The 47,685-nt window shown below is 44.1% G+C and carries 31 protein-coding genes and 4 pseudogenes (1 of these 35 cut by a window edge); 10 read left to right on the forward strand and 25 right to left on the reverse strand.

The genetic code is table 11. From position 1 onward, the window contains the following. A protein-coding gene (gene aat / locus H6F66_RS15040) for a leucyl/phenylalanyl-tRNA--protein transferase (RefSeq protein ID WP_190422643.1) crosses the window boundary here: on the reverse strand, positions 1–462 show its 5' portion. It extends 114 nt beyond the left edge of the window; only the first 462 of its 576 coding nucleotides appear in the window; the start codon lies at positions 460–462; the stop codon falls past the left edge of the window. Positions 463–600: 138 nt separating this feature from the next. On the opposite strand from aat, the gene H6F66_RS15045 reads away from it, so the two are divergent. Next, positions 601–930, forward strand: a complete 330-nt coding sequence (locus H6F66_RS15045; protein WP_190422645.1) for a hypothetical protein — start codon at positions 601–603, stop codon at positions 928–930. A gap of 56 nt (positions 931–986) precedes the next feature. Here H6F66_RS15045 and rpsN read toward each other — a convergent pair whose 3' ends face one another. The 4 genes from rpsN to serS all read right to left on the reverse strand — a co-directional run bounded on the left by rpsN (position 987) and on the right by serS (position 4,569). After that, positions 987–1,289: a 30S ribosomal protein S14 gene (rpsN, locus tag H6F66_RS15050; protein WP_190422652.1), complete on the reverse strand. Its 303-nt coding sequence runs from the start codon at positions 1,287–1,289 to the stop codon at positions 987–989. Between the two features lie 73 nt (positions 1,290–1,362). Continuing rightward, on the reverse strand, positions 1,363–2,100 hold the full coding sequence (gene nth, locus H6F66_RS15055; protein ID WP_190422654.1) for an endonuclease III: 738 nt from the start codon (positions 2,098–2,100) through the stop codon (positions 1,363–1,365). Then, positions 2,097–3,188, reverse strand: coding sequence for an RIP metalloprotease RseP (rseP, locus tag H6F66_RS15060; protein ID WP_190422656.1), 1,092 nt, complete (start codon positions 3,186–3,188; stop codon positions 2,097–2,099). Before rseP ends, nth begins: the two co-directional genes overlap by 4 nt. A gap of 103 nt (positions 3,189–3,291) precedes the next feature. After that, positions 3,292–4,569 (reverse strand): serine--tRNA ligase, encoded by a 1,278-nt coding sequence (serS, locus tag H6F66_RS15065; RefSeq protein WP_190422736.1) that lies wholly within the window; start codon positions 4,567–4,569, stop codon positions 3,292–3,294. Positions 4,570–4,867: 298 nt separating this feature from the next. Here serS and H6F66_RS15070 point away from each other — a divergent pair, with 298 nt between their 5' ends. From H6F66_RS15070 to H6F66_RS15080, 3 genes are all read left to right on the forward strand, one after another. Further along, on the forward strand, positions 4,868–7,177 hold the full coding sequence (locus tag H6F66_RS15070; protein ID WP_190422658.1) for a carotenoid oxygenase family protein: 2,310 nt from the start codon (positions 4,868–4,870) through the stop codon (positions 7,175–7,177). A 99-nt stretch (positions 7,178–7,276) separates the two neighbouring features. Beyond that, positions 7,277–9,400: a carotenoid oxygenase family protein gene (locus tag H6F66_RS15075; protein ID WP_190422660.1), complete on the forward strand. Its 2,124-nt coding sequence runs from the start codon at positions 7,277–7,279 to the stop codon at positions 9,398–9,400. A 242-nt stretch (positions 9,401–9,642) separates the two neighbouring features. Beyond that, the gene (locus H6F66_RS15080) at positions 9,643–15,030 is read left to right on the forward strand and encodes an AAA family ATPase (protein ID WP_190422662.1); all 5,388 of its coding nucleotides are present in this window, start codon (positions 9,643–9,645) and stop codon (positions 15,028–15,030) included. A gap of 276 nt (positions 15,031–15,306) precedes the next feature. Here the strand turns inward: H6F66_RS15080 and H6F66_RS15085 are convergent. Beyond that, positions 15,307–16,998, reverse strand: a pseudogene (locus H6F66_RS15085) (IS1634 family transposase). Between the two features lie 244 nt (positions 16,999–17,242). Between H6F66_RS15085 and H6F66_RS15090 the strand changes: the two are divergent. The 3 genes from H6F66_RS15090 (at position 17,243) to H6F66_RS15100 (ending at position 23,511) form a co-directional block, all read left to right on the forward strand. Then, positions 17,243–17,449, forward strand: coding sequence for a hypothetical protein (locus H6F66_RS15090; RefSeq protein ID WP_190422664.1), 207 nt, complete (start codon positions 17,243–17,245; stop codon positions 17,447–17,449). 626 nt (positions 17,450–18,075) lie between these two features. Next, the gene (locus tag H6F66_RS15095) at positions 18,076–20,493 is read left to right on the forward strand and encodes a pre-peptidase C-terminal domain-containing protein (RefSeq protein WP_190422666.1); all 2,418 of its coding nucleotides are present in this window, start codon (positions 18,076–18,078) and stop codon (positions 20,491–20,493) included. A 624-nt stretch (positions 20,494–21,117) separates the two neighbouring features. Further along, complete coding sequence (locus H6F66_RS15100) at positions 21,118–23,511, forward strand: PPC domain-containing protein (protein WP_190422668.1); 2,394 nt, start codon at positions 21,118–21,120, stop codon at positions 23,509–23,511. A 118-nt stretch (positions 23,512–23,629) separates the two neighbouring features. Here the strand turns inward: H6F66_RS15100 and H6F66_RS15105 are convergent, their stop codons facing one another. From H6F66_RS15105 to H6F66_RS15135, 7 genes are all read right to left on the reverse strand, one after another. After that, positions 23,630–25,126: an HlyD family efflux transporter periplasmic adaptor subunit gene (locus tag H6F66_RS15105; protein ID WP_190422670.1), complete on the reverse strand. Its 1,497-nt coding sequence runs from the start codon at positions 25,124–25,126 to the stop codon at positions 23,630–23,632. A 149-nt stretch (positions 25,127–25,275) separates the two neighbouring features. Continuing rightward, positions 25,276–27,012: an ATP-binding protein gene (locus tag H6F66_RS28405; RefSeq protein ID WP_242019199.1), complete on the reverse strand. Its 1,737-nt coding sequence runs from the start codon at positions 27,010–27,012 to the stop codon at positions 25,276–25,278. Positions 27,013–27,180: 168 nt separating this feature from the next. After that, entirely contained in the window at positions 27,181–28,071 is an 891-nt protein-coding gene (locus H6F66_RS15115; protein ID WP_190422674.1) for a PhnD/SsuA/transferrin family substrate-binding protein, read from the reverse strand. A 426-nt stretch (positions 28,072–28,497) separates the two neighbouring features. After that, on the reverse strand, positions 28,498–29,373 hold the full coding sequence (locus tag H6F66_RS15120) for an SDR family oxidoreductase (protein ID WP_190422676.1): 876 nt from the start codon (positions 29,371–29,373) through the stop codon (positions 28,498–28,500). A gap of 66 nt (positions 29,374–29,439) precedes the next feature. Then, positions 29,440–30,315: an exodeoxyribonuclease III gene (locus tag H6F66_RS15125; RefSeq protein WP_190422678.1), complete on the reverse strand. Its 876-nt coding sequence runs from the start codon at positions 30,313–30,315 to the stop codon at positions 29,440–29,442. Positions 30,316–30,382: 67 nt separating this feature from the next. Then, on the reverse strand, positions 30,383–32,026 hold the full coding sequence (locus tag H6F66_RS15130) for an acetolactate synthase large subunit (protein WP_190422680.1): 1,644 nt from the start codon (positions 32,024–32,026) through the stop codon (positions 30,383–30,385). 52 nt (positions 32,027–32,078) lie between these two features. Beyond that, the gene (locus H6F66_RS15135) at positions 32,079–33,446 is read right to left on the reverse strand and encodes an NAD-dependent succinate-semialdehyde dehydrogenase (protein ID WP_190422681.1); all 1,368 of its coding nucleotides are present in this window, start codon (positions 33,444–33,446) and stop codon (positions 32,079–32,081) included. Between the two features lie 469 nt (positions 33,447–33,915). Between H6F66_RS15135 and H6F66_RS15145 the strand changes: the two genes are divergently transcribed. Further along, positions 33,916–34,404, forward strand: coding sequence for a response regulator (locus tag H6F66_RS15145; RefSeq protein WP_190422683.1), 489 nt, complete (start codon positions 33,916–33,918; stop codon positions 34,402–34,404). Here H6F66_RS15145 and H6F66_RS15150 read toward each other — a convergent pair. Continuing rightward, positions 34,346–34,795 carry a DUF2294 domain-containing protein gene (locus H6F66_RS15150; RefSeq protein WP_199295243.1) on the reverse strand — a complete coding sequence of 150 codons (450 nt, stop codon included), beginning with the start codon at positions 34,793–34,795 and terminating at the stop codon, positions 34,346–34,348. The two genes, H6F66_RS15145 and H6F66_RS15150, sit on opposite strands and share 59 nt — an antisense overlap. Positions 34,796–35,573: 778 nt before the next feature. On the opposite strand from H6F66_RS15150, the gene H6F66_RS15155 reads away from it, so the two are divergent. Then, a complete protein-coding gene (locus tag H6F66_RS15155) occupies positions 35,574–36,008 on the forward strand; it encodes a response regulator (RefSeq protein ID WP_190422740.1) in 435 nt (144 codons plus the stop codon). 90 nt (positions 36,009–36,098) lie between these two features. Here H6F66_RS15155 and H6F66_RS15160 read toward each other — a convergent pair whose 3' ends face one another. The 3 genes and pseudogenes from H6F66_RS15160 to H6F66_RS15170 all read right to left on the reverse strand — a co-directional run. Continuing rightward, positions 36,099–36,470 (reverse strand): DUF2294 domain-containing protein, encoded by a 372-nt coding sequence (locus H6F66_RS15160; RefSeq protein WP_190422685.1) that lies wholly within the window; start codon positions 36,468–36,470, stop codon positions 36,099–36,101. A 137-nt stretch (positions 36,471–36,607) separates the two neighbouring features. After that, positions 36,608–37,666 carry a zinc-dependent dehydrogenase gene (locus H6F66_RS15165; protein WP_190422687.1) on the reverse strand — a complete coding sequence of 353 codons (1,059 nt, stop codon included), beginning with the start codon at positions 37,664–37,666 and terminating at the stop codon, positions 36,608–36,610. A 146-nt stretch (positions 37,667–37,812) separates the two neighbouring features. Then, a pseudogene (locus H6F66_RS15170) lies at positions 37,813–38,007 on the reverse strand (IS1 family transposase); the annotation flags it as partial. A gap of 181 nt (positions 38,008–38,188) precedes the next feature. Here H6F66_RS15170 and H6F66_RS15175 point away from each other — a divergent pair. Then, positions 38,189–38,998 carry a hypothetical protein gene (locus tag H6F66_RS15175; RefSeq protein WP_277873913.1) on the forward strand — a complete coding sequence of 270 codons (810 nt, stop codon included), beginning with the start codon at positions 38,189–38,191 and terminating at the stop codon, positions 38,996–38,998. An 18-nt stretch (positions 38,999–39,016) separates the two neighbouring features. On the opposite strand, the gene H6F66_RS15180 is transcribed toward H6F66_RS15175, so the two are convergent. From H6F66_RS15180 to H6F66_RS28410, 8 genes and pseudogenes are all read right to left on the reverse strand, one after another. After that, positions 39,017–39,586 (reverse strand): Uma2 family endonuclease, encoded by a 570-nt coding sequence (locus tag H6F66_RS15180; RefSeq protein WP_190422691.1) that lies wholly within the window; start codon positions 39,584–39,586, stop codon positions 39,017–39,019. 97 nt (positions 39,587–39,683) lie between these two features. Next, positions 39,684–40,046: a nitrite reductase small subunit NirD gene (gene nirD / locus H6F66_RS15185; RefSeq protein WP_190422693.1), complete on the reverse strand. Its 363-nt coding sequence runs from the start codon at positions 40,044–40,046 to the stop codon at positions 39,684–39,686. A gap of 112 nt (positions 40,047–40,158) precedes the next feature. Next, a pseudogene (gene nirB, locus H6F66_RS29350) lies at positions 40,159–42,702 on the reverse strand (nitrite reductase large subunit NirB). 301 nt (positions 42,703–43,003) lie between these two features. After that, entirely contained in the window at positions 43,004–43,561 is a 558-nt protein-coding gene (locus H6F66_RS15195; RefSeq protein ID WP_190422695.1) for a pentapeptide repeat-containing protein, read from the reverse strand. A 273-nt stretch (positions 43,562–43,834) separates the two neighbouring features. Continuing rightward, positions 43,835–44,737, reverse strand: a complete 903-nt coding sequence (hetR, locus tag H6F66_RS15200) for a heterocyst differentiation master regulator HetR (protein ID WP_190422697.1) — start codon at positions 44,735–44,737, stop codon at positions 43,835–43,837. 362 nt (positions 44,738–45,099) lie between these two features. Beyond that, positions 45,100–45,366, reverse strand: a complete 267-nt coding sequence (locus H6F66_RS15205; protein WP_190422699.1) for a hypothetical protein — start codon at positions 45,364–45,366, stop codon at positions 45,100–45,102. A gap of 274 nt (positions 45,367–45,640) precedes the next feature. Next, complete coding sequence (locus tag H6F66_RS15210; RefSeq protein WP_190422701.1) at positions 45,641–47,539, reverse strand: FAD-dependent oxidoreductase; 1,899 nt, start codon at positions 47,537–47,539, stop codon at positions 45,641–45,643. Between the two features lie 42 nt (positions 47,540–47,581). Then, positions 47,582–47,685 (reverse strand): annotated as a pseudogene (locus H6F66_RS28410) (IS1 family transposase); the annotation flags it as partial.

The following is a 47,685-nucleotide window of genomic DNA, read 5'->3' on the forward strand; positions in this document are numbered from 1 at the left end:
GAAAAAAACAAACTGGCGCGATCGCAATCTTTCTTGCAACTTGACCATCGCCACCTTCGACCCCTCCGGAATTCGGAAAAACATCGACTCGCCAATAAAAGCACCGCCGATGACAATTCCTAAAATTCCCCCCGCCAACTCATCTCCCTGCCAAGTTTCAAAACTATAAGCCCAACCAGCTTGATATAATTTCCAGTAAATCTTCTTTAACTCAGGCGAAATCCAGGTGGTTTCCCTGTCCGCACACCCAGCAACAACCGCTTGAAAATCCCGGTTGACAGCGACAGTGAAGCGTTCCTGGTTGAGGACGCGCCTAAGTGAGGTTGGGTAGCGGAATCGGTCATCTAGGGGTATCATCGTCCGCTGACGGCTGGAGTACCACCCCAAGTTATCATCGTCATCCGCCATCAGAAAGTAGCCTTGAGCATACCCCTGGATAATGTTGGAAATATCAAATTCCATGCACTTAGCCCGACAGGGTTGTAGATATCCCGAAACAGCAGCGTGCAACCTTAATATTTAAAATACTGCCTTCACTTTTAAAATCGTGAAATTGGCAGATGAAATTTAAAAGCTGATACGCAAAAATTGATAGATCAAATGCCTGAACCAATTCCACCCATCACACTACCACCAGCCGAAAATGCCCAACAGGAAGGCGAATGGTTGCAAAAATCTTTACATACTTGGCTTGACCAAGAATTTATCCCAGAGCCTGTCAATCAGGAAATAGCCCGCCGAGCGTCCCAAATTTATGTCCGTCAACGGATGGAAGGGGAAAACGATCTGGGTTCCTTAGTTATTGCTATCCTGACAGAAATGCAGGCGTTTGACTTTTCTAAGAGTTTCTACAGCGAGTTTGCGATCGCTAATGCCGTCAGCGATTTACTTTTAGACAGCCTTGGCATTGACCGCTGTTGTGGTCAATAGTTAATAGCCATTAGTCCTTGGTCAAACACAATCAACTAAGGACTAAGGACTAAGGACTACCAGCTAGACTTAACCACACCAGGTAACAGGCCTTGGTGCGCCCATTCCCGCATGACGTTCCGAGACAGACCGAAATCCCGATAAACACCTCTAGGACGACCAGTTACCCAGCAGCGGTTCCGCAGTCTGGTGGGCGCACTGTTGCGAGGCAATTGCTGGATTTGGCGATGAATTGCCAGCTTTTGTTGTTGGGTGGTTGCATTATCAAATTCTTCCTGCAACGCTGCACGCTTATCGGCATACTTTTCTACCAGCCGCTCGCGCTTTTTCTCCCGCTCAATCATGCTCTTTTTAGCCATGAATCAATTCTTCCGCAGATTTAGACACCATTCTCCATTATATTCTAAACATCAATAATTTGTTTAGTCCCCGTTAACGGGGAGGGTTAGGCAGGGGTTCTTCAGGGATGGCAAGAGGAACCGTGACTATGCTTACCTGTCCAGAATTTGACTGGGACACATTGGCAGAAGGACACAAATCGGCAAGAACGCAAGCATCGCATTCAGGATTCCGAGCCTTACAAATTGCCCGACCGTGGTAAACCAAACGAATTGACCAGTTTTCCCATTCTTCAGAGTGGGGTAATATTCTCATCAAATCCCGCTCTATACGAATCGGGTCTGTGTGTTCTGTCAAACCCAAGCGGTGAGAGAGACGCTTTACATGAGTATCCACCGTCACGCCCTGATTAATACCGTAGGCATGAGAGAGAACCACATTAGCCGTTTTACGCGCCACCCCTGGCAATTCCAGCAACAATTCCATTCGTTTTGGCACCTCGCCGCCAAACTTTTCCAAAATTAGGCGGCTTGCCCCTTGAATATTTTTCGCCTTGTTGCGATAAAAACCAGTGGAACGGATCAAATTTTCCAACTCGATAATATCAGCGTTTGCCAAAGCGATCGCATCAGGAAACCGAGCAAATAACGCTGGTGTCACCTGATTTACCCGCTCATCCGTACACTGAGCCGAGAGAATAGTTGCCACCAACAGCTGCACTGGCGTTTTGTAGTTCAGCGTACAGGGGGCAACTGGATACAGTCGCTTCAGGCGAATTAGAATCTCCAAAGCCCGCTGCTGCTGGCTTGACGATTTATGAGTAATGCTCACTGAAATAATCTTTGTACCGACTCCAAGTTAAAAGTGTCTCGCACAATCAAGAAAATGCCTAAACCCAATAGCAGCATCAATCCGGTTTGCATAATGCCGTCTTGGATTTTTGTGGGCAAAGGCTTACCCCTTAAGCCTTCAATCAACAGGAAAGCCAGCTGACCGCCATCCAGGGCGGGTAAAGGCAAAATGTTGATGATAGCCAGGTTAATGCTGATGAGGGCAGCAAACTGAAACAGATTTGCTGCATCTGACTTGGCAATATTTGCCCCAAGTTCCACAATCTTAACCGGGCCTGCGACCTGATTAGCTGTTTCGCCAAAGTTACTGATTAGCAGCCCAAAACCCTGAACTGTTAAAGTCACTATTCGTTGAAATTCTGTGGCAGCTGTAGTGAAAATTTCCACAGGATTATCCAAGTGCCGACGGAGTGGTGTACCGTTAGGAGCCAGCTTGACACCAATGCGACCTTTTCCATCTGCGCCTGGTTCTGGTGTCACAGTCAAAGATATATTTTGACCCTGACGCTCGATACTCAGTGGGATGGGCTGGTTGGGATGGTCTTGAATCACTTTCATCAGCGTCGGGATGGCTTCCCTAGATGCTTTGAGTGGTTGACCATCTGCCAACAGAACCACATCTCCGGCTTTGATGCCAGCCTGGAGTGCGGCAAAAGTAACATCTGAGGCGACTGGAGTAACCAGAACCCCAGGCTTGTAGTTAAAGTCTGGAATGCCCACAAAGCCGAGTTGAGTCACAAGGAGCAAGTAGGCAAAAACTAAGTTGGCGATAACACCAGCACTGATGACAATCGCTCTATCGAGGATGGGGCGGTTGCGTAGCAGATTGGGGTCTTCGGGGGGAATATTGCTGTCGGGGTCATCATCGGGGAAACCAACAAAACCGCCTAGAGGAAAAGCGCGGACGGCATACTCGGTTTCCGTTCCCTGGTATTTCCACAAAATCGGCCCAAAACCCAGAGAGAAGCGATTAACGTGAATCCCCTGAAGACGAGCTGCCATAAAATGACCCAGCTCGTGTACCACTATCAAAAGCGCTAAGACTGCGATCGCCGCGAAAACTGGCATACTTATATTTATTCAACTTAACTACATACTTCTTCATTCTACGGTGCTGTAAAAGCTAGGAGTCAGGAGTAAGAAATTAATAACTCATAACTCCTGCCTCTCTTCACAGAACCTCACGTCCCAGATAAGGTTGCAGCACTTCCGGTATCCTGATTCCATCTGGTTGTTGATAGTTCTCCAGAATCGCCGCCATTGTCCGCCCTATCGCCAAACCTGAACCATTTAGGGTGTGGACAAACTGGGTTCCCTTCTTCCCAGTTTCTCTAAAGCGGATACTGCCGCGTCGCGCCTGAAAATCCTCAAAATTCGAGCAGCTGGAAATCTCGCGGTATTTTCCAGCAGAAGGCAACCACACCTCCAAGTCGTAGCACTTCGCCGCACTAAAACTCAGGTCGCCAGTGCATAACTCTATCACCCGATAAGGCAACTGCAACGCCTGCAAAATAGCCTCCGCGTCCCTTACGAGCGATTCATGCTCTGCTGGTGAAGTATCAGGATGGACGAATTTCACCAACTCGACTTTATTAAACTGGTGCAGTCGAATTAACCCCCGCGTGTCTCTCCCATAGCTACCAGCTTCCCGACGAAAACAGGGAGTATAAGCACAGTGATAAATGGGTAGCTGGGACGCTTCCAAGATTTCATCCCGATAGAGATTCGTCACTGGTACTTCCGCTGTGGGTGCCAGCCACAAATCATCTTGGTCGCATTTGAAGCTTTCTTCAGCAAATTTGGGCAGTTGACCTGTAGCTTTGAGGGATTCGCTGTTGATGAGAAATGGTGGAATAACTTCCACATAGCCTGCTGCGATTTGTCGGTCGAGCATGAAGCTAATCAAAGCTCTTTCCAGCGCCGCACCAGCACCGATTAAAGTTACAAATCTGCTTTTAGCGACTTTGACAGCACGCTCAAAGTTGAGAATCCCCAGTTTCTCGCCAATTTCTTCATGAGGCAGAATATTAGAGTTTTGGGGCAGATATTCATCACCCCAGCGGCGTACTTCTACATTCTCTTCTTCACTTTTACCAATAGGTGTGGACTGACTGGGTAAGTTAGGGAGAGCTAACAAAAGTTCTTCTATTATGGCTTTCAGCTCTCTTTCTTGCGGTTCTAGTTCGGCAATCTGAGCTTTGACAGAGTTGCCTTCTTCCCGCAGCGTTTGAATTTCTGCGCCATTGGGGTCACTGCCAGATTTAATTTTTTGTCCGACTAATTTACCAATTTCGTTACCCCGCGCTTGCAGCTGACTTCGCTTCGCTTCGAGTTCCCGTTGCTGCTGGTCTAGCTGCAAAATCGGCTTTATGTCATGATGAGCGCCTTTATGATTCAGTCGCTCTTGAACGTCTTGTGGATTTTCCCGTATCTGCTTAAGGTCTAGCACTGCTTCTTCCCTAGCTGTTGCTGCCAATACATCAGGATATCCTGTTTGCAGAACAGCTTATATTGATTTTAGATTTTGCGGCAGCGAAAAAATTTCCGATGGAGTTAGTGTAGCGGCTGCTCTGTTGCGCTAACTCTTCGCGTATGTCGCTGTTGTTCTAGCATATGCGCTTTCTTCGCTATAGCTGGGATGATTTTGGATTTTGCCAAGCACCGAGTTCTCCACGCCTCAAAAAGAGGTAGGTGATTTGATGGTTGATTTGGGAACTATATAAACGAAGTAACTTAAAACTAAAGCAATGACCAATAATTACACACCGGAATCTTTGTCCGCACCCTTCCCAAAATCAGTTCTCACAGTCAGCCGGGAAGAGTTGAGTTACCTGGAACTGACAATTGAAGGAGAGCTACCAGAACTGTACGGCTACGCCTTCATTATTGGGCCAGCGGGTTCTGTTGACAGCAAACCTGTTCCCGGCACTTTTCAAATCCACCCATCCAGCGACGGTACGCCACTGTTCAATGGCGATGCTATGATTTACCGCCTCGACTTTGACAAAGTTCAAGAAGAGAGAAAAGTGCGGTTGACCACAAGAATTGCCAAAACACCATGCTTTTATGCTGACAAAGCCAGCGTACCTGGAACGGAATATGAGGAGCTTAGGTTTAATAATCACGGTCTGGCTCGGTTGTCAACATCACTGGGCTTTCGCAATGAGGTAAATACAGCATTTTTACCCATGAAATTTCCCGGTCAAAATGAGCGTTTGTTAATTACTTGGGATGCTGGAAGGCCCTATGAAATTGATCCCAAAACTCTGGAAGTTGTTACGCCTGTAGGCAAAAATTCAGAGTGGCGCGAACAAATTGAACTACCGCTTCCCTTTGGAATTGTTACAACCGCCGCTCACCCTTTCTTCGACACCAACACGCAAAAGCTATTCGCGGTTAATTATGGTAAGTCAATTGCTACTGCCTTATCTCCCCTACTCTTTAACGATATAGAAAAACCTTTGCAAGAATTTGAAGATTTTTTGAAAGCTGTAGAAGACCGACTGACGAAAGTTTCCCAACCTACTCAACTGCTTGTGGCGACGAAATCAAAGCTGCCGTTGGGAGAAGAAATCTTTCATGATTTATGTAAAGAAGTGCTGAAATTCCTTTTAAACCAACAATTAGAGAAAGAGATAGAAGAGTTCGTTGAGATTTTTCGAGAACTGCTGCAACTTCTGTTACTAGAAAAAGATGTTCCCCAAAGATTTGAAAAAATCTGGAATGAATTAGTTCAAGTTCTCAAATATGAACTGGAGAAAGGAATTGAGAATTTTCACGAACTTTGCTTGGAAATACTCAACCTTGTAAAGCTAGCACAAATTCTGCTGCCAGCAGCAAGAAAGATGGAGGATTTTGTCTACTTAATTTGCTGGGATGGTGAAAGTGAATTGCAGAAATGGGAAGTTTTGCTAGATGAGGGAAAAAGCACTACTCCGGTGAAAATTAAGCAAAGTATGCACCAAATAGCAGTCACTCAAGATTATGTAGTGCTGATGGACACAGTTTTCAAACTAGGCCCAGAGCAACTGCTGACAAGTCCTTTGCCAAAGCATCCGCAAATAGAAAATCTGCTGAGAAAATATCTTGACTATCCAGAAACGCCTGACACGACTATATATATTGTGCGCCGTTCTGACCTCGATACCCAAAACTCAACTGTTAAGGCAAAGAAAGTGGTAATTCCGCGAGGTGCAGCCCACTTTTTGGCAGATTATGAAAATCCTAACAACCAAATTACGCTGCACTTAGCACATAATACCGCTTGGGACCCGTCTGAATGGATTCGCAAATATGACCAATCTGTTGTCAGCAGCACTGATAATTTGCCTTATGGAATGTCGATTGGTGGCATGGATATTAACCATCTCGGACGTTATGTAATTGATGGAGAAAGTGGCAAGCTAGTTGAGTCATCTCTGCTCACAAACTTTGATTACACTTGGGCAACAGCGATTTATGCTTACAGCGGTACTGTGCCGACAGCGCAGTTTGAAAATATTTACTGGAACTCTTGGGGATGCTGGAAAGAACTGCTATCACAGTATGCCTTCGACACGTATAAAGACTATCAATATCGCGAGGTGTCGATAGAGAAGGTGCGGGAAGTTACTAAACAAGGCATACCTGTTAATTTATGCCGTGTAGATACTAAGCAGATGAAAATATGCGACACTTACAAATTTCCGACCGGCTACTTCGGAAACTCGGCGCAGTTTGTACCCCGCCGTAATGGTGACGGTGGTTCAACGGACGGTTATATTGTCTGCGTTGTTAATTCCGGCGATGCCAAAAGCGAAATTTGGATTTTCGATGCTGCTGACTTAAATCGTGGAGGACAAGGCCCCTTATGTAAATTGAGCCATCCCCAATTAAACATCGGTATGACTGTACACACAACTTGGTTGCAAAATATTGGCAACCGCTCATCTAGCTACAACATTTCGGTGTGTGAAGATTATCATCAGCGGGTGCAGGATACGAAATCTCCGCTTATTGAGAAGCTGTTTCAGGAGAAAATTTACCCCGAATTTGAAAATAATTCCGCATCTGCCTAAAGTAGGAATGTAGAGTTAGTACAATTGGGATGCCGATCCGCCGTCTGGTCAATTTGATGGTTGATTGGGAATTCTATAAATAGCGAGTTTTAGCGCGATATGAACGAACCCAATCAAAACCAGGCTGAAGCAATTAACCCAGGCGGTTTGCCTCCCTTCCCAGAGGGGATGATGACGGCAAGTGCTAGCGAACTCACGGATGTGGCGTTGCAGGTGGTTGAGGGAAACTTACCGCACGATCTCCACGGTCATGTATTTATCGTGGCACCCGTGGGTTCTGTCAATTCCGGGGGTTTGCCAAATCCAGACGGCACCCATGTTTGGAATGGCAATGGCATGATTTATCGCCTAGATTTTCACAAGCCTGGTGAAGTGTGGTTGAAGACACGGATTGCTAAGTCACCTTGCTATTACGCTGATAAAGCAACTCGACCTGGAAGCCGCTATGACAAGTATCAGTTTCGCGATTATGGCATGGCGCGGTTTTCTCTGCATCTGGGAATGCGGGATCAGTTAAATACCGCGTTTCTGCCGATGAAATTCTCTGGTGAGGAAAATGAGCGTTTGCTGGTGACTTTTGATGGGGGTCGTCCGTATGAGATTGACTTGGAGACGCTTGAGGTAGTAACGGCAGTTGGGACAAATAAAGAGTGGTGTCCGGGGATACAGTTGAATATTCCCTTTCAACCTGTTTTGAGTACGGCGCATCCTTGTTTTGATGCCCGCACTGAAGAGATGTTTACTGTTAATTATGGTAGGTCGTTAGCGAATTTTTTAGAAACTATTGGGTTGGTTTACGAATTGGAAAAACTTCCGCAAGAAGTGGAGGAACTTCTGGAAGCGATCGCTTCCTTTTTTGACGAACAAGATTTTGTCAAAAAAATCTTCGATTCATTCTCCCAATTTTCTCAGAGCATATGGCAATTTTTGCAAGGCTGGCTGGAGAAACTATTCGGAATTGCGGATTTTGTCTATTTAATTCGCTGGAATGGGGTTGGTGAGTTTGAACGCTGGAAGCTGGTTTTGCCGGATGGTAAACCTGTCCGAATTGAGCAAACTATGCACCAGATAGCGGTGAGTCGGGATTATGTGGTGCTGATGGATACTTGCCTGAAATTTGGCATGGAACAGATTTTGAATAACCCGATTTCAGGGAGTAAGCAGGCAGAAAGACTGTTGAGAAAGTTGCTGACGCGATCGCAACTTCCGGACACGAGTATATATATTGTGCGACGCGATCGCCTGAAAGCCGGACAACATCCAGCATATTATAATGACAAAGAAGTTGAAGTTGTTGCTCACAAGGTGGTACTTCCCCTGGAAGCTGCCCATTTTCTAGTAGACTACGACAACCCCAATGGGCAAATTACCCTTCATGTCGCCCACGAATGCGCTACTGATGTCTCGGAATGGGTGCGGCGTTATGATTCTGCCTACGATGGCAAGCCTGCATCGCCTCATCTGGAAGGAATGCTATCAGTTGGGGCAATGGATATCGGTCGTCTAGGACGCTATGTAATTGATGCTGAAAAAGCAGAAATTATTGAGTCAAAGGTTATCTTTGATACTAAACGTACTTGGGGGCTATCACTCTACACGTACCGCGACACTCAATCTTCCGGAACGTCAACCGATAAGATTGAGAACATCTATTGGCAGTCTTTTGGCTTTTGGCAGGAATTGCTGACTGAGTTCATCTTTGATTTGTACAAAAACTATAAGTATCGGGTAATACCGCTGGAGCAACTTCTGGATATTCCAGACTCTGGCAAAGGCAGACCCTCTTGCTTGTTTAGACTGGATACAAAAAAGATGGCGATCGCGGACTCCTATGAATTTCCTCTTGTCTCCAAAGACCAAAAACATTGGGACAGCCACATCATGAATTCACCGCAATTTGTGCCAAGTGCTAATAGTAACAATGATTCAACCGACGGTTACATCGTGTGTACCGTTGTCTCCCAACACGGTAAAGAGATTTGGATTTTCAATGCTCAAAGCTTGGCACAGGGACCTTTGTGCAAACTGAGTCATCCTTCAGTAAACTTTGGTTATACAATACATACAACATGGTTGCCAAAAATTACACCCCGCACTGCCAATTACAAAGTCCCTGTACGTCAAGATTACGAGGAACTGGTGAACCATAAATCTCCAGAAATTCAGGGGATATTTAGTCAAGAAGTATATCCATACTTTGATAGACAGTCAAGAAATACATGAGATATTTTTAAGAATTTTTTCCACTATATTGTTATATAGTGGAAAAAAGCTTTTCTTCAAGAATTGAACCAATAGCACAAACAATGCTTGAAAAGCTGTCCTAACAGATTATTAAACTACGGCACAGCTATAAATTAAGGTCAAGGCATCACTACCTTAGCATCATTCAAGTCATCATCAACAACAGAAGGTTTATCATTAGGGAGTATTTATTTATAGATTGACTAGCTGAGGAATTTAAAATGCTAAAAATACCAGGCTATAAAATTATTGAAGTCCTTCACGAAGGCACAAAATCATTAGTTTATCGTGCTTTTAGAGAACTCGATAGGCAAAAGGTTGTTATTAAAATTCTTAATCAAGAATATCCAGACCTTAACGATATTGCTAAATTCAAACATCAATATGAAATCGTAAAGAATTTAGATTTATTAGGGATTGTTAAACCTTACAAGCTGGAAAACTATAACAACACTTGCGTATTAGTGCTAGAAGATTTCGGCGGTGAATCGCTCGAAAAAGCGATGAATTCCTCAAAAATGAACTTGCTAGAACTTCTTAAAATAGCTATTCAAATTTCTGAATGGCTTGGAAAACTGCATCAAAATCAGATTATACACAAAGATATAAAGCCTCAAAATATATTGGTAAATCCTCATACAGGACAAGTAAAAATAATAGACTTTGGTATTTCTTCGCTTCTTTCCAGAGAAACCCAAGAAATTAGAAATCCTAATGTTCTGGAAGGGAGTTTACCCTATATGTCGCCAGAGCAGACTGGCCGGATGAACCGAGCAATCGATTATCGGACTGACTTCTATTCATTAGGCGTAACTTTTTATCAAATTTTAACTGAGGCGTTGCCTTTTCAATCAACAGACCCGATGGAATTAGTCCATTGTCATATTGCTAAACAACCAGTTCCGCCGAGCCATCTAAATCCGGAGATTCCCCTGGCTATTTCTAATATAGTCATGAAATTGTTATCCAAAACAGCAGAAGCCAGATATCAAAGTTCCTACGGTCTAAAGTTTGATTTAGAAGTTTGTCTGACGCAACTGCAAACTACCGGGAAGATTGAAAATTTCATACCTGGTAAGCAGGATTTCTCCAATAAATTTGAGATTCCACAAAAACTCTATGGTCGGGAACAAGAAATAACCATCCTGCTGGCGGCTTTTGAGCGGGTAAGCCAAGGCTTAACCGAGATGATGCTAGTTTCAGGATTTTCAGGTATTGGTAAATCAGCTTTAATCAATGAAATTCACAAACCCATTGTCCAACAAAGAGGGTATTTTATTTCTGGGAAATTTGACCAATTTCAACGAAATATTCCTTATGCTTCCTTAATTCAGGCTTTTCAGTCATTAATTAGTCAAATTTTAACTGAAAGTCAAGAAAAAATAGCAGCCTGGCGAGAAAAACTTTTAAATGACCTTGGTGCCAACAGTCAAGTGATTGTTGATGTGATTCCGGAAGTAGAACTAATTGTTGGACAACAGCCGCCTGTTGCCCAACTAGGACCAACAGAATCGCAAAATCGCTTCAACATAGTTTTTCAACAATTTATTGGAGTATTCGCCAAAAAAGAACATCCCCTAGTTGTATTTCTTGATGATTTACAATGGGCTGATTCGGCATCCCTCAATCTAATTCAGTTGCTAATGACGGCGAGAGATAGCCGATACTTATTTTTAATTGGGGCATATCGACATAATGAAGTGAATGCCTCTCATCTTTTAATGATGACCTTAGATGAGATTAATTCTGCCAATGCTATTGTCAATCATATTAACCTAAAACCTTTGGATTTAGGTCATACCAACCAATTAATTAGCGAGACTCTTAGCTGTGATGAAGTCGAGTCAAAACCTCTAGCAGAGTTAGTAATTCGTAAAACTAATGGCAATCCCTTCTTTGTCAACCAGTTTTTAAAATCTCTCTACGAAGAAAAGCTATTGAACTTTGTCCCCTCTCAATCCGTCCTTAATAAGGGGGCTCAAGCTGTGTGGCAGTGGAATTTAGAGGAAATTAAAAAAGTTGGCATAACAGATAATGTCGTTGAATTGATGGCTGGGAAAATTCAAAAGCTTTCCGATAACGCACAGCAAATACTTAAGTTAGCGGCTTGTATTGGTAATAAGTTTGATTTAAAAGTTTTATCATTTGTTTATGAGAACTCTCCAGCAGCAACAGCTATTGATCTCTGGGAAGCAATTCGGGAAGAGTTAGTTTTACCCCTCGATAATAATTACAAAATATTCCTAGATTTTGATGCACAGGAAGCCAATAATTACTTAGTTTCCACTGATACATTAGTTTGTTATAAATTTTTACACGATCGCGTTCAGCAAGCTGCCTATTCCCTGATTCCTGAAGAAAATAAAAAAGACTTTCACTTAAAAATTGGTCAACTGCTTTTAGGTAATACTAGTTTAGAGGAACGGGAATCAAAAATATTTGATATTGTTAATCAGCTAAACTTTGGAAGCGAGCTAATTGTTAACCAAGAAGCCAGACATAAACTTGCTGAATTGAATTTAACGGCTGGAAAAAAAGCCAAGGCTTCGATTGCATACGAACCAGCGTTAAGATATTTAACAACTGGTATGAAGCTTTTAGCAACAGATAGCTGGGAAAGCGATTATCAGCTAACTTTTGATTTATATAAGGAGCGTTCTGAATGCGAATACCTTTGTAAAAACTTTGAGCAAGCTGATAATCTATTTAACATTTTGTTGCAAAATGCCAAGACAAATCTAGAAAAAGTAGAAGTTTACGGCATTCAAATTATTTCATATACAACTTTAGGCAAGTTTTCAGAAGTCGTTGAATTAGGTAAGCAAGCTTTAAAGTTGCTGGGTTGGAATGTCCCAGAGAAAACCAGGGAAATTAAGAAAGCATTAAAACTAGAAATTCAAGATATTCGGTCAAGTATCGGCGATACTAGCATTAAAGATTTAATTCATAGGCCGGATATGACTGATCTGAATAGGTTAGCAACTATTAATTTAATTTCGCACGTAATACCTGCTTTATATTATACAAACATGGATTTATCTGACCTGTTGTATTTGAAGCAGGCTTCTCTATCATTGAGGTATGGAAATGCAGCAAATTCTGCTATGGGTTATTTGGGTTTAAGTAGGTTTTTAGGTGAAAGGTTAGGAGATTTTCAATCTCGCTATGAGTTTGGTAAACTTTCTTTGAATATTATTGAAAAATTTAATAGCAGCGAATTGAAATGTAAAGTAAATTTTTTGTTTGGTGGCTTTGTTAATCATTGGACTAAGCATTCAAAAATAGGCATTATTCATTTAAAAACTGCTTACCAAGCAGGGATTGAATCAGGGGACATAGTTTGGGCTTGTTATACCAACAATGTTCTCAGTATGAGAAGTTTTATTACCGGAGATTATCTAGATAATCTTTATATCGAAAATCAAAAGTCTCTCGATTATGCTAATCAAGTTGGAGAAATATATACACCAAACTTTTTTCTGGTGACGCAACAGTTAAGTTTATGTTTGAAAGGCTTAACCAAAGATAAATGTAGTTTCAGTAATGAATTTTATGATGAAGAAAAACATTTGGAGCAACTAAGGGCTTATGCTGGATTGGCAATTCCTCTCAATTGGTATTATTTTGTAAAACTCGCAACATTATACATCTTTGAGGATTACTCCAATGCTTTGAAGATGGCATTAGATTCAGAAAAAACTCTGCCAGTTGTATCAGGTTTAATGCAAGTTGCGGAGCATTACTTCTATTATTCTCTAACTCTGGCTGCTCTTTATAGTACGGCTAATGAGGGGGAAAAAAAAGAGTATTGGAAAACGCTAAAGAGAAATCAAAAACAAATGAAAGTTTGGGCTGATAATTGCCCTGAGAATTTTTTACATAAATACTTGCTCATTGCTGCTGAAATGGCTCGTATTTCCGGCAAAACCCAAGAGGCGATGGAGTTATACGAGCAAGCTATCAAGTCTGCTAAAGAAAATGATTATATTCAAAATCAAGCGATCGCTAATGAATTAGCTGCTAAATTTTACTTTGACAAAGGGTTTGATATTATTGCCAAAGCCTATCTAATGGAAGCTCGTTATGGTTATACTAAATGGGGGGCAGCAGGCAAGGTAAAAGAGTTAAATACTAATTATCCTAATTTACTTTATAGAGCGACAGGAATTAAAGATACCTCTACAACTTATTCTATTGCTACCTCTAGTGAGGATGCAGGAGTTCTAGACTTAAATACAGTTGTAAAAGCTTCGCAAGCGCTTTCTGGTGAAATCATTCTGGATAAGTTGCTGGCCAAGTTAATGAAAATTGTAATTGAAAACGCCGGAGCTGAAAAAGGTTTTTTAATTCTAAAAAATAAAGATAACCTCCTGATTCAAGCAGAAGGTGCAGTCAATAAAGATGAGGTGATACTGCTGCAATCACTTCCAGTCGAAAATAGTGGCAAACTTTCAGTAGGAATTGTTAATTATGTAGCTAGGACTCAGGATAATTTGGTTTTAAAGGATGCGGTTCGGGAAGGAAAATTTATTAACGAGCAATACATTGTTGAAAATAAACCAAAATCTATTCTTTGTACGCCCTTGATAAATCAGGGAAAATTAATTGGTATTCTTTACTTAGAAAATAATTTAACAGAGGGAGCTTTTACTTCAGAGCGGTTGGAAGTGTTAAACCTCCTATCTTCCCAAGCCGCTATTTCTATTGAAAATGCTAGTCTTTATACAAACTTATCAGCCTTAAATATTGCCTACGAGCGCTTTGTTCCTCATGAGTTCCTGCGTTTTTTAGAAAAAGAAAGCATCCTAGATGTGCAGTTAGGCGATCAGGTGTTTAAAGAAATGACAATTTTGTTTTCTGACATTCGCTCGTTCACAACTATCTCCGAGGGGATGTCACCCAAGGAAAACTTTAATTTTATCAACTCTTACTTGAGCCGAGTTGGCCCAGTCATCCGTCAGCACAATGGTTTTATTGATAAGTATATTGGTGATGCCGTAATGGCACTGTTTCCCCAGACATCTGAGGATGCAGTTCTAGCAGCGATCGCTATGCAAAAAAAGGTTGCACTCTGGAATGAAGAACGGCAACAAAGAGCAGAAGTCCCCATCTCCATTGGCATTGGTTTGCATAGTGGTAGTTTGATGCTGGGTACTGTTGGCGAGTCGGAACGGATGGAAAGCACCGTGATTTCTGATGCAGTAAATCTCGCCTCTCGAATGGAAGGTTTAACGAAACTGTATGGCGTGGGTATCGCAATCAGCGAACAAGCTCTGTATCAACTAGATGAACTTTCAAAGTACAGCTATCGTTTTCTTGACCGCGTTCGAGTCAAAGGAAAACAGGCTCCGGTTGCTGTATTTGAAGTTTTCTCTGGCGAACCAGAATCTATCCGCAACCTCAAGACGCAAACTCGAACCGATTTTGAACAAGGCATTATTCTCTATTACCAACAAAAGTTTGCACAAGCAGAGCAAATCTTCAAGGAAGTTCTACAAAAAAATCACCAAGACAAAGCGGCGAAGCTATACGTGAAACGCTGCCAGAAGTATCAGACATCTGGCGTTCCGGCGGGGTGGGATGGGAGTGAAGCTTTGGATGAGAAGTAAGCGGCTATTGTTGGGGTAGGCGCATTTTCCATATTAATATGGTAAGACTTTTTGGCCCGCTCCTAACGACAGCACTGCTTCTGGTCGCCCCAAGAAAAACAAAAAACCACTTCAGTTAGATAAGGTAAGGATGCACTTGCAACAGGTTGTTCTTGCTCTATTTTTCTTTTCTACGGATAACTAGCTGCTAGGCTTTGCAATGGCTATTGAGGCCCACATTCCGCCCTTTCAACTGTCACAGTCGATAATTTTGACCTCATCGCTTAGCAATAACCCTCAAAGCAGCAAATAGTATTGACGACAAGCTGGTCCAAAAAAGCGAAGTATCCACAAACGCTCCTGAGTCAGATTAGCAATTTGCTTGATACCACCAACCAGCAACAGATGCACATCCTGGAAACACTGAAACACCCAACGTAAGGTAGGACGCTGAGTCGCTTGACCAAGTTGGTTGTCAAGGCTCATCCCAGCCTGGACCAAAGAGTGATGCAGTTGCCGCTGCCCCAAGTTGTAGACCAGCAGGCACAGACCCATAACAAACGCCATCGCTGCTATCCGTTCTGGCGACTTGAGGAAGACACTGTTGGTGAAAAATAGGGGATATTTTAAAAAACGGAACCCTCGCTCCGGGGATTGTTGCGCTTTATATTCTTGCAAGACTAGCTCAGCACTCAGTTGAGCTGAGTCAGTAATGTTAGTGGCTAGGACAAAACGACCAGAAGAAGCGATCGCGTTTTGAATAGCGTCTTGGTTACGCTCTAAGGTAGCCTGAATTCGGTAAGTGATAGAGGGTTGGGCATCTTTACGAGGTCGCCCCGGTTTGACGTGTTGGCTATGCTTTGTAATCGTGACCGCTTGCAAACAGTGATATTCCAGCTTTTTGGCGAAGCGGTCGGCGGCTAAAAGAGCATCGGCTTCGCAACGGAAGTCAGTAAGGCACAATTGGGTAAGTTGCTGGTTCAACCGTTGCTCTAACTTGTCGAGAGAAGAATGCAGTTGCTTGATATCAGCCTGTTGGCGAGCTGCGCTCTCCACTATCGCCCACCTTTGTGCCACACCTCCATAAAAACTTTCACGTTCAGCAATTCGGTAACCGGGCAACTGAGTGGCAATAAACTCTTCCGCCTTGAGTTGATGAACTAAACGCTTCGCCTCAGCGACAGTCAGTGGCACTCGACTAATCCATCTTAAGCCTTGCAGTAACTTTAGGTTGTCTGCACTGTACAAGGCACTGTCTGCTACCATCAGGGCATCAAAGGAAAGCTGTTGGCGAAACTCCAGCATCAACTGGGCAAATACCGCTTTGTCAGCTGTGCGCTAAGAGCGCCCCGCTTCGCTAACGTTGCCATCTGCTATCCGCAGGTACAATGGTACATCTCCATCCCCGCTACAAATCAGGTCAATGATGAACTGTTTGAGATCAGGTCGGTGGTCGCGGGAGTAACCCTGAGTGATGTGAATGGGTTTAGGGACGGCTTCCTCGTCAAAGGAAGGCTCAACTGATGTTGCCTTGTCCGCTACCACAGACATTTGTGCCGCATCGGATTTGTACTCGCCATGCACATGAAACGATGAGGAGTCTAAATGGAGAGTATCAGTCGCCACTCCATATTTGGCGGCAGCTTTCAGGGCGATACTGACAAACAACGGGGTCAGACCCGCCAGATAGAGTTGATCTAGCACTCGTCCCAAGCGGTCATCATTGAGATGCTCTGGTCGGATACCAGGGCCAATCAGGTGTTCTGTCGCTTTCCCTTCAAAAAATCGCTCAAACAGATACAGCGGCGCGGACACGAAGCCTAAGCCGTTGATAATCATCGCTTTGACCGCCTGACCGGCACTGACCAACTCTTTGGGATGCTTACCTAAGTTGTGATCGATTTGTTCAACGATGCCGATTTCATCCACTACTCCTGCTATCAGACCAAGGTGGTTAAGAGTTTGAACCCGAATTTCTCCAGAAACCATGATGCACCCGAAACTTTGCCATCACTTACTTCTACCTGTTCAAAATTATCGACTGTGACAGTTGAAAGGGCGGAATGTGGGTTGAGGGGTTAAAGAGCTATCAAATAAATGGGCAACCAAAAACATTTGTTCAGTCACTTCCTGCGGAGTTTGGTAGAGCTTATACAGAGAAAGAGGTATTAATACCTTTTTTCAGATAAAGTTATTTTTTTATTTGAAAATTTAAGCAGGTTCACCGAAGCTTTTGTTAACCCAAAAATACCAAATTGCTGTCCCTGTTGAGGTTGCCATTTTGGCTCACTGGAAAGTTTTAGAGTATCGCCTACAATATCCATCGCGAATTTATCGGCGCGGTCAGGACGCGATCGCTCGGATTCGTTATCAACAGTTTGGGCAAAGTGAGCAAGTTGTTCAATCAAATCCTGAAGCTGTTGCTTTTATGATTCCGTAAGTTACTCGATTGAGTGTTTTTTAGTTTAATCCGAGTGCGGGAAAGTAAGTTTTATTTTTGGGGATCCCATAGCATCCTTCTTCCCTAGCCCCACCGACGGGCGCGATCGCATCCAGCCATTCGTTATACATTAGACAATTGTTGTCTCTGGTTTTAACGCATACAGCAAAGGGGGTCTTCCTTTTTGCCCATTTGGTGTGGGTTATCGGTATTTTTACTGTTTACTGTAAAGATTTTATGAACTTTAAAGAAAACCCTTGTTTTAATGGCTTTTTCTGAGTAATTTAAAATATATCCCCTGTAGATATACCGACGTTCAGCTTCAATAGCTGATATTTGTGTAAATTACAGCAAGAAACGAGTAAAGCGTCTCTGGGTCAGATGCAAGTTATCAGGGAAGATACTTCAGTAGCTCTTATGTATAATTAAGCTCAATAAGCTACACTTCTGCCAAAGGTATCTAATTTTGCGCTGTCCGGGAAAATTGCCCAATAAATTTGCATCTACTTTGTCGATATTGATTTTTATCTTCACCTCATGGTAGGGAGGATATCTTATGATGTCTAAGTTTTAAATAACTGTAAAAATCACTGACTTTGTAGTTCAAATTTAGAATAAGCAAGAAAATGTTCAGACAAAGAAAACTGCTAGAAAACGGTAGCTTACTAAGGGAAACCTTAGCTGGGTATGACGCTTTACAAGTAAATCTTTCTTCAGAGTTATTGTCAGCAACATCATCAAGACTATTTAACCTAGCTGGAAAGAACATTCAATTTTCTAACAGTAGTTCTTCTAGTGCAGCCAGTGTTGTACCCGATCCTGGTAATACTTTGAGGACAGCTTTTAGGGTGGGGTCGCTGAGCGATCGCACTTTTAACGATTTTGTGGGTGACAGTGACCCGGAAGATTTCTATCGCTTCAGATTAACTACTCCCAAGGATCTCAACTTGGCACTTGATGGACTGAGTGCCAATGTCGATGTGTATCTGATTCGGGATGCCAACTCTAATCGTGCGCTCGATCCTGATGAGATTATCGCAAGTTCAGAAAATGGTGGCACCTTAGCAGAATCGATTAACCTCTCCAACTTAGCGGCGGGTGTTTACTACGTCCAAGTCAAGCAATCTTCTGGCGATACCAACTATAACCTGAGTTTGTCTACTAACAGCCTGCCACAGTTGGCTGACCTATCAGGCGCGAACTTCAACGTGATGCAGAGTTCCCTAACGCCAGGTAATAGCTTCAATGTTGAATATGAAATTCAAAACACTACAAGTGGGAATGCCGAGGGATTCTGGGTAGACTTCTACCTGTCACAGGATAGCAACATTACGACCAGCGATCGCCGCCTCGGTTCTCAATGGATTAGCTCTCTCTCCGGTAACAGCAGCACAGACACCTTAACAAACAACCTGAATTTACCGGGAGCCAGCGATGCCTTCTGGAGCAGTACGGGGACGTACTACCTCGGCATGATTGTGGATGCGGAGAGTAATATCACCGAGGCAAACGAGGCAAATAACGCCAACCAAGGTGAGTTTTACGACTTTGACAGTTTTCAGCTTGCAATAGCCCCTTCTAATTCTCTTAGTGCTAGAACTTATTCTCCAACAGATAATAACGCCATTAATGCGCTCTTGAATGAGGCTGATAGCTATTGGGACACTAGCTCGACTGGGGGAGCCATTACCTACAGCTTCCTTAGTAGTGCTGCTGCTAATTCTTATTACGGAAATGAAAGTGTCTTTGAACTGAGCGAAACGGTCAAAGCCAATGTCCGCTCAGTTTTGGAATCACTTGAGTCATTTATTAACGTTGATTTTGTCGAAGTTGCAGATAGCGCCACTAGCTATGGAACTATCCGCTATATGTTCTCCAATGGGCCAGCCTACGCCTATGCTTATTATCCAGGTAATTATGAAATAGCAGGCGACGTACATCTGAGCCAAAACTATGAGAACAGTACTGTCAACAGCTTTTCCAGCGAACCTGGCACTTACGGATACGAAACACTAATTCACGAAACATTGCACGCTTTGGGACTGAAACATCCAGGTAACTACGACGGTTCTGGGTCAGGAGATGGGCCGTTTTTGTCACCAGAGGAAGATAACAATACCAACACAATAATGAGCTATAACAATGTTGGTAGTAATGCAGTAACACCAATGGCTTATGACATTCGAGCGCTGCAATATCTCTATGGTGCAAAAAATTACAATTCAGGCAACAACCTTTATTCTTTTAATACTGTTTATGGTTACAGCAACGACAGTCTGTTGTCGGGTAGCTCCACTAACCAATTGAAGCAAACTTTGTGGGACAGTGGCGGTATAGACACTTTGGACTTCTCGGATTTGGCATCTCTTAATTCTGGCTACCGCTTCGATATGCGGGAGAATGGGATGCTGACAACACAAGCAGCCTACAACAGCACAACGTATGAGGATCGGAGTACGGGAGAAAACTATACTACCTCTAGATTTGGGACTGCGATCGCATACGGCGCAACTATTGAAAACTTGATCAACTCAACCAGTAACGATTACATCATCGCTAACAGTGCGGCAAACTCCTTCTTGGGCTATGTCTTTGGCATTAACACTGGAGACGATATCTTTGAATCTACAGATTCTCTAGATGTCCTCAACTTATCTAGTTACAACTTCTCCAATCTAACTTCTTCAATCATCAATACCGATCTAAATATACAACTAGATTCTTTCGGTTCGATAACTATCAAAGATTACTTTGGATCTAGTGGTTCTATGAAGTTTGCGATTGCAGATAGTTATTACACTTACACTTCTTCCGGAACTTGGGAAGTAGCAGCAGCTCCAGCAATTCCTGATACTATCGGTAGCAATACAGGGGGAACAGCACTCGGATCAACCCCCGCTGTTTCCTCAGCAACATCTACTCCCGTATCATCAGACATATTAGCTGCTGCTTTACGTTGTAGCTGTCAAACCTGCTCAGCTACTGCTATAGCGCTTCAAACACTTGACTCTTCAAATTTGAGTGAATTAATAGCAGTTAGTTAAGTGATTTTTCAAAACTATGGCAAGAATACACAGAATCGAAACAAGGCTTAATGCTAGGGATTTGGTGCTTTTGAAAGAGTTTGCTTCTCAACTACTTAAGTGCAGATGCCGACGTGCAGGTATTTGATAGCGATCGCGTTAAAGTTTAAAGTTCGTACAACTTTGGCAGCACTACAGAAGCGATTAACGTCAATGTAAATGCAGGTACTTACAAACGTCTCATAGCAATCTTATGTGAGTTGTGAGGTGCCAGCCCTTCAGATACCCGACTTCTTTAAGAAGTCGGGTATCTCGCCTTCACGAACCATTTAGGGCTGCTATAGAAGCCAAGGAACTTTATTAGCAATTAATTTAACCGCTTTAAGAAACGCTTTATCTCCTACCTGGAGTCAATTTGCTACCAGTGTGATTAACTGGCGATCGCGCTTTTTGCTTCCCAAAGTGCAATCTTAGCTAGTTCATAACCAAACAGCGCGATCCCCTCACTTATTGCTGTTATAAAGTTTGTATAAATTTTATATAAAGTTTTTGTAAAATTACGCAAAATGTCCGGATGGTTTCTGGAACCATTACCACCCCTGCTGTGGAGCAATTACGTAAGTACACGTAGTACAGGGTGAACATATGCCAGCAGTAGATTTAGCGGGAAACACACTAGGTACAGCTAGAGGTTTAAATATCACTCCGAATAGCCAAACATTTACAGACCATGTTAGTCCTCTAGACCCGAATGATTACTATCGCTTCAGCCTTACGGGTCGTAGCAGCTTCAGTCTCTCTGTTAACGGATTGAGTGCAGATGCAGATGTACAGCTGCTCAACGGCAGCGGTCAGACTATACAGAGTTCTGCTAATGTGGGCGCAACCGCTGAAGCAATCAATGCGACCTTAAATTCAGGCACCTACTACATCCGGGTTTTTCCCTTCAACAGTGCTAGCACTAACTACAACCTGAATGTATCCGCAGCACTGGTGGATTATGCCGGCAACGCGATCGCTACCGCCCGTGATATTGGTACTATTAGTAATACTCAACAAGTATTGCGAGATTCAGTTACAAATTTTGATACCAATGACTACTACCGTTTCACAGTTGACCCGACTAGCAGCCTCAGCATCAGACTAGATGGTTTGAGCGCTGATGCCGACGTGGAACTGCTCAGAAGTAACGGTAAATTGGTAGCGTTTTCCAACCAGGAAGGCACTGGTATCGAACAAATCAATACCAGTAATTTAGCACCCGGTACATACTACATTCGAGTCTCCCAGTTCAGCGGTAACACCAACTACAACCTAACCGTAGCCGCCACCCCACCCGACTTTGCTGGCAACACTTTAACTACAGCTCGCAACTTGGGCGCACTCAACGGCACCCGTACTGTCCAAGATGCCATAAATACTTCTGACACCAACGACTACTACAGATTCAACGTTGGCCCGAACAGCAACCTAAGTTTAAGACTAGATGGTTTGAGTGCTGATGCTAATTTGCAGCTACTCAACATCAATGGTCAAGTAGTGGCAAACTCCTTCCTGACAGGAACCAGTGCGGAAACAATTAACTTTAATAATTTAACCGCTGGTGCTTACTACGTAAGAGTTTACCAAGGCAGCGGCAACAGCTTCTATAACTTAAGCCTGTCAGCAACAGTACCCGACTTTGTGGGTAATACTTTTACGACAGCTCGAAACATGGGTTCGCTCAATGGAAGTAGAACTTTCAGCGACTTTGTGAACAGTGCTGACCCCAACGACTACTACCGCTTCAACTTAAATGCTGGCGGCAATTTTAGTTTGTCGCTAAATGGCTTGAGTGCCGATGCAGATGTGCAACTCTACAACAGTATTGGACAAGTTATTGCTACTTCTGCTCAGGTCGGAACTACTGCTGAATCAATTAATACATTCTTGGGAGCAGGAACCTACTACGTGCGGGTTAATTCCTTCAATAACGTTAGCACTTACTACAACTTGAGTTTGTCTTCCACACAATTTACAACTCTAGATAATGCTGGCAACACGCTACCGACTGCCCGCGACATTGGCACCATCAGCAATACTCAACAAGTCTTCCGAGATGCTGTTAACAGCCTTGATACAAATGACTACTATCGTTTTACAGTTGACCCAACTAGCAATCTCAACATCACATTAAATGGCTTGAGTGCAGACGCTGATGTGCAGCTAATCAATAGCGCTAATCAAGTATTACTATCTTCAGTTAATGACGGCACCCTGGCGGAAAGTATCAATACAAGTAATTTAGCACCCGGTACATACTACATTCGGGTTTACCAGTTCAGTGGCAACACTAACTACAACCTGGGTGTATCCGCCACCCCGCCCGACTTTGCTGGCAACGCCTTGACTACAGCTCGTGACATTGGCCCTCTCAATGGTACTCGTACTTTCCAAGATGCCATAAATACTTCTGACACCAACGACTACTACAGATTCAACGTTGGCCCTAACAGCAACCTGAGTTTGAGACTAGATGGTTTGAGTGCTGATGCTAATTTGCAACTACTCAACATCAATGGTCAAGTAGTGGCAAACTCCTTCTTGACAGGAACCAGTGCGGAAACAATTAACTTTAATAATTTAACTCCTGGTGCTTACTACGTGCGAGTTTACCAAGGCAGCGGCGGCGGCTTCTATAACCTAACTGCGTCTGCAACAATTCCCGATTTTGCTGGTAGCACTTTTGCCACTGCTCGCAACATCGGTCAGCTAAATGGAAGTCGCACTTTGGGCGAGTGGGTGAGCAGTGCAGACGTTAACGATTATTTCCGCTTTGACTTAGCAGAAGGTCGCAGTTTTAGTTTGTCGTTAAATGGCTTGAGTGCTGATGCTAATTTGCAACTTTTCAATATCAATGGGCTACTAATTTCCAGCTCAAGTCAGGTTGGCACTGTGGCAGATTCAATTAACACATTCTTAGGAGCAGGAACCTATTACGTGCGGGTGAATTCTTTCAACAACGCTAGTAGTTTCTACAACTTGAGTTTGTTGGTTTAAATTCTCTCCTCACGAGAACATCCCCTCTTTGCCGACAAAGAGGGGAGCAAGAGGAAATTTTGTTTTTCTTCGTTACTAGGCTCTTGCCTAGTAACGAAATAAAGGCAAATTAGTATAATTACCTTACCGAAAATGCTTCGGTAAATCGACGAGTGACTGGCTCCATTATGAAGGTGAGAATAGATTTTTTCCGAGTTACGATTTCTCCCGTTGCTGCCATCCCCGGAGTAAATTCTACTTTTTGACCACGCACCATAACTGTGTGTTTTTGCAGTTTAATTCTGGTGGGGAAAACTAAGCCTAACTCTTTATCAACAATTGCATTAGGACTAATTTGAACTACCTCACCATTAATCGTGCCAAATTCCTGAAAGGGGAAAGTTGCTAGTTTTACCTTTGCTTTCATATCCTTACGGATAAAGCCGATATCGCGGTTGAGAACTTTGACTTCTACCAAAAGTTCTTCCTCTGCTGGTAGTAGAGATAATAACTCTTCTCCTGGTTGCACTGGCCCTTTAGTTGCTTTGACGCTGTAAACTGTAGCTTCAAAGGGAGCGAGGATATTTTCTACTTCTCGCTGCTTTTTCGCCTGCTCCAGTTGACCTGCAACTGTTGTTAGTTCTTCACGTCGCCTGTTGAATTGAGTGAGGATTTCACTCTGGCGTTCTGACCCCAAACGTTCAGCTTGATTGCGAGCGCTTTGATAAGCTTGTTCGGCTTGGCGAATTTGTTGACCTTGAGCGTCGATATCTTTTTCTATTGAGCTTACTTTGTCTTCAGCTTCAGTTACTTTGTCTTCAGCGTTGGTAATCGCATCTTTTGTCCTAGTGACATCAGCTTGCGCTCTAATTACTCGGTCTTGTGCATCAATGTAATCGAGCCGAGGTACAGCACCCGGAGTTAACAGACTTTTAAAAGCCTCTTCTCGTTTTTGAGCGATCGCTAAGTTGGCTTCTGTTTTTGGAAGCAGGCTTTTGGCGTTGACTAGATTCGTTTCGGCATTAGCGAGGTTGGTTCTGGCGTTGATCAGGTTTTCTTGCAGACGGCTGAGGCGAACTTTGGCTTCATTCATTACCGCAATTTGCCGATTCGCTTCGGCTTGCGCCGCCGCTTTTTGCGATTCAAAGTCTTTTAAACGAGATGTTAAAAGCTGATCTTGCAGCGAATTTCCACCACTTCCGGCTCCTGATCGTTCCGCTTCCAGACGCTGCAAGTCTTCCTGAATTAACTCGGAAGATTTGGCTAGGCGGTCAACTTCGGCTTGCGGTAAGCCTGGATCTCGCTCCACCAAGACATCACCTTTTTTAACGCGATCGCCTTCTTTAACTTTGACAGATTTAATAATGCCACCACCAAGCGATCGCACTGGCCTTACTTGTGTCGATGCTATCAATTCACCGGGAGCCACAGCTACTTCATCCACTTCGCTAAAATGCGCCCAAGCAATCGAACCCAACACTAATAAGCTAATACTTCCTGCCAACAATCGCGTATACAGTGGCGGTAATTCTTGCACCGCCTTACCCAATTCGTAAGATAAAGAATCCTCTGGTGAGGCAAGTTGGCCTCTTGTTTGACGAGCTTGAGCTGGGGAAGACGTGAGGCGTGTTTGCATAATAATTTGATATTTTAGTTGTTAACTCAAGCCTTTTATCGTAAGCACTGAGTGTGTTACTTACTTTAATCTAGTGATACCTTCATTATTCCTATAGTTAGCATAGCATCCCGATTTTGTAAAAAGGGCAAATATAATTGCATATTCAGTTAGCCCTTATTTTGGATAGGCAGAGTGACTGCAAACTCCGTCCCCTGCCCAATCGCTGAAATCACATCTATCTTACCTCTATGCTTTTCAATAATTTGGTAGGAAATAGACAGCCCTAGTCCTGTGCCTTTACCTACTGGCTTTGTTGTGAAGAATGGATCGAACAGCTTATCTCTAATTTCTGGTGGAATCCCCATACCATTGTCTCTAATTCCTACCTGAATGTGAGAAAAATCTATTCTTTGCGTCTGAATTATAATTTGCTTGCTAGGTTGGGTAGACTCTTCTAATAGCGCATCGATTGCATTGCTAATAATGTTCATAAATACTTGATTGAGCTGTGCTGGATAGCATTCAATTAGGGGCAAGTCTCCATATTGATTTATTACTTCAATTTCGTGTTTTAGCCGATTATTTAATATCAATAATGTACTATTAATTCCTTCATGGATATCGACTGACTTCATCTCAGATTCATCAAGGCGAGAAAAGTTACGCAAAGACACCACAATTTGCCGAATCCGGTCAACTCCCATCCTCATTGAGGATAGTAGTTTTGGCAAATCTTCAGCAAGGAATTTTAACTCAATCATTTCAATTTTGTCTTGAATTTCAGGAGTTGGATCGGGGTAATGTTGCTGATAGAGTTCTACTAATTCAAGCAATTGCTGAGTGTAATCGTTAGCGTAACCCAGGTTGCCGTAAATGAAGTTGATCGGGTTGTTAATTTCGTGAGCCACCCCCGCTACCATCTGCCCCAAACTGGACATTTTTTCGGCTTGAATTAGATGTGTTTGGGTGCTTTTGAGGTATTGAAGTGCTTGTGTAAGTTCCTGAGTCCGTTCCTCTACTCGCTGCTCCAGCGTCTGACGAGCTAACTCTAGTTCATGGGTATACTCTCCGACCCATTGAACCAACTGATTGAGAGAAATTGCTAACGACCCCACTTCATCCTCCGTTTTAACAGTTGCTTGCAGCTCAAAATTTGCTTCCTGGGTGACTCGCTTGGCAACTTGAGTCAAACTTTCGATGGGACGAGCGATCGCACGACTGGTAATGAGCGCTAGAGCCACTGCCATTGCAACTGACAACAGCATACTTACAGCAATAATTTGCAGCCTTAATGTTTCTGCTTCTTCAACCCTTTGATTTGCTTGTGCCTGTTGAAATTCAGCACCTACTTTGAATTGGGATAAACTTTCTGAAAGGCGGTCAAACTTAACAGTGATATCAGTTGCTGATTTTCCTCTAATAAAAGTTAACAACCGCTGCTGTGCTGCTGGAATATATTCTGGTGTTAAGTTAGGGGGTTCGATTTGCTGCCACAGAGACTGCATCAGCCCAGCGTAAGCCTCTGTGTTGGTTTCATACCCCTGTAATAAATCCTTTAGATTTGTGGTGTCTCTGACTAAGTTACGAGGATGAGTTTCTATGAAAAATTTAAAATCAGAGATGAGTTTCTTAACCCGATTAACATCACCCAAAAATTTAGCCGTTTCATAGTCAAACCAGATTGACTCTCCAAGAATGATGACCAGCCGTTGAGGATGTGACTGTACCGCATTAACAGCATTTTCTAAATCACTTAGGAGATGTTGTTGCTTATTGGCAATCTTCATCTGTGTCTGAGCCTGTTTTTGGTAATAGTCTCCAGTGACTAGCCCAATAGTTGTTCCAAGAACTGCTATCCCAATAGCCAACGTATAGCCGTAACCAATTTTTTTGGCTATACTCAACCGTTGGATCTTGGCTCTTATCCAGTTTAAGGACAATTTTGAAATGTTCCTTTTGTTATGTAAATTTAGCTGGAGTGGCGAAAACATAGCCTTTTACATTTTCCTAAAAAATGTAATTAAAATGACATCGATATTTACGCTAGAATGATGATTCATCTAGTTAAGCATTTACTGAACAAAACTACCTTGCCCAACAATTTTGTATACCTGACGAAATTGGTTGTAATCAACATCATTGGCAGAAACTAGCTTCGAGCCTTTGAACTTTCCTTCTTCAACAGATGAAAGACTTTGGAGCAGTTTATCTTGATTTTTCATCATGCGATCGCCCATCTCTTTGACAAAGCTTGAATCCAGCTTGCTACTAACAACAAATAAATCGTTGGGAAAGAACGATCCTTTCACGATCACTGGCAACGCACTTTCAGATAAGCCTTCATCCTTCAGAAATTTCTCATACTTGACAGATGAACCTCCCCAAGCATCAACTTCACCCTTTTGTAAGGCGGGTAATCCCTTACTGCCTAACAGAAGAATTTCTAGGTCAGATTTAGGGTTTAGTCCACCATCAATTAGCAGTTTTGTCGGGCCAAGATGACCACTTGTTGAACCGACCTTCCACATGGCAATTTTTTTCCCTTTCAGCTGTGCTACCGATTTGATCTTGTTGTTAGCAGAAACACAGATGACTGGGTAATAGTTGGATCGCGTGATTCCAATGATGGGAACTGCATTCGTCCTGGCACTCATCACTACGTATTCGGAGGGGCCTGTGAAAACAAAGTCTACCTGATCTGACTGCAAAGCGGCAGCAGCAGCTATATAGCTTTCAAAAGGAACAAACTCAATTTTCTTTTCCAATACCTCCTCTAACGCAGTACGCAGTCCTCCATAATCGCGCTGCAACTGTTGGAGTCCCTGAGTATCTGTCACTGTAAATCGGAGTGTATCAGGGACGTTTGCATCTAAATTGGAATATATACTATTGGAATTACTTGTTGCCGATGCACAGCCTGCAATTAGTAACAGGAAGTACGAAAGGAAGTTGCGTCGTTTCATCTTTTTGTGCAACTATTGAAACAGTTTATCTATCTAGCAGTATAACAATATGAATTTATCTTATCTTCTTCTTAACAAGAGGTTATCTTAAGTTTAAGAGTTAAAAAAATAACTCAAAGTATTTTTACTTACACGAGTATAGAAATCCTATTTGAGTTGTGATCTAGCCCTTCAGCTTCTTGACTTCTTTAAGGAGTCGGAAAGCTCGCCTTCATGAATTATTTAGGAATGCTATATACTATAAACTTTTGGATTGCCAAATAATTTTTCAAATTGTAAAACTATTAACGATGCAGGTGAATGGCTTTAGCATGATGTTGATACCAAGCTGTTATTGACAGCTAATGATGGGGTAAATAAAACTGAGCTATGGGTATTATTGTTAGCTGATAACGGGGAAGAAGCGATCGCTTCTTCCCTAAATTCTCAAACCCCCAAGTAACGCCGTAAGAAACTCTCCAACGATTCCATCTTCATCCCAAAAATTGTCTCTAAATTCTCAACCTCTTGGGGCGTGCAGAAAAATTCATTGTCTAGCAACGTGCGAAAGGTGCCAAGAGCTTTAGACGCTTTCGGATTCACCAGTCCCAAAGCACTCCGGAACCCATCCAACACAAACAGCGGTGGGTTGATGATAATCGGCTCTGTGTTGAAGATGCGACCAAATATCCGAGGGATATCCTGACGCTGGAGGACATCTGGCCCGCCTACGGATAAAATTTGATTTTTGGCACCTTCAACGCTTACAGAGCCTACAGCAATCTGTGCCAAGTCGTCGGTACTCACGATAGAAGTCCGACTTTGGCGATCGCCAATAAGTAAATAAATCCCAGTTTCCCGAAATTGTTCTGCTAAAGGTAGGAGATTTGAGGCAAAACCAGACGGGCGCAGAATGGTGTAGTTTAAACCACTTGCTATTAGATACTTTTCGACTTCCCGTTTTGCCTTAAACGATGGTGCATCTTCATATCCCCTATCTACTCCCAGTACCGAAATAAAGACAAAGTGCTGGACACCCGCTTCTTTTGCCCGATCGATCAGTTCAATATTAGCTCGGTAGCCTAATGCTTGAGCATTGCCCTCACCTCCGTGAGCGCTGATAATATACTGAACGCCCCGACAAGCTTTTTCGATATCCTTGTCTTGCTGCAAGTCACCGATAAATATTTCTGCTCCTCGGTGTTCGAGTTCGCTGTAGCGAGACGTGAGGCGGACAAATGCCCGCACTGGCATTTGTCGTTCTCGAAGCGATCGCACGATCCGCCGTCCGAGTCCTCCTGTGGCTCCAGTTACTAAAAACATGATGTTAATTTCCTTTTTTTATGTTGTATTTTCCTCGTTCCCAGCCAGTAGCTGGGAACGAGAAATCTAAAATTCCACAATCACTGGGGTATGATCGCTGGGTTGAGGTAACTGACGCGGGGTGACATCAATGGTGCAGCTTTTTGAGCGTTCGTAAAGGTCTGGTGTCAGGTAGTGATGGTCAATTCGCCAACCCCAGTTCCGTCGAAATGCCCCCGCACGATAGTCCCACCAGCTGTAATGTCCTGTCTCTATTGTGAATTTCCTAAAGGCATCTGCCAAACCTAATTCTAAAATAGAGCTTAAGGCTTGACGCTCTGCCTCGGATGCCATGATCCGACCTTTATAACTCGCTGGATCGTGTATATCTCGGTCTTCTGGGGCAATATTGAAATCACCGCACATACATAGGGATGTTAAATCTTGAAATCCCCCCAATTTATCGGGGGGATCGGATTTTGGATGAGGGGATTCTCCAATTTGGGCAGGTGTCTCGCTTCCGCTACAAATAAGGTGCAGGTACTCGCGCAGGGTTTTTAGCCAAAGAAGTTTGTATTCGTATTTTTCGCTACCTACGGCGGAACCATTGGGGACGTAAAGATTGAGGATGCGGACACCATCGACAACGCCAGTAATTACCCGTTTTTGTTCGTCTAATTCGCTGTAGGGACACGGCATCGTATCCCTACACAAAACAGGCGCAAAGCCTGCGCTGACATCCTCAAGGGGTTTTCGGCTGAGAATGGCAACGCCGTTGTAGGATTTTTGTCCAGAAACGTAGACGTAGTAGCCTAGTGACTCTAAGGGCGATCGCGGAAAGTCTTTATCTACTACTTTGGTTTCTTGCAAGCAGAGGACATCGACAGGATTATCCTGCAACCACTGCACCACATGATCCAGGCGAGTGCGTACTGAGTTGACATTCCAAGTTGCAACTTTCATTGGTTGTTTGCTAATAGCTAATTGCTAATTGTAAATTGGCTTTCTTCCATTAGCTATTAGCAAAGAACTATTCCCAAATTTTGCAGCTCAAATCGCCAGCTTTTTGCGTCAGACGGAAGTTTTCCCGGTAGTCTACGGGACAATCGATGACTGAAGGAACTTCCTGTTCTAAGGCAGTTTTTAAGGTGGGAATTAGGTCGGATGCAGATTCAACTCGGTAGCCTTTTAGTCCCATACTTTCGGCAAATTTGACAAAATCTGGATTGCTAAAGTGAACAAAAGAAGACTCGCCAAAATGATTGTGTTGTTTCCACTCAATCAATCCGTAACCACCATCATTAAATATTAAGGTGACAAAGGCAGTTCCGACACGCAGGGCGGTTTCTAATTCCTGGCAATTCATCATAAAACCGCCGTCGCCAGTGACGGCTACAATTTTCCGATCTGGATAAACTAATTTGGCGGCTAAGGCACCTGGAATCGCGATACCCATCGCAGCAAAGCCATTAGAAATGATACAGGTATTCGGGCGATCGCAATGGTAGTGACGCGCCATCCACATTTTGTGCGCCCCTACATCGGAAATTACAATATCCTCTGGCCCCATCACTTGCCGCAAGTCATAAATTATTTTCTGCGGCTTGATTGGATACCCATCATCCGTTGCATACTGTTCGTAATCTGCCCGAATATCTGCTCGTAATTGTAGGGAATAAGGGGTGGCTTTGCCTTTTCGATCGGCACGTTCCATAATTTCCCGAAGCGAGTCGGAAATATCCCCCACAACTTCCACCAATGGGATATAACTGCTATCAATTTCTGCCGGTGTAACTCCTATATGGACGATCGGGATTTCACCTAGAGGATTCCACTTTTTCGGGGAATATTCTATCAAATCGTAGCCGACCGCAATCACCAAATCTGTCTTATCAAAAGCACAACTGATGTGATCTCGCTGTTGCAATCCCACACTCCACAAGGCTAAAGGATGGGTATAGGGAATTACACCTTTGCCCATGAAGGTATTCGCCACGGGAATATTTAGGCGAGTCGCAAATTCCGTTAAGGCTTCACTAGCATCGGCACGAATCGCGCCATTCCCAACCATAATCAAGGGATTTTGAGCTTGAGAAATTACCTCAGATGCCTTTTCAAGACTGTGGAAAGAGGCAAAAGTTTTCTCCAGCCCATCCTTGTGAAGGGGACTGCCGACAGCTGTCATTTCAGCAATATTTTCCGGCAAATCAATGTGAACTGCCCCTGGCTTTTCGCTTTGAGCAATTTTAAACGCCTTGCGAACAAGTTCCGGTGTAATGCTAGGACGAACTATCTGCTTATTCCATTTAGTAACTGGCTCAAACATTGCCACCAAATCCAGATATTGATGGGATTCGATGTGCATTCTGTCTGTGCCAACTTGTCCGGTAATTGCCACTAGAGGCGCACCATCCAGATTAGCATCTGCAACACCAGTCATCAGGTTAGTAGCCCCTGGACCTAATGTTGAAAGACACACACCAGCTTTTCCTGTGAGTCGTCCATAGAGATCTGCCATGAAAGCAGCACCCTGCTCGTGACGTGTAGTAATAAACTTAATGGAAGACGTTTTTAAAGCTTCCAAAACGTCCAAATTCTCCTCACCAGGAAGTCCGAAAATATATTCGACTCCCTCATTTTCTAAACAACGTACTAACAGTTCAGCTGTATTCATTTTTTCTGTCCCTCTCTGTGGCGCTTCAGCGCCTATGTGGTTCGTTTTCACTTCATCTCACCCACACGGTTTTGATATTCACAAATTCATGAATTCCTTGGATACCTAATTCCCTCCCATATCCGGAACGCTTAATTCCACCAAAGGGCAGACGCGGATCGGATTTCACCATGCCGTTAATAAATACAGCACCAGCTTCTATTTCATTAATCAAGCGATCGCGTTCTGCTTCCACATTAGTCCAAGCACTAGCACCCAGTCCAAAAGGTGTGGCATTTGCTAACTTTATTGCAGCATCAATATCCTTCACCCGGAATAGTAACGCCACAGGGCCAAAAAATTCTTCAGCTTCGGCGGGGCTACCTGCTGGAATATCGGTCAAAATCGTGGGAAGATAAAAGTTACCTTTACGGTCAGATAGTGGCTTTCCACCAGTGAGGAGTTTTGCGCCCACATTGACGCTTTCTTGAACTTGCCAATCCAAGTCCTTAAGAATTGATGGGGTTGCTAGCGGCCCTAAGTCGGTGTCTTTATCCATAGGATCGCCGATTTTCATTGCTTCAAACTTCTCGACTAGACGCTTTTCAAAAGAGTCCGCGATCGCATCCACCACTATAAAACGTTTCGCCGCAATACAAGATTGACCGTTATTCAGCAGCCTGGCAGTTACAGCAGTAGACACCGCTGCATCTAAATCTGCACTTTCTAAAACAATAAACGGGTCGCTTCCTCCGAGTTCCAAAACAACCTTCTTAATTTGTTTCCCCGCAGCAGCAGCCAGACTCATCCCCGCTGGTTCGCTTCCGGTCAAAGTCGCTGCTTTCACCCGATCGTCTGCTATAATACTAGCGACTTTATCCGCTCCTACCAGTAAAGTCTGAAACGCTCCATCCGGAAATCCGGCTTTCTGGAAAATCTCTTCAATTGCCAAAGCACACTGTGGCACGTTGGAAGAGTGTTTAAGTAAGCCGACATTACCCGCCATCAGCGCTGGTGCAGCAAAGCGGAACACTTGCCAAAAGGGAAAATTCCAAGGCATCACGGCGAGGATAACACCGAGGGGCTGGTAGCGGACGAAGCTTTGACTGGCGTCAGTTTGGGCGGGTACATCCGCCAGAAACTCAGCGGCGCGTTCGGCATAGTAGCGACAGACGAGGGCGCATTTTTCCACTTCTGCGATCGCTGACTTGAGAGTTTTGCCCATTTCCAGGGTCATCATCTCGCCAAAGCGGACGCGATCGCCCTCCAAAATGTCAGCAGCTTTCATCAGCCATTGCGATCTCTCTGGCATTGGCGTATTACGATACTGCACAAAGCAAGAATCTGCTAGTGCCAGCTTAGTTTCAGTCCCCGCATCCGTCAGCGCCTCAAAGGTTTGTAGCGTTTCCCCAGTTGCTGGGTTAATCGTGGCAATACCCATTCGATCCTCCCTCCTATTTCAAATTCCATCGGGAGAGCCGTTTATAATAAATCCAGTAAATAAGGAAAAAGGAAAAATGCTCTCACGCAAAAAAAAGAATTCTTGAGTTTTTCCTTTCTACTCCCTTGCTCCCCAATCTCTACAAGTCTGCGTTATAGCTTCTCCCGAAGATTTCTATTCTAAGTTGTTGTTGTAGAGAGGGTTTGAGACTATTAAGCACGGATACAATAGTTGTACTTCCTTAACAAAGTATTTATATTTTGTAATTTTTCAGGTAACATAGCACTAAGGTTATAATTCATCTACTAGCGTGGAGTGTCCATCAATTCAGCCTAGCAACGACACTCGCCCTACTAGGTTATTAGGCACGAGCCAATCCTGGATAAGCGCCGGAATGCCGCCGAAGGAATGCCTCGTCCACACTCTTGGTGAAAATTACTGGCAGTAGAGGATTTACCAGGAATAGAGGATGGATGATTTGGAACTTTTCCACCGTAGCGGTCATGATTTTATGAGCAGCAACGAGCAGTTATCTGCTGTCAAAGCACCCGTAATTTTGGCGGTTGATGATGATGAAGATAACTTGCTGCTACTAACTTACGTCTTAGAGCCTCTAAATTGCACGGTCATCACCGCGGTTGATGCTCATACTGCTTTTGAAAAGGTAGAAATCGAACATCCGGATTTGATTTTACTGGATGTGATGTTGCCTGACTTAGATGGACTCCAAATTGTCCATCAACTCAGGCAAGATTCTAAGACTAGGGGGATTCCCGTCGTCGCTGTAACGGCTTTGGCAAGAGAAGAAGATAGAAACCGCATCCTCACAGCCGGGTGTAATGACTACATCAGCAAGCCTTACTTAATTGAGGATTTAGAAGCAATCATTCACCGGAACCTTACCCGGAATCGGTCTGTTGTTGCTCCTGCGGAAGTGCCGATGGATTGCGCGTCATAGGCACAGCAGCTAAAACGACAATGCTACTGGTACGACTTGTTTCTAGGCTAGAGTGGAGCATTAGATCGATTACAGGTATATCTACCACTTCCTCAATCAGATTCTGAAGTTGTTGGTGAATTGCTTTATCTAAATTAAACCGCATTCGCTCAACCAAGTTTCCTTTGCCACTATCAGCCAGAAATTGTTCTGGTTGAGTAACGGAATTGTCTATGACTATGGCAATTTTGTCACCGAGAATTTGGCAAGTAACTTTACTTGGGTGATGTCCTAGATGAGTGTGCCAGAAATCGTCAACCCGCTGTGAGAGCGTTTGTTCTAATTGAGCGCAAGTTGGTTTTAATTTCTCCTGCATAGCGATCGCTTTGAGGAAGAATAAATTTTTATACATTCTTAATTTGACTGTAACAGCGATAAAGATTCAAAAAATTACTCAAAAGATAGATATAAAAATACTAAAACTTGCATATTTAGCACCTAGACAAAGTAAAGGACTCAAGAGGAGGGGATTCATAAGCCCGATACCCGTTGCTCCGAACTGGGGAAGAAAAGAATTCTTTTTTTGCGTGAGTTTCCTTTATATGATTGCCTTTTTCCCAATCCCTTCGATGGATGACTTTTAAAACTCAGTGTCTCGGTGTCATACATCACATCCTTTTGAGTAATATTGAGTGAATTTAGCAATAGTTGCTATTTATCTCCCAAATATGCAATTTTTTGTCTATTTTTCTGTAAAATCAGGGTGCAAGCCAAACTGCCACTAGCTTGTTATGTTCTCCTTAATTGCATGGGCCATCAACCTAGTGGGGCAAATACGAGCCAGTCCAGTAAAAGTGCCTAAAAAAGCCACTTGGGGAATGCCTCGTTATAGGATTAATCTGAATACGGTTCACTTAAGGTTTCATCCAATACTGGTCGATTCCTCTAATCCCCCTGGAAAACTCCCGAAAGAAAGAGTGTAGCGATCGCCTTCCCCCAGATACTTCAAGCAAGACAGAGGGAAACTGCTGTTAGCACCTTTTTGCAATCCGTCGTTGAAAGCAGCGGCGGGAAGAATGGCGAGAATTTTTATTCCTGGGGGTCGGGGATTTTCAAGTAAGACTAAGTGAACTGTATTGAGAGCAACTTCTGCGATCGCCCGCTTTTAGAGAGGATAGCCTCGCGCAGTGATGACTTCCCCGGAACAAAGCATAAATTCGGATGCTAACAGCAACACTCAACAAGAAATTGTCAAACAGCCGATGATTTTGGTTGTAGAAGACAATGAAGACAACTTATTGCTGCTTTCCGAAGTGCTACTGGCTATCGATTGCTCGTTCATCACCACCACCAACGGTAACGCAGCTATACTTTTAGCACAAACTTACCAGCCAAAACTAATTTTGTTGGATATTTTATTGCCCGATATGAACGGTGAAGAAGTTGTCTACAATCTTAAGCAGAATCCCCAAACTATGACAATCCCAATTGTTGCTGTCACCGCTTTGGCAAGACCAGAAGATAGAAAGAACCTTTTATTCGCAGGCTGTAGTGACTATATTAGCAAGCCTTATCTAATTGACGATCTAGAAACTATTATTTTCCGCTATCTGGGGCAATTTTAAATATTAAATTTGTTCGTCAATTTAATATCTCATTCCCAGTTCTCGCACGCATCTTGTCTGGGTTATAATTACTATTCTCTGGTTTTTTTATCATGAATTGCGAACTTGAGGAGCGCTAGACAAGACCACAATAGTACCAGTACGACCTGTTTCTATTTTGGCATCGCTGAGTAAGTCGATCACAGATACACCCAGCACTTCCTCAATTAGGGATTTAAGTTGTGGCTGTAGAGCCTTTTCTAAATCTGAGCGTACTTGCTCAGCTAACTCCTCTTGACCATTCTGAGCCAAAAGTTGCTCCGGCTGGGTGATGGAATTCTCTAGAATGATGGCAAGTTTTTCATCAAAAATCTGGCAACTAACTTGACTCGGCTGATGCCCAAGCTGAGTGCGGTATAAAGATTGAATCCTCTGCGAAAGGGTTCTTTCTAGTTGCCCGCGTGTAGGAGAGGATGAGTCCATATAGCACAATTTAAAAGCCAAATATCATAAAAAAATCTATCATCAGATAGATGATAAATACTAACTGTAGCAGTATGTAAAGTCTAAAAAATACTCCGAAGGAGAGATTTTTAGACAAAAAGCTGTTGTTAAAATTGCTACTCTGCGGTCTGGGGATAGAGCAAAATTTTGTAGGTTTCAGGGGTAGGAGCGATCGCTTGTTCTACAGCTGCTGACAAATCTTCTAGAGGATAGCGATCGCTAATTAGTGCATCCACATCAATTCGCCCATTGAAGACAATATCTGCCGCCAAAGCTTGTACCCGATAGGATGAACTATAACTGCCCATTAAATCAATTTCCCGACGATACAAAATATTAGGATTAATCGGAATTTCTACCTCATCGGGAAACTCGGCAAAAAATAGAATTTTGCCACCTTTTCTGGTACAATCTAAAGCCTGGAAAAAAGCTTTGTCACTTGGAACTGCTAAGAGAGTTGTATCAACTCCCAAACCGCCAGTGAGGGCTTGAATTTTGCTAACAAAATCTGGGTCGCGGGGATCGAACGCAGCTTCAGCACCAACACTCAAAGCTTTCTCGATGCGCGAAGGTAGGAGATCGGTAGCGATCGCTCTAGCTCCAAAATACTTCACCAGCATAATAAACATCAGCCCAATTGGCCCTGCGCCCGTCACCAGAACCGTTTGACCAGGAGCCACAGCCGCTTTCTTCACCGCCTTCAGACAGCAGTTGGTAGGCTCGACAAAACTCGCCTGCTCAAAACTAACCCGATCTGGAATCGGAATCAATCCGCCATTGCGGACAATGTGACCGGGAACCTTGACAAAATCTGCAAAACCGCCACCGCTGGGAGTAAAACCAGCCGTAGTAGTGATATTTTTGTAAACATCGCACATTGAGAAGTTGTCATTCAGGCAGTAGCCGCAGTGCATACAGGGAATGTGGTGCATCACCACAACTCTTTGCCCCACTTGCCACCCAGTCACCTCACTCCCAACTTTGGCAATAGTTCCAGCCGTTTCGTGACCAAAGATGCGCGGCGGTTGGTACAGGGGATAGCGAATTTTTTTGATATCCGACTGACAAAGCCCAACTACCCGAACTTGTACCAAAACTTCATCCCCTGCAAGATCCGGGACTGGTACTTCTTCGTAACTCAGTTGATTAACGCCTCTGAATACCTGTGCTTTCATGCTGATTTCTCACTGCTAACGTTACTAGATTTAACATTAGCAGTGAGCGTTTAGCTATCAAGTTTCATATTCGTGTCTTCAGAAAGTCATCTGGTGATTGTGCTTTTAACCCAATAGGTAAATTTTGTGCTTTAAAGGGTAGTGCGTCAAATGATAGTGGGATAAGTGATTAGCTCATCCCAAGACCAAGGTTCTAGTGTTAATCCGGCTCGTTGGGCTGCTGTTGTTTTAAGCCGACTGTGTTGCCAAATCCAGTTGAAGTAACTCACCACTAATCGACTAGTCACCTTCGTCTGTTCCCAGACCTTACCAAACTTATTCTGTTTGCGATGCCATCGACCTGGTCTACAGCAAGTCTGCAACCAATTAATCATTAACGTCCTTCCCTGGACTCATGCTGAGTTCGAGCAACTGAAAGGTCGTATCTACCGCCAAGGACAATGCCAAAACAAGGGAACAATGGTGATTCCGCTAACTTACGCCATCGTAAATGAGCAGCGGTGGTCTTGGTGCGACTCGAAGATGCAGCGACTGCGGTTTAAAAAGTCCATCGCCGATGCTGCTGTTGACGGTGTAGTTCCAGAGGGATACTTGCGATCGCCTGCCCAAGCCTATCAAGATGTAATAGCTTGGCTAGAACGCCTCGAAGCTGGCGAAGTCGAAGTTATCACCCGTCCGAAGATCGTAATTCCGATTCCCGATAACGACCCAGTAGACGTGCAGCGACGACTGCGGCGTTACGGCGACTTTTCCGCCATGAACCGCCACTGGAACCAAACCCGCAGCGAAACTACTCACCAACGCCTACAGGAGAATCCAGAGGAGTGGGCGAAATATCATACTTTATATACTGAGTCAAGAAAAAATTGGACGGTCATCCCTTATGAAGAAATGATTCGCTGGTACCAACAACGTAGCGGCTACACTATCGGTGATTTCGGTTGTGGTGAGGCGAAGCTGGCTGAGGCGGTGTCCGATAGACATACAGTTTACAGCTTTGACCATATTGCTGTGAATAAGGACGTTATCGCCTGCGACATGGCTCACGTTCGCCTTGACGATGAAAGGCTTGATGTAGCGGCTTTCTGCCTGTCACTCATGGGAGCGAACTTCACCGATTACCTGCGAGAAGCGAACCGCACTCTTAAACTGGATGGTCATTTACACGTTATCGAAGCAACTTCAAGATTTAGCGATCGCGCTCAATTCCAAACTGACCTAGAGGTTTTAGGATTCGTTGTTGTTAGCATTCAGGATGTATGGAAATTTACCCATATCCATGCCTTAAAGACTGAACGTAAACCCCAAGATGGAGTAGAACTCAAATTTTAAAGCGATCGCTTCCCCTTCCTATACAAAAAACCGAGACACAGGACAGGTAAAACCTGGTAACAGAGGAGAATTAATTTCATCATTAGTTAACAGCGTTGTAACCAATCTCAGCGTCGCATTTTCGCGGCGGTAGACTTCAACTTGTTGCAAACGCCAATCAGCGATCCAATACTCCTGCACTCCCCGCGAGGCGTAGAGTTTGAGTTTAGCTTCTCTATCTCGGCGTTCATTCTCTGCACCAGGCGATAACACTTCCACCACTAATTCTGGTGCGCCTGTCAGATGTCCCGCCTCGTTTAACAAAACGGCTAATCGTTCATTGCTAGCCCAAACTACATCTGGTATTACGTTGTCTGACTCGCTGAATAGCACACCCGGAGTGATGCTGGCTTGCCCTAAACCACTAGACACAGACCAATCATCAAGTTCTCCAAAAATTCTGCCACAGGCGCGTTGATGCTTCCAGTGGGGCGCTCTGGTCATGAATAGCTCTCCATCAATAATCTCATAGCGCGTGCCTTCGTTGTCAGGTAAGAGGTTTATATCTGTAGTAGTCCAACGCACTCCATCAGTTACCTTAGACTGCATAGGAGAACTCCTTTTCATTAGTTGTATATATAGTATGGCTATTAAAAAACCCGGTTTCTTTATTGAAACCGGGTTCTTTGATGAAATGTAGCAGTAGTTACTTGCTAACGGCTACTTGCACTTTATCTTCAACTACTCTGACTGGAAAAGTAGGAATGCTTACGGTTTCGTCATCGAAGCATTGTCCTGTGAGCAAGTTAAAATTTTGCTTGTAAATTGGGGATGCAACTTTGGGGATGCCATTGCGATCGCCTACAATTCCCCGCGATAAAACAAAGGTTTTGCTAAAGGGATCGTAATTACCTAGGGCAAACACATCAGCCTCATATCCTACCCGAAAAATCGCCACCTGTTTACCTTCAACTAAAGCACACACTCCAGTATTAGGCGCGATCGCTGTCAGGGGACAAATATCAACCCACTGCGTAATAGTCTCACGAATCGGTAATGCTTGAACCATTGTATCTTCCTGCTAACTAATCTTTGCAACTCTTATCCTGTGGGGTGAGTAATTCCCACTCTACTAACTTCTTGCCCCCTCTTTGCTTGTGGGGAGAGGGTTGGAGGTGGGGTTACTCTGAAATCCCAACTAAGGTTTTCTCGTGTTCATAAGCTGGGCGTTTTTGTCCCCGTTCTTCTACATGAACCAGACTCGGATCTGGTTCTTCGGAATTCACGAAGTGACGGAAACGCTGCACCTTTTCCGGATCTTCAATCGTGGCTTTCCACTCACATTGATAGGTATTGACAAGGTGCTGCATTTCCTCTTCCAACTCAGCACAAATGCCAAGAGAATCTTCAATAACTACCTGTTTCAGGTATTCGATTCCACCTTCAAGTTTGTTGAACCAAGTTGCCGTGCGCTCAAGTCGATTTGCAGTGCGAATATAGAACATCAGGAACCGATCTATATATTTGATCAACGTTTCCTTGTCGATGTCTGATGCTAACAGTACCGCGTGTTGCGGCTTCATTCCACCATTGCCACACACATACAAATTCCAACCATTTTCTGTAGCGATGATGCCAAAATCCTTGCTTTGAGCTTCCGCACATTCGCGGGTGCAACCTGATACTGCGGATTTTAATTTGTGAGGCGATCGCAAGCCTCGATAACGCAGTTCTACCTCAATTGCCAAACTCGTAGAATCCTGCACACCAAAGCGGCACCAGGTGCTACCGACGCAAGATTTTACCGTGCGGAGTGCCTTACCGTAAGCGTGTCCCGATTCAAATCCGGCATCTATCAAGCGTTTCCAAATGTGGGGCAATTGATCTACAAGCGCACCTAATAAATCAATGCGCTGTCCGCCAGTAATTTTGGTATAAAGACCAAAATCTTTGGCAACTTCTCCTAATACAATCAGCTTATCTGGCGTTAGTTCACCACCGGGAACTCGTGGGATTACCGAATAAGTTCCATCCTTCTGAATGTTTGCCAGGTAATAATCATTGGTATCCTGCAACCCAAGGTGAGGCATCTCCAAAATATACTCGTTCCAAGTGGAAGCGAGAATAGAAGCTACAGCAGGCTTACAAATTTCGCAACCCTTACCTTGCCCATGTTTTTGAATTAAATCTTCAAAAGCCAGGATTTTTTGAGAACGCACTAAATGATAGATTTATTGACGGGAATAGGCGAAGTGTTCGCAGAGATTATTTTTAACCTCTATCCCCGCCTTCTTCATTTCAGCTTTGAGGATATCCGTCACCAGCGGCACGCAGCCGCCGCAACCTGTGCCTGCTTTGGTACATTTCTTGACGCTGGCAATATCGGTGAAATTGTTTTCTTGAATCGCGGTACAAATTTGCTCTTTGCTGACATTATTGCAGGAGCAAATTTGAGCAGTATCTGGTAAACTTTCTACACCCATGCCTACTGTAGCAGGCTGACCTTCGCGGGGTGGCATGAGTAAATCTTCTGGATGAGGCGGGAGCGCGATCGCATTCTGCACAAATTGCAACAGCGTACCGTAAGCGGAAGCATCTCCTACTAGAATTCCGCCTAAAAGACGGCTACCATCCTGATTTAAAACCAGCTTTTTGTAAACACCTTGAACTGTATCGCTGATGGCGATTTCTTTAGCGCCGGGAGATTTTGCAAAGGCATCCCCGAAACTGGCAACATCCACTCCTAGAAGTTTGAGTTTGGTGGACATATCCGCGCCAGCAAAGCTGCTCGTTGCTGTGTTGGACAAGATAGCCGCCGCTACTCCTGCCATTGTATAACCGGGAGCGACTAAGCCGTAGATGCGATTTTGATAGAGGGCGCATTCTCCGATAGCATAAATATTTGGATCAGATGTTTGACATTGTTCGTTAATAACAATACCGCCGCGATCGCCTACTTCTATTCCACAACTTCTAGCGATTTCATCGCGGGGGCGGATTCCAGCCGAAAACACAATCATGTCTGTTTCCAACTCGGAACCATCAGCAAAAGTCATTTTAGCGACTTTGCCATTTTTACTAACAATTTCCGTAGTTGATTTACTGGTATGAATCCTCACCCCAAGTTCTTCTATTTTGTTGCGAAGAATATTGCCGCCAGCATCATCAACTTGCACTGGCATCAGTCGGGGAGCAAACTCAACAACATGGGTTGTCAAACCCATACTTTTAAGAGCGTTAGCGCATTCTAAACCTAATAAACCGCCGCCAACAACAACCCCTACCTTACTATTTTTAGCATGGGCTAACATCGCCTCAAGGTCTTCAATTGTCCGATAAACAAAAGTGCCTTTGGCATCATTTCCTTTAATGGGCGGTACAAAAGGATAGGAACCTGTTGCTAGAATAATTTTGTCGTAAGCAACAGTTAAACCGTTAGCAGATGTGACTGTTTTTTCTTCTCGATTGATGGCAACTGCTTTATCACCGATATGAATTTGAACACCGTTTTCTTGATATAGCCCAGGTTCAACCAGAGATAAATCTGCCGCAGTTTTTCCTGAGAAGAATCCACTGAGGTTAACACGATCGTAAGCAACGCGAGGTTCTTCGCAGAAGGTAATCAAATTCCAGTGCTGAGTTGCTCCTTTGGCAATCATCAGCTCTAAGAACTTGTGTCCTACCATGCCATTGCCAATAACGATTAGATTCTTTTTGGCTGTCATTAGTTTTTACAATGCCTATCTCTCAGTCATCCTAATAAGCTTTCAGCATTGTTCCGTATCTTTAGTTACCAAATAGTGGTTACTTATGCAAGGGGTGAATGATCCCCATTTTGTTTTTGCATTATGTAGGAAAAGGTTATAAAAATGTGCAGTGCATCAAAGCAGTAATACTGATTTCATAACTCTCTGTATAAAAACTGTAGGGGCAATTTATAAATCGCCCCTACTACAGGAAATTCATAGAAAATTTTAAGAAGTCTAGCCAAGAATTAAATGTAGCAGCACACCAGATTTGCATCACCTAATCATGAACTCTGCCATCTGGTAGGGTGGTCTTGAAAAGGTTGACCCTGTGAAAGCTTACGCCGTAGATAATCGCCCGATGGAGGTTTGCAGCGCGCAGGTTCGCCCAAATCAGGTCGGCTTTGTGCAGGTTTGCTCCTTCCAGGTTCGCATCTTCGAGGTTTGCCCAAGAGAGATCCGCCCAGGAAAGGTCAGCTCCCCGAAGATCCGCCCCACGGAGATCGACGCGGCTGAGGTCGGCTCTGCGGAGGTTAGCTTGGCTGAGGTTTGCCCAAGATAGATCCGCTCTTTTAAAGTCTACTCGGCTGAGGTCGGCTCGGCTGAGGTCGGCTCGGCTGAGGTCGGCACCACTGAGATCGGCTCGGTTTAAGTCTACCCCCCGCAACTCTACTTTGCTGAGGTCTGAGAGTTTCTCCGGGCTATGTTTCCTTAGCTCATTCCAAATTGATACTCCTTGTCTGAGCAGTGTTAGATGTTCTTGGCTGGCTAAATACCTTACACCTACCGGAGCGTTCTCATTCTGTGGCGATGGGTTTATGGAAAATACGGGTGACATTTTATTCTTATTCCTACGTAATTCTAGGTTAATTCTTCCCAGATTAACCTCTAAAATTTCATCTGTGTAGTTTTTTTTACTCTCTTTTATTCTTCTAGAAAGGCAGCCAAGATGCCTGTACTACGCCTAGAAACGTTAAAAGGGGGAGGCTAGAGCCTTCCCCTTTTGAAGAAATGATGGTGAGGCGAAAGCGCCGCCTACGCGCCGCTTTCGCTAACATAGCTGGGATTCCCACGCTGTGGATGGGGAACGAGAAAACGAGATATTCCGGATTCAAGAATCTTCTTTTGGCCCGAAAACCATTTGTAGAATAGTTGGCTGACCGTCGGGACGGTGATATTTATCTGCCCAATCTCGAACAATTACGTCGAGTTCTTGTATGGCTTCCTGAATCTGATCTGGCGGGATATCGAGTTCCTCAAGTATCCGCATTACATTTGGCTGGCGTTCTGCCCAATCTTTCATTAGTCGGAAGTACCGGGCGGTATCTTCAACCATGATGTAGGTGCGTTCTTCGTCTTCGGCGGGTGAATAGGAGGCGCGGGTCAGGGCGTAGAAGGGCAATCCCCAAGGACAATCAATTCGGGTCACTGTACCGGAATAGATTAAGCGGCGCTTGATGTGTTCTGCGAAAGCTTCGCTCAATTCCAAGCGTCGGTCTTCTGGCAAATCTTCTTGCGATCGCTTGTGCAGAAATTCAATCAGTTCGAGGAACTGAAAGGCGTTGATTAGCTGGGCATCTGGCAGGTTAGCGGGCAGTTTTTCCTCAAGGTAGCGCTTTTCGTCAGCGTTCAGGCTGGTGCTATAAATGCGCGATCGCCCTGGTTGCCACGGATACTGTTCTATCCACACATAGGGAAACTGTATTAAATAGCGAGGCTCTTGGGAACCCAGCATTTTCAACAGCTTCCCTTCCGTTAAGGCAAGCCTGACTTCCTCAACAATGACCTTGACCCGCTTTGGCTCAATGTGGTGCAGGTGTCCCGTCATGCGGATATTTTGCCCCTGCTCCAAATAAGTCATGTATATGGCACATTTTGCCGCCGTGGCAGCAGCATCCAAAAAAGCCCCGTGCCTGTGTCCGCCAGTTCTCATGGCACTGAAGGCTAAATAAAACATGATCTGATCCATAGCACCGGGGCTGAGGCGTTTGATCAGATCGAGGTCGTTGATCATATGAGGGGTGGTTACATCGCAAAAGTATAAAACTTGTATTTCTTGGTGAATAGTTTATCTTTCACCTTCGCAGTGAGTTCCAGTGGCTCGCGCTCGTCCGCTGAACTCAAGGCACCCCGATAGTATCAAGATAATAATCTCTAATTATAGAAAAGAAAGACCTCATAGACAGCAATGGTTGCAAGAATAAATGGCTATACCTCCAATGTGGCGTGTCAAACAGTGTTTCTTGGTACACTAGCATACAGGCTTTTTGAAGTTGTTTGCTGTCTGTCGATAGTTTTTTACCCACGAGGCCCACTGGGAGCGAGCAATTAAGGACTTACGCCGTCATTGGCAGACGCCGACATTTAAACAGATGCTTAATGCTCATCCAGAGTCAAGATTAGTCTACTGTGGAAATGCGTCACTCTTGAGATTGTTTCCGGCTTCAAGGCGGGCGATCGCAATATAATTAATTTAATCGCTATGGGCGATCGCGCTCCTTGACTCCCTGTTGTTAAGTTTGAACCGATACTGATAAAATCAATCAAAGCATTTACCCGTATCTCGGCGAGAGGTTCCCCTGGGGGGAGATTGGCAATCTTGCTTGGCTTGAGCGATTTTAACTGATGTTTGTTGATCTCCAAACGAAGATCCGAGTATTTTTGTTAAGCTAGACCACATCCCCACAGAATTAATTGCCACAGAGATTGATAACAAGCTCAACAACATGATAGACGTGTAAGGGCGCATAGCAGATGTCCGTGTCAGGGTTATACTCCCTGATACGGAGTTCCTATTTATGCACCCGGATGAACTTCTGTAAAGAAGCTTAATTGTTGCTAACCTGTTTCAGATTTAACTTGCATAAAGTCACTCGGCTGATGTCTTGCCAAGACGCTGTTTAACTATGTGTGACTTTTAACTTTTGACTTGCTGTGGAAGCTGATTGTGCAAAATCTTTTCTACAACTAACCAGTTACCTGATAGGTTGAGATGTCCCCAAAAGCAGAGTGTCTGTTGGTCTTTGCAGGTTTGTAGTGCCTGGTCTACCTCTGGGCTAAGAGCGATCGCATTCCAAGTTTGCTCGTCCGCAACAGTTATGATGTAATCCTGTTCGGCGCGGCGCTGGAAGATGCCAGTGAAGAAGGACTGGGGACTGGGGACTGGGGAGGGACTAGGTAAGACTTTTTCCTCTTCCCCAATCCCCAATTCCCAATCCTTGGTAAAGGGGCAATTACCATTCTTAGGGTAAGCTTCTGGGTTATCCAAGTAGTAACGTTGCCAGTGCAGCCAGTCGGGGCGGTCGGGTGGCATATTAAATAGAGGGATAATCGCCGATGCAGCTTGTTTGTCTTGCAACAATGCTTCTTGTAGCACTCTGACTGGCAAATCTCTTGGCTGACAACCCCGCTGCACGCAAAGCGCCGCCGCCATACCAGCTGCTTGACCGATATTCATCACGATTGGCTGTAACCGCGTGGCACCATTGGCAATATGGGACACGGAAATATTTTTTTCACAGACGAGAAAACCATCGACTGAGGCGGGAATTAGGCAACTGTAGGGAATTGTGAACGGTGTCCCAGTCCAACGTCCGCCCCAACGGAGGGATTTTGGTTTGACCAAGAAATTAGTGTTGGGATAATGGTGATCGTTGGGGTAGTTACCGAGGGCGATCGCCTGAACTTCTCCAGCAGCATTCACTCTCAAGGGTGCAACTTGCCCAACCACAGGTAAAATATACTGCTCCCGCACCGTAGCGAGTCCCACTAGGCGGCGACTTTCTCGGTAGTAAGGATGCAAAGCATAAGCACCAGTTCGATTCTGGATTTTGTCTCCTTCCTTTTTTAGGCGGGAGCGATTTTGGATTGTGCTGTTGTTTGTTGAGGATTCGGGGAATATATTCTCTGCTAAGCCGAAACGTCGCCCCAACTGGGTTTGAATAAAGTGGACAAAGCTTTGAGTATGCCACAGACTTTCTTGGAGAAATTCGTGCCGCGCCGCTTCTGATTCCACCAAACGCCCCACGCCTTCACCATAATCATTGCCGCATACGGGCCAGTTGATCATCAAAAGACCCCCAGGCAAACGTCCATAATTGAGAAAATTCTCCCAACCGTAGTTATCCCAAGCGCCCACGAATGGATTTTCAAATCCCTCCTTTTTAAGAGAGGTAGGGGGAATTGGATTTTCGATTTTTGGAGATGCACCCTCCCCAAAATCTTGCATAATTGCTACCCAAGTGGGAGCTTGGACTGGATATTTTTCAGTAAGGTGATTGGGTGACTTTGGCGCACTGAGTTCGCCAAACTCTGATTGCATTTCCCATCCCCAACGATACGGGATTTCTGCTAGAGGCAGTAAATCTCCTAGTTCAGTTGCATCTAGAGTTATTTGGGCATGGACGGTAAAATCGGCAAATCGGACACCGAGAATGCGATCGCTACTTCGCAAAACTTCTATAGGCACCCTTTCCGAAATCCAGTGCAGATTTGGCAATTCCTGCACCCAAGAAGCAAAAATCTTGGCACCTACACGCGGATCGAAGCTAAACATACTCACCCAGCTATTGTGTAAACCTCCCGGTTGTCGTTGCTGCAATGAGCGCAAAAACTCGCCCCAAAGCCCCGTCTGAAACGCTGCTAATTCGTTGCCATCGGGGGCAGAAACGCCCGCTGAGGTTAGCATTCCGCCCAGCCAGGTAAATTCGCTTACTAAGACAGTTTTGGCACCACAACGGGCAGCTTGTACGGCTGCTGCTGTTCCTCCGGTACCGCCTCCCACCACCAAAACATCAGCTGTAAATGTTTGTACCATTTCTGAATTTTTCTACACGCCAAAAGATAATTTGGTAGTGCGTCAAATGATAGTGGGATAAGTGATTAGCTCATCCCAAGACCAAGGTTCTAGTGTTAATCCGGCTCGTTGGGCTGCTGTTGTTTTAAGCCGACTGTGTTGCCAAA

The organism is Trichocoleus sp. FACHB-6, assembly GCF_014695815.1.
GTDB classification, from domain to species: domain Bacteria; phylum Cyanobacteriota; class Cyanobacteriia; order Cyanobacteriales; family FACHB-T130; genus Funiculus; species Funiculus sociatus.

Coding starts and splice junctions, on each gene's coding strand:
- nirD (WP_190422693.1), bottom strand. CDS start 40,046: ATGGTTCAAGCATTACCGATTCGTGAGACTATTACGCAGTGGGTTGAT.
- H6F66_RS15210 (WP_190422701.1), bottom strand. CDS start 47,539: ATGGTACAAACATTTACAGCTGATGTTTTGGTGGTGGGAGGCGGTACC.
- H6F66_RS15155 (WP_190422740.1), top strand. CDS start 35,574: ATGACTTCCCCGGAACAAAGCATAAATTCGGATGCTAACAGCAACACT.
- H6F66_RS15175 (WP_277873913.1), top strand. CDS start 38,189: ATGCAGCGACTGCGGTTTAAAAAGTCCATCGCCGATGCTGCTGTTGAC.
- H6F66_RS15070 (WP_190422658.1), top strand. CDS start 4,868: ATGACCAATAATTACACACCGGAATCTTTGTCCGCACCCTTCCCAAAA.
- H6F66_RS15165 (WP_190422687.1), bottom strand. CDS start 37,666: ATGAAAGCACAGGTATTCAGAGGCGTTAATCAACTGAGTTACGAAGAA.
- rseP (WP_190422656.1), bottom strand. CDS start 3,188: ATGCCAGTTTTCGCGGCGATCGCAGTCTTAGCGCTTTTGATAGTGGTA.
- H6F66_RS15080 (WP_190422662.1), top strand. CDS start 9,643: ATGCTAAAAATACCAGGCTATAAAATTATTGAAGTCCTTCACGAAGGC.
- H6F66_RS15135 (WP_190422681.1), bottom strand. CDS start 33,446: ATGGGTATTGCCACGATTAACCCAGCAACTGGGGAAACGCTACAAACC.
- H6F66_RS15095 (WP_190422666.1), top strand. CDS start 18,076: ATGTTCAGACAAAGAAAACTGCTAGAAAACGGTAGCTTACTAAGGGAA.
- H6F66_RS15075 (WP_190422660.1), top strand. CDS start 7,277: ATGAACGAACCCAATCAAAACCAGGCTGAAGCAATTAACCCAGGCGGT.
- H6F66_RS15160 (WP_190422685.1), bottom strand. CDS start 36,470: ATGGACTCATCCTCTCCTACACGCGGGCAACTAGAAAGAACCCTTTCG.
- H6F66_RS15100 (WP_190422668.1), top strand. CDS start 21,118: ATGCCAGCAGTAGATTTAGCGGGAAACACACTAGGTACAGCTAGAGGT.
- H6F66_RS15120 (WP_190422676.1), bottom strand. CDS start 29,373: ATGTTTTTAGTAACTGGAGCCACAGGAGGACTCGGACGGCGGATCGTG.
- H6F66_RS15105 (WP_190422670.1), bottom strand. CDS start 25,126: ATGCAAACACGCCTCACGTCTTCCCCAGCTCAAGCTCGTCAAACAAGA.
- H6F66_RS15180 (WP_190422691.1), bottom strand. CDS start 39,586: ATGCAGTCTAAGGTAACTGATGGAGTGCGTTGGACTACTACAGATATA.
- H6F66_RS15115 (WP_190422674.1), bottom strand. CDS start 28,071: ATGAAACGACGCAACTTCCTTTCGTACTTCCTGTTACTAATTGCAGGC.
- H6F66_RS15045 (WP_190422645.1), top strand. CDS start 601: ATGCCTGAACCAATTCCACCCATCACACTACCACCAGCCGAAAATGCC.
- hetR (WP_190422697.1), bottom strand. CDS start 44,737: ATGATCAACGACCTCGATCTGATCAAACGCCTCAGCCCCGGTGCTATG.
- H6F66_RS15150 (WP_199295243.1), bottom strand. CDS start 34,795: ATGTATAAAAATTTATTCTTCCTCAAAGCGATCGCTATGCAGGAGAAA.
- H6F66_RS15130 (WP_190422680.1), bottom strand. CDS start 32,026: ATGAATACAGCTGAACTGTTAGTACGTTGTTTAGAAAATGAGGGAGTC.
- H6F66_RS15145 (WP_190422683.1), top strand. CDS start 33,916: ATGGATGATTTGGAACTTTTCCACCGTAGCGGTCATGATTTTATGAGC.
- H6F66_RS15125 (WP_190422678.1), bottom strand. CDS start 30,315: ATGAAAGTTGCAACTTGGAATGTCAACTCAGTACGCACTCGCCTGGAT.
- rpsN (WP_190422652.1), bottom strand. CDS start 1,289: ATGGCTAAAAAGAGCATGATTGAGCGGGAGAAAAAGCGCGAGCGGCTG.
- H6F66_RS15195 (WP_190422695.1), bottom strand. CDS start 43,561: ATGTCACCCGTATTTTCCATAAACCCATCGCCACAGAATGAGAACGCT.